General features: G+C 73.3%; 54 protein-coding genes. 30 read left to right on the top strand and 24 right to left on the bottom strand.

What is annotated here, in order from left to right; genetic code table 11:
• Positions 1–765: 765 nt before the first annotated feature.
• The gene (locus ABWI07_RS14200; protein WP_353818796.1) at positions 766–1,665 is read right to left on the bottom strand and encodes a type IV toxin-antitoxin system AbiEi family antitoxin; all 900 of its coding nucleotides are present in this window, start codon (positions 1,663–1,665) and stop codon (positions 766–768) included.
• Between the two features lie 82 nt (positions 1,666–1,747).
• On the bottom strand, positions 1,748–2,539 hold the full coding sequence (locus ABWI07_RS14195) for an alpha/beta hydrolase (protein WP_353818795.1): 792 nt from the start codon (positions 2,537–2,539) through the stop codon (positions 1,748–1,750).
• Between the two features lie 334 nt (positions 2,540–2,873).
• On the opposite strand from ABWI07_RS14195, the gene ABWI07_RS14190 reads away from it, so the two are divergent.
• From ABWI07_RS14190 to ABWI07_RS14175, 4 genes are all read left to right on the top strand, one after another.
• Positions 2,874–3,206: a hypothetical protein gene (locus ABWI07_RS14190; protein ID WP_353818794.1), complete on the top strand. Its 333-nt coding sequence runs from the start codon at positions 2,874–2,876 to the stop codon at positions 3,204–3,206.
• 174 nt (positions 3,207–3,380) lie between these two features.
• On the top strand, positions 3,381–3,974 hold the full coding sequence (locus ABWI07_RS14185; protein ID WP_353818793.1) for an RNA polymerase sigma factor: 594 nt from the start codon (positions 3,381–3,383) through the stop codon (positions 3,972–3,974).
• The gene (locus ABWI07_RS14180) at positions 3,967–4,944 is read left to right on the top strand and encodes a CU044_5270 family protein (RefSeq protein ID WP_353818792.1); all 978 of its coding nucleotides are present in this window, start codon (positions 3,967–3,969) and stop codon (positions 4,942–4,944) included. The genes ABWI07_RS14185 and ABWI07_RS14180 overlap by 8 nt, the downstream gene beginning before the upstream one ends.
• Before the next feature lie 150 nt (positions 4,945–5,094).
• Positions 5,095–6,000 (top strand): LLM class F420-dependent oxidoreductase, encoded by a 906-nt coding sequence (locus ABWI07_RS14175; RefSeq protein WP_149257102.1) that lies wholly within the window; start codon positions 5,095–5,097, stop codon positions 5,998–6,000.
• Here the strand turns inward: ABWI07_RS14175 and ABWI07_RS14170 are convergent.
• Both ABWI07_RS14170 and ABWI07_RS14165 read right to left on the bottom strand, forming a co-directional pair.
• Entirely contained in the window at positions 5,978–6,364 is a 387-nt protein-coding gene (locus ABWI07_RS14170) for a VOC family protein (protein WP_353818791.1), read from the bottom strand. The genes ABWI07_RS14175 and ABWI07_RS14170 overlap by 23 nt on opposite strands.
• Entirely contained in the window at positions 6,361–6,978 is a 618-nt protein-coding gene (locus ABWI07_RS14165; protein WP_235036509.1) for a TetR/AcrR family transcriptional regulator, read from the bottom strand. Before ABWI07_RS14165 ends, ABWI07_RS14170 begins: the two co-directional genes overlap by 4 nt.
• Before the next feature lie 277 nt (positions 6,979–7,255).
• Between ABWI07_RS14165 and ABWI07_RS14160 the strand changes: the two genes are divergently transcribed.
• The 4 genes from ABWI07_RS14160 (at position 7,256) to ABWI07_RS14145 (ending at position 10,728) form a co-directional block, all read left to right on the top strand.
• Entirely contained in the window at positions 7,256–8,173 is a 918-nt protein-coding gene (locus ABWI07_RS14160; protein WP_353818790.1) for an ABC transporter substrate-binding protein, read from the top strand.
• Positions 8,174–8,258: 85 nt separating this feature from the next.
• The gene (locus ABWI07_RS14155; RefSeq protein ID WP_353818906.1) at positions 8,259–9,278 is read left to right on the top strand and encodes a FecCD family ABC transporter permease; all 1,020 of its coding nucleotides are present in this window, start codon (positions 8,259–8,261) and stop codon (positions 9,276–9,278) included.
• The gene (locus ABWI07_RS14150) at positions 9,275–10,045 is read left to right on the top strand and encodes an ABC transporter ATP-binding protein (RefSeq protein ID WP_353818789.1); all 771 of its coding nucleotides are present in this window, start codon (positions 9,275–9,277) and stop codon (positions 10,043–10,045) included. Before ABWI07_RS14155 ends, ABWI07_RS14150 begins: the two co-directional genes overlap by 4 nt.
• Complete coding sequence (locus ABWI07_RS14145) at positions 10,042–10,728, top strand: adenosylcobinamide amidohydrolase (protein WP_353818788.1); 687 nt, start codon at positions 10,042–10,044, stop codon at positions 10,726–10,728. The genes ABWI07_RS14150 and ABWI07_RS14145 overlap by 4 nt, the downstream gene beginning before the upstream one ends.
• Before the next feature lie 281 nt (positions 10,729–11,009).
• On the opposite strand, the gene ABWI07_RS14140 is transcribed toward ABWI07_RS14145, so the two are convergent.
• Positions 11,010–12,371 carry a chromosome segregation ATPase gene (locus ABWI07_RS14140; protein WP_149257105.1) on the bottom strand — a complete coding sequence of 454 codons (1,362 nt, stop codon included), beginning with the start codon at positions 12,369–12,371 and terminating at the stop codon, positions 11,010–11,012.
• A 77-nt stretch (positions 12,372–12,448) separates the two neighbouring features.
• The gene (locus ABWI07_RS14135) at positions 12,449–13,996 is read right to left on the bottom strand and encodes an AMP-binding protein (protein WP_353818787.1); all 1,548 of its coding nucleotides are present in this window, start codon (positions 13,994–13,996) and stop codon (positions 12,449–12,451) included.
• Between the two features lie 223 nt (positions 13,997–14,219).
• Between ABWI07_RS14135 and ABWI07_RS14130 the strand changes: the two genes are divergently transcribed.
• Together ABWI07_RS14130 and ABWI07_RS14125 are read left to right on the top strand one after the other, a co-directional pair.
• The gene (locus ABWI07_RS14130; RefSeq protein ID WP_353818786.1) at positions 14,220–16,295 is read left to right on the top strand and encodes a vWA domain-containing protein; all 2,076 of its coding nucleotides are present in this window, start codon (positions 14,220–14,222) and stop codon (positions 16,293–16,295) included.
• Positions 16,296–16,305: 10 nt separating this feature from the next.
• Positions 16,306–17,697 carry an extracellular solute-binding protein gene (locus ABWI07_RS14125; protein ID WP_353818785.1) on the top strand — a complete coding sequence of 464 codons (1,392 nt, stop codon included), beginning with the start codon at positions 16,306–16,308 and terminating at the stop codon, positions 17,695–17,697.
• A 10-nt stretch (positions 17,698–17,707) separates the two neighbouring features.
• Here the strand turns inward: ABWI07_RS14125 and ABWI07_RS14120 are convergent, their stop codons facing one another.
• The gene (locus tag ABWI07_RS14120) at positions 17,708–18,301 is read right to left on the bottom strand and encodes a TetR/AcrR family transcriptional regulator (RefSeq protein ID WP_353818784.1); all 594 of its coding nucleotides are present in this window, start codon (positions 18,299–18,301) and stop codon (positions 17,708–17,710) included.
• Between the two features lie 77 nt (positions 18,302–18,378).
• Between ABWI07_RS14120 and ABWI07_RS14115 the strand changes: the two genes are divergently transcribed.
• From ABWI07_RS14115 to ABWI07_RS14095, 5 genes are all read left to right on the top strand, one after another.
• Positions 18,379–19,992 carry a carboxyl transferase domain-containing protein gene (locus tag ABWI07_RS14115; RefSeq protein ID WP_353818783.1) on the top strand — a complete coding sequence of 538 codons (1,614 nt, stop codon included), beginning with the start codon at positions 18,379–18,381 and terminating at the stop codon, positions 19,990–19,992.
• Positions 19,993–20,000: 8 nt separating this feature from the next.
• Positions 20,001–21,938: an ATP-binding protein gene (locus tag ABWI07_RS14110; RefSeq protein ID WP_353818782.1), complete on the top strand. Its 1,938-nt coding sequence runs from the start codon at positions 20,001–20,003 to the stop codon at positions 21,936–21,938.
• A complete protein-coding gene (locus ABWI07_RS14105) occupies positions 21,935–22,864 on the top strand; it encodes a hydroxymethylglutaryl-CoA lyase (protein ID WP_353818781.1) in 930 nt (309 codons plus the stop codon). The genes ABWI07_RS14110 and ABWI07_RS14105 overlap by 4 nt, the downstream gene beginning before the upstream one ends.
• Positions 22,865–22,869: 5 nt before the next feature.
• Positions 22,870–24,018: an acyl-CoA dehydrogenase family protein gene (locus tag ABWI07_RS14100; RefSeq protein WP_353818780.1), complete on the top strand. Its 1,149-nt coding sequence runs from the start codon at positions 22,870–22,872 to the stop codon at positions 24,016–24,018.
• Between the two features lie 202 nt (positions 24,019–24,220).
• A complete protein-coding gene (locus ABWI07_RS14095; protein ID WP_353818779.1) occupies positions 24,221–24,970 on the top strand; it encodes an FkbM family methyltransferase in 750 nt (249 codons plus the stop codon).
• Here the strand turns inward: ABWI07_RS14095 and ABWI07_RS14090 are convergent.
• On the bottom strand, positions 24,967–25,899 hold the full coding sequence (locus tag ABWI07_RS14090) for a LysR family transcriptional regulator (protein ID WP_353818778.1): 933 nt from the start codon (positions 25,897–25,899) through the stop codon (positions 24,967–24,969). The two genes, ABWI07_RS14095 and ABWI07_RS14090, sit on opposite strands and share 4 nt — an antisense overlap.
• Before the next feature lie 89 nt (positions 25,900–25,988).
• On the opposite strand from ABWI07_RS14090, the gene ABWI07_RS14085 reads away from it, so the two are divergent.
• Both ABWI07_RS14085 and ABWI07_RS14080 read left to right on the top strand, forming a co-directional pair.
• A complete protein-coding gene (locus ABWI07_RS14085) occupies positions 25,989–26,900 on the top strand; it encodes a zinc-binding dehydrogenase (RefSeq protein WP_353818777.1) in 912 nt (303 codons plus the stop codon).
• Positions 26,897–28,294, top strand: coding sequence for an alpha/beta fold hydrolase (locus tag ABWI07_RS14080; protein ID WP_353818776.1), 1,398 nt, complete (start codon positions 26,897–26,899; stop codon positions 28,292–28,294). Before ABWI07_RS14085 ends, ABWI07_RS14080 begins: the two co-directional genes overlap by 4 nt.
• Before the next feature lie 26 nt (positions 28,295–28,320).
• Here ABWI07_RS14080 and ABWI07_RS14075 read toward each other — a convergent pair whose 3' ends face one another.
• From ABWI07_RS14075 to ABWI07_RS14065, 3 genes are all read right to left on the bottom strand, one after another.
• Entirely contained in the window at positions 28,321–29,262 is a 942-nt protein-coding gene (locus ABWI07_RS14075; protein ID WP_353818775.1) for an LLM class flavin-dependent oxidoreductase, read from the bottom strand.
• 26 nt (positions 29,263–29,288) lie between these two features.
• Positions 29,289–30,380, bottom strand: a complete 1,092-nt coding sequence (locus tag ABWI07_RS14070) for an NAD(P)/FAD-dependent oxidoreductase (RefSeq protein WP_353818774.1) — start codon at positions 30,378–30,380, stop codon at positions 29,289–29,291.
• Positions 30,381–30,474: 94 nt separating this feature from the next.
• Complete coding sequence (locus ABWI07_RS14065) at positions 30,475–30,951, bottom strand: MarR family winged helix-turn-helix transcriptional regulator (protein ID WP_353818773.1); 477 nt, start codon at positions 30,949–30,951, stop codon at positions 30,475–30,477.
• Positions 30,952–31,125: 174 nt separating this feature from the next.
• On the opposite strand from ABWI07_RS14065, the gene ABWI07_RS14060 reads away from it, so the two are divergent.
• The 3 genes from ABWI07_RS14060 (at position 31,126) to ABWI07_RS14050 (ending at position 33,844) form a co-directional block, all read left to right on the top strand.
• A complete protein-coding gene (locus tag ABWI07_RS14060; protein ID WP_353818772.1) occupies positions 31,126–31,542 on the top strand; it encodes a DUF4260 family protein in 417 nt (138 codons plus the stop codon).
• A 71-nt stretch (positions 31,543–31,613) separates the two neighbouring features.
• Complete coding sequence (locus ABWI07_RS14055) at positions 31,614–31,946, top strand: TfoX/Sxy family protein (RefSeq protein ID WP_353818771.1); 333 nt, start codon at positions 31,614–31,616, stop codon at positions 31,944–31,946.
• A gap of 362 nt (positions 31,947–32,308) precedes the next feature.
• On the top strand, positions 32,309–33,844 hold the full coding sequence (locus ABWI07_RS14050; RefSeq protein ID WP_353818770.1) for a DHA2 family efflux MFS transporter permease subunit: 1,536 nt from the start codon (positions 32,309–32,311) through the stop codon (positions 33,842–33,844).
• A gap of 76 nt (positions 33,845–33,920) precedes the next feature.
• Here ABWI07_RS14050 and ABWI07_RS14045 read toward each other — a convergent pair whose 3' ends face one another.
• The gene (locus ABWI07_RS14045; protein ID WP_353818769.1) at positions 33,921–35,456 is read right to left on the bottom strand and encodes an acyl-CoA synthetase; all 1,536 of its coding nucleotides are present in this window, start codon (positions 35,454–35,456) and stop codon (positions 33,921–33,923) included.
• A gap of 57 nt (positions 35,457–35,513) precedes the next feature.
• Positions 35,514–35,747: a DUF397 domain-containing protein gene (locus ABWI07_RS14040; protein WP_149257128.1), complete on the bottom strand. Its 234-nt coding sequence runs from the start codon at positions 35,745–35,747 to the stop codon at positions 35,514–35,516.
• A 195-nt stretch (positions 35,748–35,942) separates the two neighbouring features.
• Here ABWI07_RS14040 and ABWI07_RS14035 point away from each other — a divergent pair, with 195 nt between their 5' ends.
• Positions 35,943–36,572, top strand: coding sequence for an ATP-binding protein (locus ABWI07_RS14035; protein WP_353818768.1), 630 nt, complete (start codon positions 35,943–35,945; stop codon positions 36,570–36,572).
• On the opposite strand, the gene ABWI07_RS14030 is transcribed toward ABWI07_RS14035, so the two are convergent.
• A complete protein-coding gene (locus tag ABWI07_RS14030; protein ID WP_502912822.1) occupies positions 36,550–37,956 on the bottom strand; it encodes an alpha,alpha-trehalose-phosphate synthase (UDP-forming) in 1,407 nt (468 codons plus the stop codon). The two genes, ABWI07_RS14035 and ABWI07_RS14030, sit on opposite strands and share 23 nt — an antisense overlap.
• Positions 37,957–38,259: 303 nt before the next feature.
• A complete protein-coding gene (locus ABWI07_RS14025; protein WP_353818767.1) occupies positions 38,260–38,721 on the bottom strand; it encodes a DoxX family protein in 462 nt (153 codons plus the stop codon).
• Between the two features lie 114 nt (positions 38,722–38,835).
• Between ABWI07_RS14025 and ABWI07_RS14020 the strand changes: the two genes are divergently transcribed.
• Positions 38,836–39,936, top strand: coding sequence for an FAD-binding protein (locus ABWI07_RS14020; protein WP_353818766.1), 1,101 nt, complete (start codon positions 38,836–38,838; stop codon positions 39,934–39,936).
• Here the strand turns inward: ABWI07_RS14020 and ABWI07_RS14015 are convergent.
• Both ABWI07_RS14015 and ABWI07_RS14010 read right to left on the bottom strand, forming a co-directional pair.
• A complete protein-coding gene (locus ABWI07_RS14015; RefSeq protein WP_353818765.1) occupies positions 39,903–40,502 on the bottom strand; it encodes an HDIG domain-containing metalloprotein in 600 nt (199 codons plus the stop codon). The genes ABWI07_RS14020 and ABWI07_RS14015 overlap by 34 nt on opposite strands.
• 34 nt (positions 40,503–40,536) lie before the next feature.
• On the bottom strand, positions 40,537–41,055 hold the full coding sequence (locus ABWI07_RS14010) for a YbaK/EbsC family protein (RefSeq protein WP_353818905.1): 519 nt from the start codon (positions 41,053–41,055) through the stop codon (positions 40,537–40,539).
• Positions 41,056–41,158: 103 nt separating this feature from the next.
• On the opposite strand from ABWI07_RS14010, the gene ABWI07_RS14005 reads away from it, so the two are divergent.
• Genes ABWI07_RS14005 through ABWI07_RS13995 form a run of 3 tightly spaced genes read left to right on the top strand, consistent with a single transcriptional unit; the run spans position 41,159 to position 45,062 of the window.
• Entirely contained in the window at positions 41,159–41,851 is a 693-nt protein-coding gene (locus ABWI07_RS14005) for a FadR/GntR family transcriptional regulator (RefSeq protein ID WP_200841647.1), read from the top strand.
• Positions 41,848–43,260, top strand: a complete 1,413-nt coding sequence (locus ABWI07_RS14000) for a tocopherol cyclase family protein (RefSeq protein WP_353818764.1) — start codon at positions 41,848–41,850, stop codon at positions 43,258–43,260. The genes ABWI07_RS14005 and ABWI07_RS14000 overlap by 4 nt, the downstream gene beginning before the upstream one ends.
• A gap of 5 nt (positions 43,261–43,265) precedes the next feature.
• Positions 43,266–45,062 (top strand): GMC family oxidoreductase, encoded by a 1,797-nt coding sequence (locus tag ABWI07_RS13995; RefSeq protein WP_353818904.1) that lies wholly within the window; start codon positions 43,266–43,268, stop codon positions 45,060–45,062.
• Between the two features lie 31 nt (positions 45,063–45,093).
• Here ABWI07_RS13995 and ABWI07_RS13990 read toward each other — a convergent pair whose 3' ends face one another.
• From ABWI07_RS13990 to fdhA, 4 genes are all read right to left on the bottom strand, one after another.
• Entirely contained in the window at positions 45,094–45,741 is a 648-nt protein-coding gene (locus ABWI07_RS13990) for a response regulator (RefSeq protein ID WP_149257134.1), read from the bottom strand.
• Positions 45,732–46,922, bottom strand: a complete 1,191-nt coding sequence (locus ABWI07_RS13985) for a sensor histidine kinase (protein ID WP_235036513.1) — start codon at positions 46,920–46,922, stop codon at positions 45,732–45,734. The genes ABWI07_RS13990 and ABWI07_RS13985 overlap by 10 nt, the downstream gene beginning before the upstream one ends.
• The gene (locus tag ABWI07_RS13980; RefSeq protein WP_149257135.1) at positions 46,906–47,619 is read right to left on the bottom strand and encodes a DedA family protein; all 714 of its coding nucleotides are present in this window, start codon (positions 47,617–47,619) and stop codon (positions 46,906–46,908) included. Before ABWI07_RS13980 ends, ABWI07_RS13985 begins: the two co-directional genes overlap by 17 nt.
• 190 nt (positions 47,620–47,809) lie before the next feature.
• Positions 47,810–49,024: a formaldehyde dehydrogenase, glutathione-independent gene (fdhA, locus tag ABWI07_RS13975; RefSeq protein ID WP_353818763.1), complete on the bottom strand. Its 1,215-nt coding sequence runs from the start codon at positions 49,022–49,024 to the stop codon at positions 47,810–47,812.
• Positions 49,025–49,335: 311 nt separating this feature from the next.
• On the opposite strand from fdhA, the gene ABWI07_RS13970 reads away from it, so the two are divergent.
• From ABWI07_RS13970 to ABWI07_RS13955, 4 genes are all read left to right on the top strand, one after another.
• Positions 49,336–50,151 (top strand): SAM-dependent methyltransferase, encoded by an 816-nt coding sequence (locus ABWI07_RS13970; RefSeq protein ID WP_149257137.1) that lies wholly within the window; start codon positions 49,336–49,338, stop codon positions 50,149–50,151.
• A 259-nt stretch (positions 50,152–50,410) separates the two neighbouring features.
• Positions 50,411–50,908 (top strand): hypothetical protein, encoded by a 498-nt coding sequence (locus ABWI07_RS13965; protein WP_200841650.1) that lies wholly within the window; start codon positions 50,411–50,413, stop codon positions 50,906–50,908.
• A gap of 138 nt (positions 50,909–51,046) precedes the next feature.
• Entirely contained in the window at positions 51,047–51,256 is a 210-nt protein-coding gene (locus tag ABWI07_RS13960) for a DUF5999 family protein (RefSeq protein ID WP_235036514.1), read from the top strand.
• Between the two features lie 576 nt (positions 51,257–51,832).
• On the top strand, positions 51,833–52,150 hold the full coding sequence (locus tag ABWI07_RS13955; RefSeq protein WP_149257139.1) for a hypothetical protein: 318 nt from the start codon (positions 51,833–51,835) through the stop codon (positions 52,148–52,150).
• A gap of 70 nt (positions 52,151–52,220) precedes the next feature.
• Here ABWI07_RS13955 and ABWI07_RS13950 read toward each other — a convergent pair whose 3' ends face one another.
• Together ABWI07_RS13950 and ABWI07_RS13945 are read right to left on the bottom strand one after the other, a co-directional pair.
• Entirely contained in the window at positions 52,221–52,691 is a 471-nt protein-coding gene (locus ABWI07_RS13950) for an SRPBCC family protein (protein ID WP_149257140.1), read from the bottom strand.
• A gap of 21 nt (positions 52,692–52,712) precedes the next feature.
• A complete protein-coding gene (locus tag ABWI07_RS13945; protein WP_149257141.1) occupies positions 52,713–53,510 on the bottom strand; it encodes an SAM-dependent methyltransferase in 798 nt (265 codons plus the stop codon).
• Between the two features lie 520 nt (positions 53,511–54,030).
• On the opposite strand from ABWI07_RS13945, the gene ABWI07_RS13940 reads away from it, so the two are divergent.
• Positions 54,031–54,864, top strand: a complete 834-nt coding sequence (locus ABWI07_RS13940; protein WP_353818762.1) for an SDR family NAD(P)-dependent oxidoreductase — start codon at positions 54,031–54,033, stop codon at positions 54,862–54,864.
• Between the two features lie 238 nt (positions 54,865–55,102).
• Here the strand turns inward: ABWI07_RS13940 and ABWI07_RS13935 are convergent.
• Positions 55,103–55,425: acyl-CoA dehydrogenase family protein (locus ABWI07_RS13935; RefSeq protein ID WP_353818761.1), on the bottom strand; the 323-nt coding region annotated here is incomplete at its 5' end.

The raw sequence follows: 55,425 nt of genomic DNA, 5'->3' as shown, positions 1-55,425 counted from the left end.
GCCAGACGTCATGCACGTCTCTCCACACAGCCAAAGCACGCGGCAGACTCGATCGCATACGAGCGGCCTACCGGGTGCCGTGCGCGCGTACGCACTCAGGCGCAACGCGCGACATACACGTTTGCGCTCTGCCGATGCGCACGCGGTACGGGTGCCACGCGAGCGTTGCGCTCGGCCCGTCCGTGCGGCGTGCCGGGTGCCGTGCGCACGGGTTGCTCCGTCCGTGCGGACGGCGCTCGATCGCATACGGCGGCGTACGGGGTGGCATGCGCGGGGGGCGCTCGGTCCGTCCGTGCGGCGGGCCGAGCGCCACGCGTGAGAGGCACTCGGCCCGTGCGCGCGGTGGGGGCGATCGCATACGAGCGGCGCGCCAGGTGCCTTGCGCGCGGGACGGTTGGTCCGTGCGCGCGGCGGGCCGGGTGCCGCGTGTGAGTGGCGCTCGGCCCGTGCGCGTGGTGGGGGCGCTCGCATACGAGCGGCGTGCCAGGTGCCTTGCGCGCGGGACGGTCGGTCCGTGCGTGCAGCGGGCCGGGTGCCGCGTGTGAGTGGCGCTCGGTCCGTGCGCGTGGTGGGGGCGATCGCATACGAGCGGCGTACCGCGTGGCATGCGCGGGGGCGCCCGGGCCATCCGTGCGGCGGGCCGGGTCGGCCTGGGCGGCTGGCGGGAGGCCGGGGCATGCGAGCGGGGTGGCGGAGGACGGCGTTTGGCGCCCTAGCGGTGCGGGGGTGCTGGTGTTGGGGGTTCGGTGTTGTCGTCCTCGTGGGTTAGTGGGGGCGGCGGTTTAGGTGGGTTAGGCGGGTGGCTATGCGGTCCATCGTGGTGTTGTCGGGGTTCCAGCCGCGTTGTTGTAGTGCTGTCAGGAGGGCGGCCAGGTAGGGGGTGGGGCGGGTTAGGAAGTTCTTGGTGACGGGGATGATTTCCCAGCCCATTTCCTTGGCTAGCCAGTCTCGGCGGCGTGTGTCGTGGGCTCTGGCCACTCGGCCGGCGTGGTGGCGTTCACCGTCGTATTCGAGGCCCACGCGGAAGTCGCGGTAGCCGAGGTCGACGTAGAGCGGATGGCCCCGTGGGCCCTGGACGGGGATCTGGGTCTCCGGGCGGGGGAAGCCGGCGTCCACGACGGCTACGCGGATCCAGCTCTCGCCGGGGGAGGCCGCGCCGCGGTCGCCGAGCCGGAGGATCTGGCGAAGCCGTTTGTTGCCTCGGTATCCCGGGAGCGTGCGGGCCATTGCGGCGAGTTCCCCGACGTCCACGTCCCGGCGCAGGAACTGGTCGAGAGCTGCGACCGCCTCGCAGCGGGGGAGCCAGCGGGCGCAGTCCAGGGCGGTGCGGGCCAGGCATGTGAGGCGTACATCGGATTCCTCCACCACGTGGTCGGGTGGTATTTCGGCGTTGTCGGCGGTGACCGGAAATGAGTCGGACGTTCCGGGAGTGAGGAACTCGACGTCCCAGTCGATCTCGCTCACTCCCGGGGGTAATACGTCCAGGCCCCACAACCATGCGGCCGTGCGCCGCGCGATGACGACCTCGCGGGGAAGGAGGCCGCTCAGAGCCGCGGCGCGTGCGGCGAGACCGGCGCCCTTGACGGGGAGGAGATAGGCGTCCGGGCCGATGGGAATGATCGAATCGGCGGCCGTTCGCTTCCAGGTGAGGGTGAATCCGTCCATGGCCCGATGATGCCGGGCCTGGGGTTTGCTTGAATGCCGGCCCAAGAATGTGGATAACTTTGAATTTCCCCAGGTCGAAGCTTTAGTCGCGGAGCGCGCCGCTAGGCGGTGGCTCCTCGGGAACCCGCGCTGCGGAGACGGCGCTCGTCGCCCACAGGGCCAGGCGGTTGATCAAGTCGGGGGTGGCCGCCACCTCGGCGTGGCCGAAACCCGGTTCGATCCACAGTTCTTTCGGGTCGGACGCCGCCCGGTAGAGCTGGTGGCCGTGCTCGACGGGGAAGAAGGAGTCCGCGGCCCCGTGGACGACCAGCAGCGGCACCGGCGCGATCCGCCCGGCGACCTCGTGAGGCGCCTCTGGGATCGGATCCCACCCATTGGGGGCGATCCGGGTGCCGCGCGCCAGCCGGACGGCCATCCGGCCCGCGCGCCGTTCGATCACCCAGTGGACGCGCCGCATCGGCGCCGTCCCGCGGTAGTACCAGCGGGCCGGGGCGCTGACGGAGACCACCGCGTCGACCCCGCCGTGCAGCGCCGCGTGCCGGACGACGACGGCGCCGCCCATGGAGAACCCCGTCAGGACGATCCGTCCGTATCCCCGGCGGCGCGCCGCGGCGACCGCCGCGTCGACGTCCAGGACCTCGCGGTCACCGACCGTGGAATGCCCGCCGGACCGCCCGTGGCCGCGGAAGTCGATCCCGATGACGCCGCCGTGCCGTCCGAGGGCGGCGGCGATCCGGCGGAGCGCGGGCTGGCGCCACGAGCAGGTGAAGCCGTGCGCCAGGACGAAGCAGACGTCGCCTTCGTGCCGCGTGTGCCCGGCGTCGATGCGGACGCCGTCGGCGGCGTAGAGGGTCAGCGGTTCGGGTGTCGCCACACCTCAATGATCCCGCATCGGCCGCGGTGAGGGCCGGGACGGCTTCTCCTCGGTCCCATAACGGCCTTCCCGCGACACGGCCAAAACCGCATTCCCAAACCACGGTTCTGGTCACGCCGAGCACAAAGACTCCCAAGCAGAACTGGTGCGTTAATCGACCCCCGGGAATCCCGCACCTCAATGGCCCACAGCCGGCACCACGGTTGTCCATGGGGAAATGATGATTTGGGGGTGTCACCTCCGGGGTGGGCTGAAAGGGCAGGCCGCTGGGTAGATATCCGAACGTGTCTGGTGGGCTGGTTGGTCGGCGGGCTCAGGCGTCGGATTGGCTGCTATGGACAGCGAAGACCGCGCGCTTCGGGTGAGAGCACGCCGTACGCGGCGAGCCGGTGAGCGCGGGGGCATCCCGCTCCCGGACGATCCGGAATCCCCGGGAACAGCTCCGGAGCACCTGCGCGAGGCCGAGGAGTACGCTCGGCAGGCGATGATCTCCTCGGCACGGGCCCACGACCGCGCCGCGGTGCTCCTGGAGGGAATGGCGACCGCCCATCCCGAAGAGGCGGAACTGCATCTCAAGTCGGCCGCGCGCCATCGTCGATGGGCCGACAACGACAGGAGCCTGGCCCAACAGTACGCGCCGCGAAGCAGCGAACCCGACCGCCTCTGAACCCGCCTCCCCGCACGCGGCGGGACGCGGAAGCGTCGGCCGCCGGCGCATGACTCCGTCATGCGGAAGGCCTGCCCTCTGAGCCGGCGGGAAGCGGACGCGGAGGTGCGGTCAAAAGCCGGGTGACCGATACCGACGCTGCGAAAGGTCCGCGATGACGAGGATGAAACCGCGGTGACCGCCGAGGTGCACCAGCACAGCGACAAGGCGATCATCGAGAGGTCCCGGCGGGATCCGGAGGCGTTCGCCGGGCTGTACGACCGGCACGCCCCGGCGATCCACCGGTACCTCGCCCGGCGGCTCGGGCGCGATCTGGCCGACGACCTGATGGCCGAGACGTTCCTGCAGGCGTTCCGGCAGCGCGACCGCTACGACCCGGAGCGCCTGAACGCGCTGCCCTGGCTGTACGGGATCGCCACCAACCTGATCAACCAGCACCGCCGCCGCGAGATGCGGTTCTGGCGGGCTGTGGCCCGCACCGGAGCCGGCCCCGCCGCGGGCTCGGCCGACGAGGGGGTGGCGGACCGGGTGGCCGCCCAGGGCACCCGGCCGCGACTGGCCGACGCGCTGCGCCGCCTGAACCGCGGGCAGCGGGACGTGCTGCTGCTGACCGCGTCCGGAGACCTGTCCCCGGCCGAGATCGGCACGGCCCTCGGCATCGCCACCGGCACCGTCCATTCCCGGCTCAGCCGCGCCCGCACCAGGATGCGCGAGGCGCTCGGCGGGATCGACCCCCTTGACATGGGAGAGGAGCAGTTCCATGGGTGAACTCCACCGCATGTACGACGAGGTGGCCCCGCCGAGCCCGGAGGTCCTGGCCGAGGGCCGGGCCCGGCTGGTCGCCCTCACCGGGGACGACCGGCGCCGCAGCCCGCGGCCCCGGCGGTCCAGGGGCCTGCCGGCGGTCGCTCTGGCCGGCGCGGTGGCGGCCGCCGGGGCCGTGGTGGTCGCGGCGCAGGGCTCGGACGACGGCCCCCGCGAGATCCGGCCGGTCAGCGCCCACGAGGTGCTGACCCGGGCGGCCGCCACCGCCCGCCTGGAGCCCGAGCTGCACCCCCGTCCCGGCCAGTACCTCTACGTCCGGTCCGTCGTCGCCTGGGGGCCGGGGAAGGTCGCTCCGGGCAAGTCCGCGGGCAAGGAGACGCGGGAGCGCTGGGTGTCGGTCGACGGCTCCAAGCCGGGGCTGCTGCGCGAACCCTGCCGCAGGCCGGGAGCCAATGTCTGCGACTCCCCTATCCCCGTCCAGGACGAGAGCGCGCCCGTTCCCCGTCCGGGCAGTCATCTGTGGCTGGTGCGTGAGCTGCCGGGGCTGATCGAGCATTGGAAGCCCCAGGTCAAGGCGCACACGCCCGCCCCCTCCGCCACCCCGGGCCGCGGCAGGCCGTTCGGGGAGTGGGACTGGTACGGGGTCGGCGAGCTCGTCGGCGACTACCTGCCCCCGAGACTGCGCGCCGAGGTCTTCGAGTTCCTCAGCGACGTCCCGCGGGTCAGGGTGGACGAGCACGCGACCGACGCCCTCGGCCGTCCCGCCGTCGCCCTGTCCCAGGACTCCGGCGGCGGCCGGCTGGAGCTGATGTTCGACCGCTCCACCTACCGCTTCCTCGGCAGCCGCTACCTCGATCTGAAGCCCCGCCCCGTCGGCGGCGACCGGACCTCCGAGCCGGAGAGCGGCGCCGGAGAGGTGAAGACCACCGTCCTCCAGGTCAAGGTCGCCGACCGCCTCCCCGCCGGATCCTGACCGCGGACGACGGGCCCGGCATCAGCCCGATGCCGGGCCCGTCGGCGTCGCCCGGTGCGCCCGGCCCGACGAGCCCGGACACGCTCCGGCTTCTCCGCTCGGGCGGTGGGGAACTGTGTAAGGATCTGATCATCTCTAGAGGAGGTCCTTGTGCGGGTTGGGGTTCTGCTTAACGAGCGGGGCGGGGTCGAGGCGCTGGGCAAGCTGGCCGACGACGCGCGCCGCGCGGCGGACGACGGCTTCTCCTCCGCCTGGATGTCGCAGATCTTCGGGGTGGACGCGCTCACCGCGCTGGCCGTGGCGGGCAGCGGGGTGCCGGGGATCGAGCTTGGGACGGCGGTGGTCCCGACGTATCCGCGCCACCCGGCCGTGCTGGCGCAGCAGGCGAGGACGACCGCCCTCGCATTGCAGGGGCGGTTCACGCTCGGCATCGGGCTGTCCCACAAGATCGTCATCGAGGACATGTACGGGTACGACTACGGCCGGCCGCTCCGGCACATGGACGAGTACCTGTCAGTGCTGGCGCCGCTGCTGGCCGGGGAGAACGCCTCCTTCACGGGCGAGACGGTGCGCGGCCACATCGGGTTGAGCGTGCCCAACGAGGGGCGGGTGCCGCTGCTCCTGGCGGCGCTCGGCCCGAAGATGCTGAAGCTGGCGGCCGAGCGCGCGGACGGGACGGTGCTGTGGATGACCGGGCCCGTCACCGTCCGCGAGCACATCGTGCCGACCATCACGGCGGCGGCCGAGGCGGCCGGACGGGACGCGCCGCGCGTCGTGTGCGTCCTGCCCGTGTGCGTCACCGGCGAGGTGGAGCGCGCGCGGGAGCAGGCCGCGGAGACGTTCGAGGTGTACGGGGTCCTGCCGTCCTACCGGGCGATGATGGACCGGGAGGGCGTGGAAGGGCCGAAGGACCTCGCGATCGTCGGGGACGAGGACGCGGTCGCGGCGAAGCTGGAGGAGCTGGCGAAGGCGGGCGTCACGGACTTCGTCGCCGCCGAGTACATGCCGGGCGACCGGCGCACCCGGGACTTCCTCAAGTCGGTCGCGGGGAGATGAGCTCGTAGAGGTTGCCGCTGGCGTCGGAGAAGTAGACGCCGCGGCCGCCGAGCGGGTGGTCCTCGTCCACGCGGCCGTTGTCGGCGTGGGCGGGGCCGTCGCCGTAGGGGATCTCGCGGGCGTCGAGGCGTTCCACGATCGTGTCGAAGGTGACCGCGTCCACGTCGAAGGCCAGGTGGTGGCCCTGCGGGTAGGCGACGGTCAGGAAGTCGAGGGTGAGGCCCTCGTTCACGCGGATCGGGACGAAGTGCCGCGCGTGCGGGTGCGCGCCGGTGTACTCCAGGCCCATGACGGCGGCGAAGAAGCGGGCGGCCTCGTCGTTGTCGGCGGCCGTCACGATCGCGTGGTTCAGGGTGATCGTCACGCGGCGTCCCCTTCCTTGAGAGCGCCGTGCAGGAAGACGTCCAGGTACTCCTCGACGGACGGGCCCGGTGCGCCCGGGCCGGCGCCGCGGCCGCGGCTGAACACGAAGCCCATGAAGAGGCTCGCCACCTGCTCGACGGGCAGGCGCAGCCGGTCGCGTTCGGGCTCGAACAGCTCGGCGAGCGCCTCGCAGGTCTGAACCATGGAGGCGGCGCGGTCGGGGCCCGGCTCGCCTTCCCCGGGCGCGCGGCGCTCGCGCCGCCCGGTGGCGTGCAGGGTGCCGAGCACCAGGCCCATGCGGGCGAGGTAGGCGTCGATCGCGGCGGCGGCCTCGGCGAGCCGCGCGGGCAGCGGCTGGTCGAGCGGGATGGCGCCGATCTCCGCGAGGACGTGGTCGGTCCGCAGCGCTTCGGCGACGCAGGCGTCCAGCAACTCGTCCTTGTCGGCGAACACGCGGAAGATGGTCGCCTCGCCGATGCCGGCGGCGCGGGCGATCTGCGCGGTGGTGACGGCCGTGCCGTGCTCGGCGACGAGCGGCAGGGCGGTCCGGATGATCATTTCGCGGCGCTGCTCCGGGCTCATCCCGGGGGCGCGCCGCCTGGTCTTCTGCTCCATGCCCGCCACGGTACGGAGTGAGTACTCACTCCGTCAATACCGAAGTGAGTACTCACTCCGCACAACCCGACAGATCAGCATTCGGTGGCTGATACCGTTGCGATGCTGCGCGCCTGGAGCGAAGTCCGGTGGAAAATCCGGCGCTGTCCCGCAACTGTGGTGCCCCTCTCGAAGTGGCCGAGCCAGGTCGCCTCCTCGCGCGCCGACGATTGTCGACCTCGTGGAAGGGCGATCCGTCCTGAACGGGCCGCGGCTTCCCTCCAGCCAGGAGGCTCTTGTGAGACCCGTACGCACCTTGGGCGCGGTGATGGCCATCGGCGTCGTCACCTTCGCCGCCGCATGCGGCGGCGGCGACGGCAAGTCCGGCGGCACGCAGGACGGGGCGTCCGTCACCGTCCAGGCCGCCAACGGGGCGGTGTCCGTCCCGGCCAAGCCCAAGCGCATCGTGTCCCTCTCCCCCACGCACACCGAGACGCTCTTCGCCATCGGCGCCGGGTCGCAGGTGGTCGCCGTGGACGACTACTCCAACCACCCGGCCAACGCCCCGCGGACGAAGCTGTCGGGCTTCAAGCCCAACGCCGAGGCGATCATCGCGTACAAGCCGGACCTCGTCGTGCTGTCCGACGACCTGGACGGCATCGTCAAGGCGCTGGGGAAGGTGAAGGTCCCCGTCCTGCTGGAGCCGGCGGCCGCGAACCTGGACGAGGCGTACGACGAGATCAACGACCTCGGGCAGGCGACCGGCCACGCGGCCGAGGCGAAGAAGGTCACCGACGGCATGCGCGCCGACATCCAGAAGACGGTCGCCGCGTCGGCCAAGGCCAAGGGCCTCACCTACTACCACGAGCTGGACAACCAGCTTCACTCGGTGACGTCCAAGACGTTCGTCGGCCAGGTGTACGGGCTGTTCGGCCTGCAGAACATCGCCGACAGGGCGGACAAGGCGTCCGGCGGCTACCCGCAGCTGTCCCGCGAGTACCTGCTCAAGCAGGACCCCGACCTGATCTTCCTGGCCGACACCAAGTGCTGCGGGCAGAGCGCCGCCTCCCTCGCCAAGCGCCCCGGCTGGTCCGACCTGGACGCGGTCGGGCACGGCGGCGTGGTGGAACTCGACGACGACATCGCCTCCCGCTGGGGGCCGCGCCTGGCGGAGTTCGTCAAGGCGATCGGCGACGCGGTCCAGAAGGTTCAGTGACCGCTTCCGCCGAGGACGCCCGGCCGTGAGCAGGCGTCGGCTGCGGCCCGGGGACGACGGCTCACGGGACGGGAGCCAGGCCAAGCTGCGGGCGCTGCCACTGGTGGCGGCGGCCGGGCTGCTGCTGGCGGCCCTGCTGGCGGGGGTGCTGGTCGGGTCGGCCGGGCTGTCGGTCGGCGGGGTCCTGAAGGCGCTGGCCGACAGGATCCCGTTCGTCAGCGTCGACAGCGGGTTCGGCGTCATCGACGAGAACGTGCTGTTCCAGCTCCGGGTGCCGAGGGCCCTGATGGCGGCGCTGGTCGGCGGGATGCTCGCCGTCGCGGGCGCCGGGTACCAGGGGGTGTTCCGCAACCCGCTCGCCGACCCGTACCTGCTCGGCGCGGCGGCGGGCGCCGGGGTCGGGGCCACGCTGGTCATCGCGCTGGTGCCGGGCGACCCCGGGTACGGGGTGCCGCTCGCGGCCTTCGTCGGCGCGATCGGCGGGGTGGCCCTGGCCTACCTGCTGGGCAGCGCCGCCACCGGGCGCGGGAACGGGACGGCGACGCTGGTCCTGGCCGGCGTCGCTGTCTCGTCGTTCCTCGCCGCGGTGCAGACGCTCATCCAGCAGATGAAGTCGGAGGAGCTGCAGCGGATCTACTCCTGGATCCTCGGCGGGGTCGGGTCGGCCGACTGGCACCAGCTCGCGCTCGTCTTCCCGTACGCGCTGGTGTCCACCGTGGTCCTCCTCGCGCACGGCCGGCTGCTGGACGTGCTGAGCGTCGGCGACGAGGAGGCCGCGTCGCTCGGCCTGTCGGCGGCGCGGGTCCGGCTGACGGTGCTCGTGGCGGCGTCGCTGGCGACGGCGTCGGCGGTGGCGGTGAGCGGGTTGATCGCCTTCGTCGGCATCGTCGTGCCGCACATCGTGCGGCGGCTGGCGGGGGGGTCGTACCGGATCGTGCTTCCGCTGTCGCTGCTCGGCGGCGCGGCGTTCCTGGAGGTCGCCGACCTCGTGGCGCGGACGGTGATCAGTCCGGGTGAGGTGCCGCTGGGCGTGGTGACGGCGTTCGTCGGCGGGCCGTTCTTCGTCGCGGTGCTGCGCGCCTCCCGCAGGCAGGTGGACACATGACAGTCTCGGTGCGGGGCCTCGATGTCGCGCTCGGCGGGCGGCAGGTGCTGAAGGGCGTGTCGCTGGACGTCCCGGCCGGGTCGTGGACGGCGGTCATCGGGCCGAACGGCGCGGGGAAGTCGACGCTGCTGCGCGCGGTCCTCGGCCTGGTGCCGTCCCATGGCGAGATCACCCTCGCGGATGCGGACCTGCAGTCGCTCAAGCCGAGGCAGCGCGCCCGGCTCGTCGCCTACGCCCCGCAGAGCCCGAACCTTCCGGTGGGCATGACGGTGTTCGACTACACCCTGCTGGGCCGCTCCCCCTACATCCCGCATCTGGGCCGGGAGAGCGCCCGCGACCGCGCCGTCACCAGAGAGGTCCTCGACCGCCTGGGCCTCACCCCGTTCGCGGCCCGCCCGCTGGACCACCTCTCCGGCGGGGAGCGGCAGCGCGTGGTGCTGGCCCGCGCCCTCGCGCAGCAGACGTCGGTGCTGCTGCTGGACGAGCCGACGACGGCGCTCGACATCGGCCACCAGCAGCAGGTGATGGAGCTGATCGACCGGCTGCGGCTGTCCGACGGGCTGACCGTGGTGACCACCATCCACGACCTGACGCTCGCCGGGCAGTACGCCGACGGGCTCGTCCTCGTCTCGGAGGGCCGGGTGGCGGCGGCCGGCCCGCCCGACCTGGTCCTCACCCGCGACACCGTCGAGAAGCACTTCGACGCCCGCGTGGTCGTCACCCCGGGGCCGGGCGGCCGGCCGGTCCTGTCGCTGGAGCGCCCGTGAACCTCGAGACGGTGTGGCGCGAGGAGGACGGCCGGCGGCTCGCCTCGACCGTGTGGCGGGCCGGCCCCGGCCATCGGATGATCTCCTCGGCGATGCTGGGCGGCGGCATCGGCCCGGCCCGCTGGGTGCTGAACGCGCAGGTGCCGGGCGCGTACGCGCGGACCGACCCGGTCGCGCACCTCTCCGAGCTCGCGGCCGCGCACGGGCTGGAGGGCCCCGGCGTCGGGATGCTCACGGCGGCCTCGGTCGCGCGCACGGTGCGGCGGGACGACGAGGGCGTGAGCGTGTCGGCGACGGTCGGGCTGCGCGTGCCGACGTGGGCGGCGTCCCCCGCCGGGACGCCCGACCCGGAACTGGCCCCGCTGGAGGGGGACGGGACGCACGCCCGGACGCCCGGAACGATCAACATCGTGGTCGCCGTTCCCGTCCCGATGAGCGACGCGGCGCTGGTCAACGCGGTCGTCACCGCCACTGAGGCCAAGACCCAGGCGCTGCTGGAGGCGGGCTTCCCGTGCACGGGCACGGCGTCCGACGCGATCTGCGTCGCGGCCACGACCCGCGGGGAGCAGGAGGTCTTCGCGGGACCCCGCTCCACCTGGGGTTCGCGGATCGCCCGGGCCGTGCACGCCGCCGTCCGCGCCGGCGCCCTCGACTACACCGCCCGTCTGGAGGCGCGCGGCTAGGTCCCGAAGTGGCCTCGGCCACGCGCGTGAACGCGTGACCTGCCCGGTGCGGCGAAGCCGAAGGCGAGCGGAACCGGGCAGATCGCGAAGCGATGCCGCGTTCGCCCAGGCCCGGTCACGTAGCGAGCCACCAGGCGAGCGCAGTGGGCCGGGACTTTCGAACACTGCCTAGCACCGGCCGCCGTACCACCCCGGTGCGGTACGGCGGCCGGTCTCAGGGCCAGTGCAGTGTGGGGGTCAGGCCTCACCTCCTACCTGTGCGTCGCGTGGCCGGCAGGCGATCAGCCGGCGTGGGGAAGGCGATGTCCGTTGATCCCGCTGTGTCCTCCGTGTCCGTAGCCGTTGTAGTCGTTGCGGTGCAGCGGGTCGGTGGCGAGCGGGTCGCCCCCGTCCAGCAGGGACCCGCCCATCGGGGGCAGGGAGTGCAGCCCGGTCGGCGGCTCGCGGTCCACGCCCGGGCGCGGCCCCGTCGCGGCCGGGTCGGCGCGCCCCTCCGACAGCGCGGTGAGCGCGTCGACGCGGCGGCGCGCGCGCTCGGCCTCGGCCCGGGCGGCGTCCCGCTCGGCGGTCAGCGCCTTCACCGCGGCGCGCAGCTCCTCGGCGGCGCGGGTGAGCTGCCAGTTGTGCTGCTCCAGCTCGCGGGCCCGCGCCTGGATCTGGTCGCGATCGGCGACGGCCTGCCCCCGTTTGGCCTCGGCGTCGCGGACGGCGGAGCGCAGGTCCTCGGCGGCGCGGACGGCCGCGGCGGCCTCGACGCGCTGCCCCTCGACGAGGGTCTCGGCCTCCGACAGCCGCCCGTGCAGGGCGACGAGTTCCGAGCGGGCGCTCTCCAGGGAGGCGAGCAGTTCGCCCTCCCGGGCCGCCATGCGGTCGCGCTCGCGCTCGGCGGCGAGCCGGGCGGCCCCCGCGCCGTCGGCCTCGTCCCTCGCCTCCTGGCGTTCGCGCCGCGCGGCGTCCCGCTCGGCGGCGAGCCGCTCGGCCTCGGCGCGGGCGGAGGCCGCCTCCTGCTCGGCGGCCTCGGCGCGGGCGCGGGCGGTCGCGGTCTCCCGCCACGCCACCTCGGCCTGCCGCTGGGACGCGTCGCGCTCGCGCTGCGCGATCGCCACGTGCCCGGCGGCCTCGGCGCGGGCCTCGGCGATCCGCCGCTCGACGCCCGCGACGCTCAGCTCGGACACCAGCGAGCCTGCGAGCCGGTCGGCGAGGCCCTCCAGCCGGTCGACCATCTCCCACGTCCAGGCGACCTGGCCGGTGAGGCCGGGCGACTCCAGTCCGCGCTCCCGGCTCTCGCGCGCGGCCCGCTCGCACGCGCCGTCGCCGTCCTGGCAGTAGCGGACGGTGCGGGCGCCGCGCACCGGCTGCGGCACGGGCCGTCCGCAGCCGGCGCACGGCCAGACCGCGACCGGGTCACCGAGGCGTGCGATCCCGGCGCGGTCGTCTTCGGGGGCGGGCGCCTGCCCCGCCCCGGCCGGGGCGTCCGGCGGCGCGTCGGAGGCCGCCCGCGGGCCCGCCGGGTCCGCGCGGGCCGCCGGCTCCTCCGCCTCGGCGTAGGCGGCGGGGTCGGTGATGACGGGAAGGTCGGTCTGCGTCGGGGCGGCGGGGGTCGGGGCGACGTTGTCGAGGGGGGCGACCTTCAGGTCTTTCATGTGCCGTTGTACGCACGGACGCCCGGAGGCGTTCGACGTTCGCGGCGACGAGTTCTCTCCGTCCCCTCCCGGCGGCGTCAGCCCTTCTGTTCCCGCAGGTAGGCCTCCCGCACGCTGCGGCGGCTGAGCTTGCCGGACGGCGTCCGCGGCAGCGATTCGCGGAACTCCACCTGCCGGGGGTGCTTGATCCGCGCCAGCCGGGGCGCGCAGTGCGCGAGCAGTTCGGCGGCGAGGGCGTCCCCCGGGGCGGCGCCCTCGGCGGGTTCGACGAGCGCGACGACGCGCTGCCCCCAGTCGTCGTCCGGAATGCCGATGACGGCGACGTCACCGACCGCCGGGTGCTGGAGCAGGACCGACTCGACCTCGGCGGGGTAGATGTTCACCCCGCCGGAGATGATGAGGTCGGTGCGGCGGTCGCTCATGTAGAGCCAGCCGTCCTCGTCGAGGCGGCCGAGGTCGCCGGGGGTGTAGTACTCGCCCCGCATCGCGGCGGCGGTCTTGTCCGGGTCGCCGTGGTACTCGAACCCGGGCTGCCCCGACGCGTAGATGAGGCCGATCTCCCCCGGCGGCAGCTCGGCGCCCTCCGGGTCGAGGATCTTGATCTGCACGCCGTCGACCGCGCGTCCGACCGTCCCGGGGCGGGCGAGCCAGTCGTGCGGGGCCGCGACGACGACCGCGCCGCTCTCGGTGGAGCCGTAGTACTCGTAGAGGACGGGCCCCCACCAGTCCATCATCCTCTGCTTGGTCTCCACGGGGACGGGCGCGGCGCTGTGGTACACCTGGCGCAGCGTCGACAGGTCGTACCGGGCGCGGACGTCGTCGGGCAGGGCCAGCATCCGGTGGAACATCGTCGGCACCATGAACGCGTTGGTGACGCCGTGCCGCTGGATCAGCTCCAGGGTGTGCTCGGGGTGGAACCGCGGGGCGACGACGACGGCGTGGCCGAGGTTCAGCGCCATCATCGCGTGCACGCAGGGCGCGGAGTGGTAGAGCGGCGCGACGGCGAGGTGGACCTCGTCGCCGGGGACGAGCCCGAGGTGCCGCCCCAGCGTCCGCCGCATGATGTCGATCAGCACCTCGGGCGCGATGTCGAGCAGGGGCCGCCGGACGCCCTTGGGCCGCCCGGTCGTCCCGGAGGTGTAGAGCATGATCGAGCCCATGCGCCGCTTGGCGGGCGGCTCCGCGCTCCCGGAGGCGCACAGCGCGGCCATCGACCGGAGCCCGCCGCCGGTGTCGACGCTCACCCGGCCCTCGGCCGGAACCCCGGCCTCGTCGGCGGCGTCCGCCACCGCCTCCGCCAGCGCGCTCTCGGTGATGACGGCCTTGGCGCCGCTGTCGCCCAGGATGTAGCCGATCTCGGGCGCGGTCAGGTGGCGGCTCACCGGGACCAGGTACAGGCCCGACTGGACCGCCGCCAGCAGCACGGTCAGGAACTCGGGCCGGTTGCCGAGGACGGTCGCCAGCGTGTCGCCGGGCCCCAGCCCCAGCGCGGTCAACGCGTTGGAGAGCCGGTTCACCTCGGCGTGCAGTTCGCCGTAGGACATCGGTACGCCGGGGGCCAGCACGGCGGGGCGGTCCGGGTCGTTGCGCGCGATCTCGTAGAAGCCGACACCCTCGACGCCCATGCGGCTCTCCTCCGTCCGGGGGGCATACAACCGAATGCTGTTCGACCATCTGATCCGGGCGGCGCCGGGACAGTCAAGGCCGCCGGTGTCCGGCCCGCGCCCGATGGGGAAGATCGTCCGATCCAGGACAGCGGTTTTCCATGACCTTGCTCGTCCGGGCAATTATCATTGGACGTCAGATCGAAGAACGGAAGAGCGTGCTTTCCTCGGCGACGGAGCCGGAATGAGTGAGTCGGGCAACGAGAACTCTGGTTCGCGGCTCGACCGGCTCATGCAGGCGGCGATTCCCGGTCTGCTCTTCGGTGTGCTCTCCGGCCTGATCGTGAAACTGATCAACGCGTTCGCCTGGCTGGAGACCCTCACGCTGGCGCTGCTCGCCCTGGCCATCGCGGCGGGCTCGGTGGCGCTGTCGGTGGCGCTGTTCCGCTCCCAGCGGGCGGGGGCCGTGCTGAAGAGGGTCTTCGAGAAGCTCCCCTGGAACGCGGAGGCCGTGGCGTGGACGCTCGCCGGGGCGGCGGCCATGGCGGTGGTCCTGCTCGCGGGGACGGGCATCGTCGCGCTGGCCGGGCACGCACGCCCATGCGGCCGGCCGCTGGAACTGCGCGTCGTCACCACGCCGGAAGCGCTTTCCGCGCTGCGCGACACCGCGAAGGGCTTCGAGGCCGGCAGCGAGGAGCGGGGCTGCCGCGAGTACACCGTCACCGTCACGCCGGAGCCGGAGTTCGTGCAGCTCTCCGAGGCGTTCGGGCGGCTGTGGCGGCGCAGCGAGCCCCCGAGCGGCGAGGTGGCGCCCGCGCCGGCCGACGAGCGGCTCTACGGCCCGCAGCCCGACGTCTGGATACCGTCGTCGACGGCCGAGTTCGAGTACGTGGAGAAGAGCCCGGCCCAGGTCCGCGAGGTGGCCGCCGCCGGGTCCCCGAGCCCGAGCCCGCCCGCCAAGGTCGACCCGATGTTCACGCCCCGCGGCTCGCTGGGGTCGTCGCCCCTGGTCCTCGCGTTATTCGGGAGGTACGGGGTCAGGTACTCGGCCTTCAAGCCGCCGGAGCGGTCCACCGCCGCCCTGCTGCAGCGCTTCGCCGAGGCGGGCGTGAGACCGCGCAACATCGCCCGTCCCGTCCCCGAGACGTCGGCTCCCGCGCTGGCGGTGACGCCCGTCCTCTACCAGGCGCTGCCGGGCGACGCGCGTCAGGACGAGGAGTTCGCCTCGCCCACCGCCCTGGTCGCGCCGGACGCGGTGACCCTGCTGTGCAAGGCCCGCCAGGGCTCCCGTCCGCCGGACCGCATCGCCTTCGCCGTTCCGGAGCAGGTCGTCAGCGACTACGACACCGGACGGCTCAAGGAGCAGTGCGCCGCCGCAGACGCGCCCGACGCCGGCGGCGAGTGGATGCTGTACCCGTACTACGCGGCCGACCTGCCGACGCTCGACTACCCCTTCATCCAGGTGACCTGGCGCGGCCAGGACACGCGCGAGCGCGACCAGGGCGTCGCCCGGTTCCACCGGTGGCTGGCCGACCATCCCCTCACCCAGCAGGGCTTCCGGGACCCGCAGGGCCTCATGCCGTCCGCGCACGAGGGCGACTCCGCCCGCCCCGACCTGGTGGCCCTGCGGAAGAAGGCCGGCTCCAACATCGTCCCGACGCAGCTGGCCCCGGTGGGCGCGAACGGCGGCGGCCAGGACGTGGCCGCGAACCTCGAACGCGTCGCCGGCGCGCGCCCCCCGATCTCCGTGGCTCTCATGCTCGACGTGTCGGGGTCGATGAGCCGCCCGGCCGTGGGCCGCGACACCCGGCTGGCGCGCGGGGTCTCGTTCCTGCAGAGCCTGGTCGCCCAGCTCCAGAGCCATGACAGCGCGGGCTTGCAGGTGGCGTCGGAGAAGAAGTCGCCGGTCGACCCCTACACCCTGGAGAACGTCCGGCTCACCGGGACCGACCCCCGGCAGAAGAACCGGATCGCGAGCCACCTCCAGGCGATCGCGACCACCGGGAGCGACATCGCGCTCGGCGACATGATCGGGAAGGCCGAGCTGGGCCAGGGGGCGAAGAACCTGATCGTCGTCACCGACGGGCAGTCCAGCGGATCCGGCGATCCCGGATCGATCCGCGAGGCGGCCGCGAGGTTCCGCGACCGGCACCGGGACGTGCGGGTGACGGTCGTGCTGACGGGTCCGACGGGCTGCGACGCCTCCCCCGCCAAGGAGGTCGCGGACGCGTTCGGCCCCGCGGACGGCACGGGGTGCGTGGCGCTGACGCGGACGCCGGAACCGCAGCAGGCCGCGCAACTCCTCTCCGACCTGCGATGAACGGAGGGCGATGACGGGACGGCGGCGACGGTTCCTGCCCCGGGAGCGGACGTCCTGGCTGGGCGCCGCGAGCGGGGCCGCGGCGGTGCTGGTCTGCGGGGCGGCGCTGGTCCTGTGGCCCGGCTCCTCCGGCTACCGGGCCCTGGCGCCCGACTGCGCCCGCTCGGAGCTGGTCGTCGCGGGCGGCACCGACGTGAGCCTGAACAACCAGCGCCGGCAGCTGATCCGGGACTGGAACGCCGGGGGCAACCCGCACGCCACGCTCGTGGAGGTCGCGGAGTCCACCGACTCCCAGCACAGCCAGATCAAGGCGATGGAGGAGTCCGGCGGCTGCGGCTACGACGTGCTGGTCATGGACAACACCTGGACGGCGGAGTTCGCCGCCGGCGGCTACCTGCGGCCGCTCGACGACATCGGGAGGCGGAGCGACTTCTTCCCCGTCGCGCTGGAGACCGGGCAGTGGCACGGCAAGCAGTACGCCGTCCCGTTCAACGTGGATGTCGGGCTCCTCTACCGCCGCGACGGCGTGCAGGCCCCGGAGAACTGGTCGAACCTGCTCGATTCCGGGGCCGCGTTGCAGCTCGGCGACTACGAGGGGCTGACGGTCAACGCCCTCGAAGCGGTGTGGAACGACGGGGGCGGCCGTCTGCTCACCGGCGAGGAGCACCCCGACCAGGAGAAGTTGCGGAAGAAGGTGTTCCCGGCGCTGGAGCGGATGGCCTCGCATGTGCGCGAGCCCCGGTCGGCGCGCTGGCCGCTGGCGGCGTCGCGGTCGTACGACGAGCAGAAGAGCATGGAGGCGTTCCTGTCCGGGGCGCCGCTGATGCGGAACTGGCCCTACGCGTTCTCCACGCTCGCGACCGAGCCGGGGATGCGGGCCGGGAAGCGCCTGCGGTACGCGGTGGCCGCCCTGCCCGGCACGACCGTCCTGGGCGGTCAGAACCTCGCCGTCTCCAAGCACTCCCCCCATCCGGACGCCGCGCTCAAGCTCGTGGAGTACCTGAGCGGAACGGACAGCCAGCGGCTGCTGTTCGCGTGCGGCGGCTTCGCGCCGGGACGCTACAGCGCGCTCGGCCTGAGCCCCGAGCACCACGCGGCGGCCGATGTGAAGGTGATGACGTGCTCCGCCGCCGAGCAGGCGCTCAAGTCGGGCGGCGGCGGATCCGACGGCGCCGAATCGGAGGAGGTCGAACTCGACGAGGCGCAGCTGACCGACCTCGGGAAGGCCGTGGTGCAGGCGCTGGACCGGGCGCAGCCCCGTCCCGTGACGCCGCACTACAGCACGTTCACCGGTACGTTCCGCGGCTGCGTGCAGAAGATCTTCGACCGGTCGGGGACGGACGCGAGGACGTTCGCCGGGGCCGTGGGCCGCTCGCTCGACGGGCGCACGGCGTCCTGCTGACCGCGGCCGGTCAGCGGGCGCGTTCGAGGGCCGCGCGGGCCATGCCGTGCAGGAGGTCGCCCATCGCGTCGCGGTCGAGGCCCTGCGCGGCGCTGCGCGGGGTGGAGTTGAGCAGGCCGAAGCAGGCGTGGACGGCGGCGCGGGTGCGGTCGTCCGGGAGCCGGGGGCCGAGGCGGCGCAGGACGGCGACCCACTCCTCGACGTAGGCGCGCTGGAGCCGGCGGATGCGGTGGCGCTGCGGCTCGGGGACGTTGTCCAGCTCCCGCTCGTGCACGGTGATCAGCGCGGGGTTGTCGAGGGCGAACGCGATGTGCCAGCGCAGCAGCGCGTCCAGGGCGCGGCCGGGGTCGGGGTCGGCGGCGCGGCGGACGCCCTCGGCGAGCAGCCGCTCGCTGATGTCGAGGAGCATCTCGGCGAGCACGGCCTCCTTGCCGCTGAAGTGCCGGTAGAGGGCGGGCCCGGTGAGCCCGACGGCCCGGCCGAGGTCGCCGATGGACGCCCCGTGGTAGCCGCGGCGCGCGAACAGCTCGGCGGCGGCGCCGAGGATCTCGGCCCGGCGCGGATTGGGCGGGCCCGGCGGCGCCTCGGCCGGATGCGACGTCATGCGGCCAGTCTAGACTAGAGTTGTTAACGACCGTTAACATCGGCATTGTTAATGAACGTTAACCGGGAAGGGGGGTCATGAGCGGACCCGAGATCGGCTCGCGCGCCGACGTCGCGGGCGAGGCGTTCAAGGCGAACGCCGCGCACAACGAGGCGCTCGTCGCGGAGCTGCGCGACCGCGTCGACCGGGCGGGCCGCGGCGGACCGGAGCGCGCCCGCGAGCGGCACGTGGCGCGCGGCAAGCTGCTCCCCCGCGACCGGGTCGACACGCTCCTGGACCCCGGCTCGCCCTTCCTGGAGCTGTCGCCGCTGGCCGCGAACGGCATGTACGGGGACGAGGCGCCGGGCGCCGGGATCATCACCGGGGTCGGGCGGGTCTCCGGCCGCGAGTGCGTCGTGGTCGCCAACGACGCCACGGTCAAGGGCGGCACCTACTACCCGGTCACGGTGAAGAAGCACCTGCGGGCGCAGGAGGTGGCGCTCCACAACCGCCTGCCCTGCGTCTACCTGGTCGACTCCGGCGGCGCGTTCCTGCCCCGGCAGGACGAGGTGTTCCCCGACCGCGAGCACTTCGGCCGCATCTTCTACAACCAGGCCACGATGTCGGGCCGCGGCATCCCGCAGATCGCGGCGGTGCTGGGCTCGTGCACGGCGGGCGGCGCCTACGTCCCGGCCATGAGCGACGAGGCCGTCATCGTCCGCGGCCAGGGGACGATCTTCCTGGGCGGGCCGCCGCTGGTGAAGGCCGCGACCGGCGAGGTCGTGACGGCGGAGGAGCTGGGCGGCGGCGAGCTGCACTCCCGCACCTCCGGCGTGACCGACCACCTCGCCGAGGACGACGCGCACGCGCTGCGGATCGTCCGCGACATCGTCGGCACGCTGGGGCCGCGCGAGCCGCGCCCGTGGGAGGTCGCGCCGCCGGAGGAGCCGGCCGCCGACCCGTCCGAGCTGTACGGGATCGTCCCGCCGGACTCCCGCACCCCCTACGACGTGCGCGAGGTCATCGCCCGCATCGTGGACGGCAGCCGCTTCCAGGAGTTCAAGAAGGAGTACGGCGCCACGCTGGTCACCGGGTTCGCGCGCATCCACGGGCACCCGGTCGGGATCGTCGCCAACAACGGCATCCTGTTCGGCGAGTCCGCGCAGAAGGGCGCGCACTTCATCGAGCTGTGCGACCGGCGCAGCGTCCCGCTGGTGTTCCTGCAGAACATCACCGGGTTCATGGTCGGCCGCGAGTACGAGGCGAGCGGCATCGCCAAGCACGGCGCGAAGATGGTGACCGCCGTCGCCTGCGCCCGCGTCCCGAAGTTCACCGTCGTGATCGGCGGCTCGTTCGGCGCCGGGAACTACGCGATGTGCGGCCGGGCGTACTCGCCGCGCTTCCTGTGGATGTGGCCGAACGCTCGCATCTCCGTGATGGGCGGCGAGCAGGCGGCGAGCGTCCTCGCCACCGTGCGCCGCGACCAGATGGAGGCGCGCGGCGAGGAGTGGCCCGCCGATGACGAGGAAGGGTTCAAGGCGCCGATCCGCGAGCAGTACGAGGCGCAGGGCAACCCGTACTACTCGACGGCCCGGCTGTGGGACGACGGAGTGATCGACCCGCTCGACACCCGGCGCGTCCTGGGGCTCGGGCTGTCGGTCGCGGCCAACGCACCGCTGGAGCCGGTCGGCTACGGCGTCTTCCGGATGTGAGGGTGTTGATGTTCGACAGCGTCCTGGTCGCCAACCGCGGGGAGATCGCCGTCCGCGTGTTCCGCACGCTGCGGCGGCTCGGCATCCGGTCCGTGGCCGTCCACACCGGGGCCGACGCGCGGGCGCGCCACGTGCGGGAGGCCGACGAGGCCCTGCTGATCCCGTCGTACCTGGACATCGAGGCCGTCATCGCGGCCGCCCGCGACTCCGGCGCCTCGGCCGTGCACCCGGGGTACGGGTTCCTCGCCGAGAACACGGCGTTCGCGCGGGCGTGCGGCGAGGCGGGGCTGGTGTTCATCGGCCCGCCGGCCGAGGCGATCGACGCGATGGGCGACAAGATCCGCGCGAAGCGGACCGTCGCGGCCGCCGGCGTCCCCGTCGTCCCCGGGCGGGACGAGCCCGGCCTGTCCGACGCCGAACTGGAGGCCGCCGCGCTGGAGGTCGGGCTGCCGGTGCTGCTCAAGCCGTCCGCGGGCGGCGGCGGGAAGGGCATGCGGCTCGTCCGGGACGCCGCGGACCTGCCGGAGGCGATCGCGTCCGCGCGGCGGGAGGCCCGCGGCTCGTTCGGCGACGACACGCTGCTCGCCGAGCGGTTCGTGGAGAACCCGCGGCACATCGAGATCCAGGTCTTCGCGGACGCGCACGGCGCCGCCGTGCACCTCGGCGAGCGCGAGTGCAGCCTGCAGCGCCGCCACCAGAAGATCATCGAGGAGGCGCCGTCCCCGCTGCTGGACGCCGCGGCCCGCGAGCGGATGGGCGCCGCCGCCGTCGCCGCCGCGCAGGCCGTCGGGTACGTGGGCGCCGGGACGGTCGAGTACATCGTCTCGGCCGACCGCCCGGACGAGTTCTTCTTCATGGAGATGAACACCCGGCTCCAGGTCGAGCACCCCGTCACCGAGTTCGTCACGGGCCTCGACCTGGTCGAGCTCCAGCTCCGGGCGGCGGCGGGAGAGCCGCTGCCGTTCACGCAGGACGACGTGCGTCTCGACGGGCACTCCATCGAGGCCCGCGTCTACGCCGAGGACCCGGCCCGCGGCTTCCTCCCCACGGGCGGGAAGGTGCTCGCGCTGAGCGAGCCCGAGACCGCGCGGGTCGACTCCGGGCTGGACGTCGGGACGGAGGTCGGCGGCTCCTACGACCCCATGCTCGCCAAGGTCATCGTCCACGGCGCCGACCGCGCCGAGGCGCTCCACAAGCTCGACCGCGCGCTCGCGTCCTACACGCTGCTGGGCGTCCCGACGAACGTCGCGTTCCTGCGCGCGCTCATGCGGCACCCGTCCGTCGTGTCGGGCGACCTCGACACCGGCCTGGTCGAGCGCGCCCTGGACGAGCTGGTCGCGGGCGCGTCCGTCCCGCCCGAGGTGCTCGCCGCCGCCGCGCTGGAGCGGATGCTCGACCTGGAGTCCGGCGACGACCCGTGGGACGTGCCGGACGGCTGGCGGCCCGGCGCCCACGCCTGGGCGCCATGGATCATCACCCCGTCCGGCGGCGACCCGGTGGAGGTCCGCGTCCAGGGCAGGGCCGCGTCCGCGCGCGTCGCCGTCGGCGGCGAGGAGCCGGTCACCGCGTCGCTCACCAGGCCGTTCACGCTGACCTACGGTGGAAGGACGACCTCGTTCGCGAGCGCCCGGGACGGGCGCACCCTGTGGCTCGGGCGCGACGGGCACGCGTGGGCGCTGAGCGAGCACGTCCGCGCCGAGGGCGGCGCCGATGCCGCGGCCGCGGGCGACGGGGTGCTGCGCAGCCCGATGCCCGGGACGGTCCTGGCGGTCAAGGCGGCCGAGGGCGACCGCGTCGAGGCCGGGCAGGCCCTCGTGGTCGTCGAGGCGATGAAGATGGAGCACACCGTCACCGCGCCGCTCGCCGGCGTCGTGGCGAAGCTGCCGGTCCGCGCGGGCGCACAGGTCGCCCTCGACGCGGTGCTGGCCGTGATCGAGGAGGCATGACGGTGCCGGTACCCCTCTCCGGACTTCCCGAGCGGGTCACGATCTACGAGGTCGGGCCGCGCGACGGGCTGCAGAACGAGAAGGCGGTCGTCCCCGCCGAGGTGAAGGCGGAGTTCGTGACCCGCCTCGCGGGCGCGGGGCTGCGCACGATCGAGACGACCAGCTTCGTCCACCCCAAGTGGGTGCCGCAGCTGGCCGACGCCGAGGAGCTGCTGGACATCCTGCCCCGCTCTCCCGAGCTGCGGTATCCCGTCCTCGTGCCGAACGAGCGCGGCCTCGACCGGGCGCTCGCCAACGGCGTCACCGAGATCGCCATCTTCGGCAGCGCGACCGAGACGTTCGCCCGCCGCAACCTCAACCGCACCGTGGACGAGTCCCTCGCGATGTTCGCCCCGGTCGTGGAACGCGCGCGCGCCGAGGGCCTCTGGGTGCGCGCCTACGTGTCGATGGTGTGCGGCGACCCCTGGGAGGGCGACGTGCCCGTCGAGCAGGTGGTGTCCGTCGCGTCCCGGATGATGGACATGGGCTGCTCCCAGCTCAGCCTCGGCGACACCATCGGCGTCGGCACGCCCGGCCAGGTCACCGCGCTCATCGAGGCGCTCACCGGGGCGGGCATCGGCACCGACCGGCTCGCGGTCCACTTCCACGACACCTACGGGCAGGCCCTCGCCAACACCCTGGCCGCGCTCCGCGCGGGCGTCACCGTCGTGGACTCCTCCGCGGGCGGCCTCGGCGGCTGCCCGTACGCGGAGAGCGCCACCGGCAACCTGCCCACCGAGGACCTCGTCTGGATGCTCAACGGCCTCGGCGTCGAGACCGGCGTCGACCTCGCCGGGCTCGTCGCCACGAGCCGGTGGATGGCGGGCCACCTGGGCCGCCCCAGCCCGTCCCGCGTAGTCCAAGCCCTGTCACCTGAATCGGAGTAGCGCAAATGATCGACTTCACGCTCAGCGAGGAGCAGGAGGAGCTGCGGCGCACGGTCGAGCGGTTCGCCCGCGAGAGCGTCGCCCCGGTGATCGGGGACCTGTACGAGCGCGGCGAGTTCCCCTACGAGATCGTCGCCGCGATGGGGAAGATGGGGCTGTTCGGGCTGCCGTTCCCCGAGGAGCACGGCGGCATGGGCGGCGACTACTTCACGCTCTGCCTGGCCCTGGAGGAGCTGGCGCGCGTCGACTCGTCCGTCGCGATCACGCTGGAGGCCGGGGTGTCGCTGGGCGCGATGCCGATCTACCGGTTCGGGTCGGCCGAGCAGAAGGAGCGGTGGCTGCCGCAGCTCACCTCGGGCGAGCGGCTCGCGGGCTTCGGGCTGACCGAGCCGGGCGGCGGCTCGGACGTCCCCGGCGGCATGCGCACCACCGCCCGGCTGGACGGCGACTCCTGGGTGATCAACGGGTCGAAGGCGTTCATCACCAACTCCGGCACCGACATCACCGCGTTCGTGACCGTGACCGCCTTCACCGGCGAGAACGAGATCTCCACGATCATCGTCCCGAACGGGACCCCGGGCTTCACGGTCGGCCGCAAGTACTCCAAGGTCGGCTGGTCGGCGTCCGACACGCGGGAGCTGTCCTTCGACGACGTCCGCGTTCCGGCGGAGAACCTCGTCGGCGAGCGCGGCCGGGGGTACGCCCAGTTCCTGCGGATCCTGGACGAAGGCCGTATCGCGATCGCCGCGCTGTCGGTCGGCCTCGCCCAGGGCTGCGTGGACGAGTGCCTGCGCTACGTCCGCGAGCGGGAGGCGTTCGGCAAGGAGATCGGCCGCTACCAGGCCATCCAGTTCAAGGTCGCCGACATGGAGACCCGCGCGCACACCGCCCGCCTCGCCTACTACGCGGCGGCCGCCAAGATGCTGGCGGGCGAGCCCTTCAAGAAGGAGGCCGCCATCGCCAAGCTGGTCGCCTCCAACGCCGCCATGGACAACGCCCGCGACGCCACGCAGGTCTTCGGCGGCTACGGCTTCATGAACGAGTACGCCGTCGGCCGCTTCTACCGCGACGCGAAGATCCTCGAAGTCGGCGAGGGCACCTCCGAGGTCCAGCGCATGCTGATCGCCCGCGCCCTCGGCCTCCCGTCTTCCTGACCTGACCGCTCCGGCGGCCGGCCCGCCGCAAGCGGCCGGCCGCCGGATCGCATCCTCGTCCGGTCAAGGGTGATCAGCAGAGCAGCGGCGCGCTCTCCGGCGGCGGACTCCGCTCCTGCCCTGGCGAAGGCGCTTTTCGGCCGGTCGGACGCGCCGCGCTCGGCTCGCGGCCGCGGGGCGTCCGGCGCGATACAGTCGGCGGATGCTGCTGCGCGCGTACGGCATCGCCCGCTCCCTGCTCATGTACTACGGGGTGCCGGGCAAGCACCGGCGCGCGATGCGCCTCTACGGCGAGTTCCTCGGTCCCGGTGACCTCGCGTTCGACATCGGCGCCCACGTGGGCGGCCGGGTGCGCACCTGGCGGCGCCTCGGAGCGAGAGTGGTCGCCGTGGAGCCGCAGCCCGACTGCCTGCGCGTCCTGAACCTGTTCTTCGGCCGCGACCGCGACGTCGCCATCGTTCCGGGCGCCGTCGGGGCCGAGGCCGGGCGGGCCGCCCTGGCCCTGTCCACCGCGACGCCGACCGTGTCCACTATGTCGCCCGGCTGGATCGACGCCGTGACGACGGACCAGAGCTTCGCCCGCGTCCGGTGGGACCGCTCGATCGGCGTCGACGTGACGACGCTGGACGAGCTCATCGCCGCCCACGGCGTGCCCGCCTTCTGCAAGATCGACGTCGAGGGCTTCGAGTCGGACGTGCTGGCGGGGCTGTCCCGGCCTCTGCCCGCCCTGTCCTTCGAGTACGTGCCGTCGGCGCACGACGCCTCCCTCAAGGCGCTGGGCCTCGTGGACGGGCTGGGCGACTACGTCTACAACTACTCCCCCATCGAGACGATGCTGCTGGCCAGTCCGCGCTGGCTCGACGCCTCCGAGCTGCGCCGGCGGCTGGAGAAGATCCGTCCGCGCGGCCGTTCCGGGGACGTCTACGCCCGCCTCCGCCGGCCCGGCGACTAGGGGGTCGGAGGGGGCGCCTCGCCGGGCAGCCAGTCGCGGGCGGGGTCGTACTCCAGCCAGCGGTGCCGCCGCCCGTACTCGGCGAACCCCCTGATCAGCGCGGGGAGCATCGGGTGCGGCGCCTGCCGCGGCCAGATCAGCGACCAGGCGTAGAGCGGGGTCGGGTCGACGACGGGGACGGCCCGGACTCCGGGTGCGCCGGGCAGCGGGGCGTCCGCGGGGAACAGCGTGATCCGTCCCGGCTCGGCCGGCAGGCCGGCCAGCAGGTGCTCCACCCCGAGGTTGGCGCCGCCGGACACGGCGCGGACGCCGAACTCCTCGCAGAACCGGCTGATGAAGTCGAGCCGGTCGGCGGCCGCGGGGAACCACAGGTCGCGCCCGGCGAGGTCGGACGGGCGGACGCCGGACGCGCCGGCGAGCGGATCCCCGGCGGCGACGAGGACGTCCACGGGTTCGAGCCGGACGAGGCGGTGCGCCAGCCCGTCCGGCAGCGGCGGGTGCACGCGCCCGAACGCGGCGTCGACGTCGCCGCGCAGCAGTGCCGCCGCCGCGGCGGGGAGGTCGCGGCTCATGCCGAGTTCGACGTCGAGCTCCGGCCGTTCCTCGATCACCGGGGCGACCGTCCGGGCCGGGCCGTACAGGTGCCCCCAGACGTCGAGCCGCAGCGGCCGGCCGGCGGCGTGGACCGCGCCGACCGCGGCCTCGGCGGCCCGCAGCGCCTCCCGCGCCGGCTCCAGGAAGCGGCGCCCCGCTCCGGTGAGCTCCACGCTCCCGCGGGTGAAGAGCGCGACTCCGAGCGCCGCCTCCAGCCTCGCCACCCGCTTGGACACCGCCTGCTGGCTGATCGACAGCTCCTCGGCGGCCCGGCCGAAGTGCAGGTGGCCCGCGACGGCGACGAACGCGCGCACCTGGCCGAGGTCGAGGTCCATGCCCCTCATCGTGGGCGACAACCGGTGGTTGTCAACCCGGCCCGGCGGCTGTTGGACCGGCCCGGCGCCCGCCCGGTTTCCTGCGGGGCATGAGAGCACTCCTTCCCGAAGCGGGCTCGGTGGCGTTCGGCGAGGTCGACGAGCCGGTCCCCCGCCCGGACGAGGCGCTGGTGAAGGTCGCGGCGTTCTCGGTGAACCGGGGCGAGACGTTCCAGCTGGAGTCCGACCGGCCCGGCTGGCGGCCCGGCAAGGACGTCGCCGGCCTCGTCGTCCAGGCCGCCGCCGACGGATCGGGGCCCGCGGCCGGCAGCCGGGTCGTGGGCCATCCGCCGTCGGCGGGCTGGGCGGAGTACGTCGCCGTCCCCACCGCGTCGCTCGCCGAGATCCCCGCGTCCGTGTGCGTCCAGTCGGCCGCGGCGCTGCCGCTGGCCGGGCTCACCGCGCTGCGCCTGCTGCGCACGTCCGGCGCCACGGCCGGGACGCGCGTCCTGCTGACGGGCGCGTCCGGCGGCGTCGGGCACTGCTTCGTCGAGCTCGCGGCCGGCGCGGGGGCCGAGGTCACCGCCGTCACGGCGTCCCCGGACCGCGGGCGGCGGCTCGCCGAACTGGGCGCCGCGGTCGTCCACGATGTGCGGGACGCCGCCGGGCCCTTCGACGTCGTCCTGGAGTCCACGGGCGGGGACGCCCTGCCGCTCGCGCTGGCGCGCACGGCGGCCGGAGGCACGCTCATCTGGTTCGGGCAGGCGAGCCGCCGGCCCGTGACGCTGGACTTCTTCGACTTCTTCGACGGCCCCGAGTCCGCGTCCATCAGGCACTTCCACTACGCGGGCGCCCCGTACGGGGAGGATCTCGCCACGCTCGTCCGGCTGACCGCGGCCGGGCGCCTCCACCCGGAGCTCGGCCGCGTCGCCGACTGGGGCGAGACCGCCGCCGTCCTCACCGACCTCCGCGAGCGCCGCATCCGCGGCAACGCCGTCCTCACCCTGGAGCAGAACCGATGACCGCCTTCTTCGACGAGCCCGTCGCCCCGTTCGCCGCCGTCAACCGGTCGCGCGCCATCGCCGCCGGGATCGACCCCCACCAGTACGACGCGGTCACCGCCGCCCTGACCTCCCTGCACCAGTGGCCGGACGCGTTCGCGCGGACCGGGCGGGAGCATCTCGCCCTCGCGGAGAAGGCGCGCCTGCCGCGCTCGGCGGGCGAGGCGCTCCGCGACGCCGCGCTGTGGTTCCACTTCGCCACGGTGCTGCCGAACCCCGACCTCGCCGAGCACGGCCGGGCCGCCGCCGCGTCCGCCGCCGCCCTGCGCCGTTCGCTCGCCGTCCTCGCGCCGGACGCCGAGCACCTCACCGGCCCCGACTTCACCGGCGTCCTCCGGCGCCCGTCCGCGGACGCGCCTCTGGTCGTCCTGGTGCCGGGCATGAACTCCGGCAGGGTCGAGTTCATGCCGATCGCCGACGCGCTCGTGCACCGCGGTCTAGCCGTGCTCGCCATCGACGGGCCCGGCCAGGGAGAACTCGCCGTCCGCGGTGTCTGGGAACCCGACTACCAGCGGGTCGTGGCACAGGCCCTCGACGCCGTGGACGGCCTGCCCGCCGCCGTCGGCCTGATCGGGCTCAGCATGGGCGGCTTCCTCGCCGCCGCCGCCGCGCGGCACGAGCCCCGGATCGGCGCCGTCGTCACCGTGAGCGGGCCCACCGCCATCACGTGGGACGAGCTGCCGCCGTACGTGACGGAGTCTTTCGTCCTGCGCACGGGCGGGGAGGCGGCCGCCCGCGAGTTCGCCCGCCGGGTGACCGCTCCCCCGGTGCCGCAGCCGCTCCGCGTCCTGGACGGCGGACTGGACGTCATCCCGGGCGTCGCCAACGGCGAGGAGCTGGCCCGCCGGGCGGCGAAGGGCGAGTACGTGCTGGTGCCCGAGGGCGACCACCTCTTGGAGAACTGCCGCTGGCTCTGGCTTCCCGAGACGCTCGACTGGCTCGCCGCCCGGCTGAGCGACGACCCCGCGTCCGTTGTCAGGCGCTATGTCGAGGCGGTCGCGAGCGGCGACCTGGACACGATCAAGGCGAGCTTCGCCGACGACGCCAGCTGGACCTACCCCGGCGACCTTCCGCTGAGCGGCACCTGGAAGGGCCGGGACGCGATCGTCGACGGCTTCCTCGGAGGCGCCGGACAGCTCTTCCGGCCCGGGGGCGAGCCCGAGGTCGCCCTGACCGGTGTGGTCGCGGACGGCGACCGGGTCGTGGCGGAATGGACGTCGCGGGGAACGGCCCGCGGCGGAGCGGCCTACGACAACCCGTGCCTCGGCGTGTTCACCGTTCGGAACGGCAAGATCACGTCGGTCCGGGAGTACACCGACACGCAGCACGTCGAACGCACCCTGTTCGGCTCCTAGTCCGCGCCGGCCGCGCCGGCCGCTCCTCAGCGCCGTGCCTCGTGTGCGGGGCGGCCGCCGGCCTCCTTCGCGACCGCTTCGCGGACGGCGGGGGCGATCTCCTGCCCCCAGCGGCCGACTGAGGCGAGGTCCTGCGTCCCGCCCTCGGGCGAGAACAGGGTGAAACCGGACGCGCCGTGCTCCAGGACCGCCCGGGTCAGCTCCTCGGCCCACTGCTCCGGAGAGCCGCCGATCCAGCGCCCGTCGCGGTCGCGGGTGGCCCGCAGCGGGCGGTCGGTGATGCGCCCCGGGAGGTTGAAGATCGTGCCGATCTCGCGCGGGTCGCGGCCGGCGGCCGCCGCGGCCTCGTCGATGACCGGCCGCGACGTCCGGTAGCGCTCGCTGAGCCAGTCCGCCGCGTGGCCGGGGATCCAGCCGTCGGCGACCCGGCCGGTCGCGGCGAGGGACTTCGGGCCGACCGACCCCGTCCACACCGGCGGCGCGGCCACCGGGGCCGGCTCGATCTCCTCCACCCGGTAGTGGCGGCCCCGGTGGGTGACCGGCGGGCCGCCGCCCGCCAGCTTCCGGACCAGGACGATCGCCTCCTCGAAGGCGTCCACGGCGTCGCCCGCGGGCAGCCGCGGCACGCCCATGTCGGAGATCCGGTCCCACAGCCCGCCCGCGCCCATGCCGAGGACGACGCGGCCGCCGGAGAGCGCCGACAGCGACGTCACCGTCCGCGCGAGCATGGGAGCCGGCCGGGTCGGCAGGTTCGTGACGTTGGCCAGGCCCGCGATGTGCTCGGTGCGGCCCAGGACGAAGCCGATGGCGGCGTAGGCGTCCACGCGGTCGCCGAGGTAGGGGTGGTCGGACAGGGAGAAGTGGTCGAGGCCGTCCCGGTCGGCCTGCTGGGCCATGCGCAGCAGGCCGGCGGCGTCCTCGATGACGGTGTGCGCGCCGAACCCGAAGAGGGGCCGCTGTACTGACATCGTGCTTCCTTCCGTCGTGCGGGTCGTCAGGCCCTGCCGAACAGGTCGGCGAAGCGGCCGGTGAACAGGTCTGCGCCCTTGTACTCGGCGACCGTCTCGGCCGGGACGACCTGCGGGCCGTCGGGTCCGGGCAGCTGGCCGACGCCGCGGCGCGGCCCGAGGGGAAGCAGGATCATGGGATCGGGCGCGGGCCGGTAGCGGGCGGTGGGCCGCTCGCCCCGGAGCCGGGCGGCGATGTTCTCCGCCACGACCTCGGCGTGCTGCATCGCGTACCCGGCCCTCTTGGACTCGGGGATGTCGGTGATGTCGCCGATCGCGTAGACGTGCTCCTGTCCGTGGACGTTGAGGGTCTCGGTGACGGGGACCCGGCCCTGCGGGGTGAGCGCGGTGAGGCGCCCGTCGGCCAGGTAGCCGCTGTTGATCGTCATGCCGTGGGCGCGGAACCAGATGTCGGCGGTGATCTCCTCACCGCCGGCGGTGGCGGCCGTGAAGGTCCCGGCCCGTCCGGGGTCGCCGGGGGGCGGGGCCGTCAACGCGGTGCCGAGCCGCAGCCGGATGTCCAGCTCGCCGAGCTGGCGGAGCAGGTCCTCGCGCAGCTCGGCGCGGTAGCCGGGAAGCAGCTCCCCGGCGGGGTCGACGATGGCCACCGGCTTGTGCGGCCACACCTCCTTGATCTCGCCAGCCAGCTCCAGGCCGACCGGTCCGGCGCCGAGGATGAGCACCCGGTCCGCGCCCGCCAGCTCCTTGTGGGTGCGGCGCAGGTCCTCCAGCGCCTCGTCGGCCGACTCGGCGCGAGGATTCGCCGGAAAGGTGTAGCCGGAGCCGGACGCGAGGACGAGGAAGTCCGCGTCGACGCGCCGCCCCGAGGCCAGGGTGACGCCCGCGGCGTCCACCGAGACCGCCCGGTCACGCAGCACAGTGCCCCGGGTGAGCAGCGTGTCGAAGGGGAAGAAGATGTTGCCCGCCCAGTCGGGCCGGGTCAGCGCCCGCAGCGCTCCCGACGCGTTGACGAACGCGTCGCGCGGATCGATCAGGACGACGTCGGCCTCGGAGTCCAGGGCCTTGGCGACCGCCGCCCCTCCGTACCCTCCGCCGACGACCGCGACCGTACTGCTCATGATTGCACGCTCCCGCAGACAGGAATTACAGTTCGCGCTACGAACAATATTAGTTCGTACTACGAACTGCAACCCCGCCCCGAGGCGGGCGCTCTCAGTGCCTGCGGGCGGCCCCCTCGTCGGGTTCCGCGAACACCACCGGAACGTCGTTCTCCAGCACGACGCGTCCGAGCAGGTCGGCGAGCGTGTCGCGCTCGGCCTCACTGAGGCCCTCCGGCAGCCTGTCGACCCGCCGGCAGGTCTCGGCGTAGAACTCCTCGACGAGCCCGCTCCCCCGTTCGGTCAGCGCGACCCTCACCGCGCGCTGATCCGTCGGGTCGGCCTCGCGGCGCACCAGGCCGTTGCGCTCGGTGCGGTCCACCAGGCCGGTGAGGCTCGACTTGGCCAGCCCGAGCATCGCCCCCAGTTCCCCCATCCCCAGGGGCCGCCTCATCAGCACGCACAGCAACTGCCCCTGCTGCGAGGTGAGGCCGTACTCCCGCGCCGACTCGGCATAAACGGCGTTCACGAGGAACGCGCCCCGCACGAGTGCCCCCACGACGCCGATCCGTCCCTCGTCATCCTTGCCCACGCGCCCAGCGTATCCCGGCAGTTCGTGCGGCGAACTACCGCACGGCCGCCGCCGAGGCGGCGCGACGCGAGCAGGCGGCCGCCAGGCCTGTTCGACTGCTCTATAGCTTGACAGCTAACAACCTTAGCTTTACATTGGCTAATGACGTTAGCCACTACTTCGGAGGTCGTCGTCATGAGCACAGTCACCGCGCCGGGCAAGGCCTCCGGCGTCCGCAACGTCCGCCGCGCCGCGTGGTTCGCCGGGGCGCTCTTCTGGGCCGCCTTCGCCGTCCTCGAAGGCGTCAACCACGGGTGGCCTGCGGCGATCCTGGCCCTGACCTTCTTCGTGGTCCCCGACCTGGCCTTCCTCGCCGGCTGGCGCGAGGCCCGCACAGTGGAGCCCGGACAGCTCCCTCCGCGCGCCGTCCCGTACTACAACTCCCTGCACCGGGCGCTGGTGCCGTTCGCGCTGATGGTGGTCTACACGGTCACCCCGCTGAACTGGGCACCGATCTTCGCCGCCCTCTGCGGATGGATGGCGCACATCTCCTTCGACCGCGCCCTCGGCTACGGCCTCCGCACCAAGGACGGCTTCCAGCGCCACCCCTGACGTCGCTCCACCGCCGCCGACGGAGGGAGATCCGGGCACATGCGGTCCGGGGAGAGGGGGAGGATGCCGTGGTGAGCTACGACAAGGAACTGGCCGATCGGGTGGAAGACCTGCTCGGAGCGAGGCGGGACGCGGCGTCCAAGCGGATGTTCGGCGGGATCGCGTGGATGGTGAACGGCAACATGGCCGTCGTCGTGAGGGGTCGGGGCGGGCTGATGGTCCGGGTCTCCCCTGACGACCACGACGCGATGCTCGCCGAGCCGGGCACCTCCACGACCGTCATGCGCGGCCACCCGATGCGGGGATGGATCACGGTGGAGCCCGAGGCCTGCGCCACGCCGTCCGATGTGGCCGCATGGGTGGACCGAGGACTCGACCACGCCCTCAGCCTGCCCGCGAAGTAGGGGCCGGGCGCACACCCGGCCCCTGCGGGGCGCCGGAAGGGCCCGCGCGGAGCGATGAGTTTCGGGGGCGGCGCCGGTCCGTCTGGGGTGCGTGCAGGCGGAGGGAGGTTGGGATGTCGCGTCCGTCACACTTCGTTGACCTCGAGTGCGGTGGAGGTCGGAGGGTGGGGGGCGCGGAGCAGGCAGGATTTGTCGGACCCCGCTGGAATACTCCCGGAGCGCCCAGGGTTTAATCGTTCGCGAAAGTGTCAGTCGCTGCAGTATTTTGCGGCGGTACCTAGGCAAGCCCTGAGCAAACCCCCTGAGCTACGTGCCCACGGCCCTCGCGTGCCCACATGCGGGCCCTGACGATTGGAAGAGAGTTGACCGCTCCCGCATCTCCCAAGATGGCGGACGGCCCGCTGGAGAAATCCGACGCCGGAGGAGGACTGGACCGCGGTGTGCTCGCGGCGGCCATGGTGGTCGTCCTCGGGGCGATCATGTCCATCCTGGACGTGACGGTCGTCAACGTCGCCATCAACGACCTCGCGAAGGAGTTCGAGACCTCGCTGGCGACGATCCAGTGGGTCGCGACCGGCTACACCCTGGCGCTGGCCACCGTGATCCCGATCACCGGGTGGGCCTCGGCCCGGTTCGGCACCAAGCGCCTCTACATGATCTCGATCGGGCTGTTCGTGGCGGGCTCGATGCTGGCCGGCATGGCCTGGTCCGCCGAGTCGCTGATCGCCTTCCGGGTGCTGCAGGGCCTCGGCGGCGGCATGATCATGCCCGCCGGCATGACGATCCTGACCCAGGCGGCGGGCCCGCAGCGGGTCGGCCAGGTGATGAGCATCGTCGGCGTGCCGATGCTGCTCGGCCCGATCCTCGGCCCGATCATCGGCGGCTACCTCGTCGACGACGTGTCGTGGCGGTGGATCTTCTTCATCAACCTGCCGATCGGCATCGTCGCGCTGGTGATGGCGGCGCGGATCCTCAAGCGCGACCAGCCGAAGAAGACCGAGCGGCTCGACTTCATCGGGCTGCTCCTGCTGTCCCCCGGCCTCGCCTCGCTGATCTACGGCGTGGCCAAGGGCGCCGAGCTGAAGGACTTCCTGAAGACCGAGGCCCTGGTGTTCTGGGCGGTCGGCGCCGTGCTGGTGCTCGGGTTCGTGTTCCGCGCGCTGAAGGCCGAGAACCCGCTGATCGACCTGCGGCTGCTCAAGCGGCGCTCGGTGGCGGCCGCGTCCGGCACGATGGTGCTGTTCATGATCGCGTTCATGGGCGCGATGCTGCTGCTGCCGCTGTACTACCAGACCGTGCGCGGCGAGGGGGCCCTCCAGTCCGGCCTGCTGCTGGCCCCGCAGGGCCTGGGCGCGATGATCACGATGCCGATCGGCGGCAAGCTGACCGACCGGATCGGCCCCGGCCGGGTCGTGCTGGTCGGCATGCTCATCGTGGTGGCGTCGGTGTCGGGCTTCGCCTCGATCCTGGAGGCCGACACCTCCTACTGGGCCCTCGGCGGGGCGCTGTTCGTGATGGGCCTCGGCATGGGCATGACGATGATGCCGACCATGGCGGCGGCCATCCAGACCCTCGTCCACGACGAGGTGCCGCGGGCGAGCACGATGCTGAACATCATCCAGCAGGTGTCCGCCTCCGTCGGCACCGCGATGATCTCCGTGCTGCTGGCCAACCGGCTGGTGTCCGAGCTCGGCGGCGGGGCCGGCGGCGAGATCGGCAGCACCGAGAAGGTGCCGCCGGCGGTCATGCAGAAGATCGCCGGGCCGATGGCGGACGCGTTCCAGCACACCTACTGGTACTCGGCCGGGCTGCTGCTCCTGGCGTTCCTGCCGGCGCTGCTGCTGCCGCGCAAGAAGCCGGCCGCCCCCGCGGTCGACGCGCCGATGCCGATGCACTAGAACGCCCCTGGCGCGTTCCAAACCCCGGCCGACCCCCAAGGGGGCCCCGGCCGGGGTTTGGCCGTTCAGGGCGCTCTCAGGCCGTGGCAGGGCGCGCGTGCGCCCAGTACTCGTCCTTCAGGAGCCGCTTGTAGAGCTTGCCCGTGGGGTGCCGGGGCAGCTCGGCGCGGAAGTCGACCGAGCGCGGGCACTTGTAGTGGGCGAGCCGGTCGCGGCAGTACGCGATCAGCTCGGCCTCCAGCCCGGGGCCGGCGTCGTCCATGGACAGCGGCTGGACGACGGCCTTGACCGCCTCCCCCATCTCGGCGTCCGGGACGCCGAACACCGCGACGTCGGCGACCTTCGGGTGCACCGCGAGGACGTTCTCGGCCTCCTGCGGGTAGATGTTCACCCCGCCGCTGATGATCATGTAGGCGCGGCGGTCGGTCAGGTAGAGGAAGCCGTCCTCGTCCACGTGGCCGACGTCGCCGAGGGTCGTCCAGCCGTGCCCCCAGGGGTCGCGGGACGCGGCGGTCTTCGCCTCGTCGGCGTGGTACTCGAACACGGGGCCGTTGCCGAAGTAGAGCGTGCCCGGCTCCCCGGGCGGCAGTTCCCTGCCGTCCTCGTCGCAGACGTGGACCTCGCCCAGGATGGGCCGGCCGACCGTGCCCTTGTGCGCCAGCCAGTCCTCGGAGTTCGTGTACACGAAGCAGTTGCCCTCGGTGCCGGCGTAGTACTCGTGCAGGATCGGCCCCCACCAGGCGATCATCTGCTCCTTGACGGGCACGGGGCAGGGCGCGGCGGCGTGCACCGCGCAGCGCAGCGACGACACGTCGTAGCGGGCGCGGGTCTCCTCCGGCAGCTTCAGCATCCGGATGAACATGGTCGGCACCCACTGGCTGTGCGTGACGCGGTACTTCTCGATGGCGGCGAGCGCCTGCTCGGCGTCGAACTTCTCCATCACCACGACGGTGGCGCCGAACCGGTGGAAGTTGAGCGAGTACCTCAGCGGCGCGGCATGGTACAGCGGCGCCGGGGAGAGGTAGACGGAGTCGGCGTCGGGCTGGAAGAGGAACGCCAGGAGCTGGTACAGCGGCCCGGCCTCGCCCATCGGCGCCTTCGACAGGGGCGGCTTCACGCCCTTGGGGCGGCCGGTCGTGCCGGACGAGTAGAGCATGTCCATGCCCTCGCACTCGTCCTCGATCGGCGTGGGCGGGTGCTGGGCGACGCGCTCCTCGTAGGAGTCGTAGCCGGGCGCCGTGCCGTCGAGCATCAGGCGCAGCGGCACGTCCGGCGGCGACTGCGCCGCCACCTCAGTGGCGGCGCTGGTGATGAAGGCCTTCGCCTCGCAGTTGCCCGCGATGTAGGCGAGCTCGTCGGCCTGGAGCCGCGAGCTGATGGCGGTGTAGTAGAGCCCGGACCGCTGGGCGGCCCAGGCGACGGCCAGGTAGAGCGGATGGTTCTCCATCATGAACGCGATGTGGTCCCCCGGCCGCAGCCCCTCCGCACGGAGCAGCTGCGCGAGCCGGTTGGACTCCTCGTTCAGTTCGCGGAAGGTGACGACCCGCCCGGAGCCCGCCATGACCACGGCGGGCTTGTCGGGCGTCCGAGCGGCGATCTGCCCCAGATGCATGGCCGCAACCTACCTGGCCGGACCGGTAAATGGAATCCCGTTCGGTTTGCCGTCGGGTCAGATGAGGATGTGGTCGAAGTCACCGTCCTTGGCTCCCCCGACGAACGCCTCCACCTCCTCGCGCGTGTAGACGAGGATCGCTCCCTCGGGGTCCCTGGAGTTGCGCACGGCGATCTCCCCGGTGGGGAGTTCCGCCATCTCGACGCAGTTCCCGGACGGGTTGCTCCGCCGGCTCTTCTGCCAGACGAGCCCGTTGCGCCGGACGTCCGACATCTGGTGGTGGCCGTCCATCAATGCCCCCTCTAGGCGTCTCGGCCTCCCTGTCCCGGGAGACCGCGATCTCGCCCCACCCCACACCATGGTACGAGATGCACGTGCATTCGTTCTTGCATTCGTTCATGCAGACGGCCTTGCATCTGCACGACTTGGGGAGCAAGATAGCGAACGCTCGCCGGTGACCAACCCGCACGCCTCTGAGGTTTGACCATGACCGTTGACCAGGCAGACGACGTCGCAGCCCACGCCGCCATGGGGGGCGCGCGGCCGCGGCACGTCTCGGCCGTCCGCACGCCCTGGCCCGACGCCCCGCCGATGCCGCTCGGCCCGAACGTCCCCGAGCAGGCCGCGCGCGTCCCGGCCGCCGTCCCCGGCCTCGCCGGGCTCTGGCCGGCCCCGCACGCGGGCACCCCCCGCACGGCCCGGCGGGTGCTCCCCGCCGAGATCACCGCGCCCCGGTCGGCGCGCGAGTTCACCCAGGTCACGCTGGACGCGTGGGACCTGGCCGACGACGCCGGGGACGTGGTCGTCGCCGTGTCGGAGCTGGTGACCAACGCGCTGCGGCACGGCCTGGAGGGCATCCCCCAGCCGCTGCCGCTGTGCCCGATCCAGCTCGTCCTGATCGGCCACCCGAGGCGGCTGGTCGTGTCGGTGACCGACCCGGGCTCGGGCGCGCCCGAGCCGGTACCGGGCGAGCCCGACCGGTGCGCGGAGGGCGGCCGCGGCCTCGTCGTCGTCGGCGCGGTCAGCGACTCCTGGGGCTGGGCGCGCCTCGCGACCGGGGGGAAGGCCGTCTGGGCCGCCTTCGACCTGCGCCTCAGCCCTCCAGCACAGCGGTAGTCTGCTCGGCCGGAGCCGGCCGGGCGGGGTTCTCCAGCTCGCTGAGGAACGCCTGGGCCCACCGGTCCACGTCGTGCTCGATGACGCGGCGGCGCATGGCGCGCATCCGCCGCGCCTGCTCGGCGGGCTCGGCGTTCAGCGCGGCCATCAGGGTGCTCTTCAGGCCGTCGATGTCGTAGGGGTTGACCTGGAAGGCACCGCGCTTCAGCTCGGCGGCGGCCCCGGTGAACTCGCTGAGCACGAGCGCGCCCCGCAGGTCCTTGCGGCAGGCCACGTACTCCTTGGCGACCAGGTTCATGCCGTCGCGCAGCGGGGTCACCACCATCACGTCCGCCGCGAGGTACAGCGCGGTCAGCTCGGCGCGGTCGTACGAGCTGTGCAGGTAATGGATGACCGGAAACCCGATCTCGCCGTGCTCCCCGTTGATCCGGCCGACGAGCTGCTCGATCTCCTCGCGGAGCAGCTGGTACTGCTCGACGCGCTCCCGGCTCGGCGTCGCGATCTGCACGAAGACGGCCTGGCCGGGCTTGATGTGGCCCTCCTCGACCAGCTCCCCGAACGCCTGGAGCCGCTGCGTGATGCCCTTGGTGTAGTCGAGCCGGTCGACGCCCAGCAGCACGGTCGCGTCGCCGAGGTCGGTGCGGATCTCCTGCGCGCGCTCCTGGACGTCCTCGCGGCCGACCAGGTCGTGCAGCTCGCCCACGTCCACCGAGATGGGGAACGCGCGGGCCCGCACGACGCGGTCGTCCCAGAAGACGTCCTGCTTGAGGAAGCGGGCGTCCAGGAGCCGCCGGCAGAGCCGCACGAAGTTGGCCGCCGCCCCGGGGAGCTGGAATCCGACCAGGTCGGCGCCGAGCAGCCCCTCCAGGATCCGCCGCCGCCACGGCAGCTGCCAGAACAGCTCCACCGGCGGGAAGGGGATGTGGAGGAAGAAGCCGATGCGCAGGTCGGGGCGCAGCTCGCGGAGCATCTGCGGGACGAGCTGGAGCTGGTAGTCCTGCACCCAGACGATGGCGTTCTTCGCGGCGACCTTCGCCGCCGCCTCGGCGAAGCGCCGGTTGACGCGGACGTAGGCGTCCCACATGGCCCGGTCGTAGACGGGCGGGGCGACGACGTCGTGGTAGAGGGGCCACAGCGTGGCGTTCGAGAACCCCTCGTAGTAGAGCTCGACCTCCTGCGCGGACTGCGCGATGGGATGCAGCGACATGCCGTCCTCCTCGAACGGCTCCAGCTCCTCGTCCGGCGCGCCCGTCCAGCCGATCCACGTGCCCTGCCTGCGCCTCATCACCGGGGCGATCGCGCTGACCAGCCCGCCAGGGCTGCGCCGCCAGCGCGGCACGCCGTCGGCTCCGACGTTCCGGTCCACCGGCAACCGATTGGCCACCACAACGAACTCACTACCGCGCGACACTCTGCGACCCGCCTCTCCAGGGAACTCTCAGCGCTCACTCATGCCCAGAAACGGTCATCGGGAACATCTTGTCACTTCGACGTAAAGGACCCGATGCCCGCAAAGGGGGATGTCAGACGGCCGGGGCGGCGCGGACGGCGGATTGGAGCGGGCCATATTCCTTTCCCGGCAGGTGACCGCTGTTGACGCCGCGGTCACGCCGTCCGGCGCCGCGCGCGGCGAAAGTTACCCAGATCACAGTCGTGGGCCCCCGCGCGGCCGCGGGGGCCCGGTGGATCAGGCGTTCACGGAGCGCCGGGCAGGGACTTCCTCGCGACCGCGGCGCCCCCACAGGACGGCGTCCAGGGAGAACCGTCCGGCGCCGGTGAAGGCCAGGAGGAGGCAGGCGGCGCCGAGGACCATCACGTACTCGTAGCCGCCCTCCTGGTTGAACAGGCCCTTGCCCATGTGGACGTACCAGAAGGCCCCGGCCATGTCGAGGGCGATGAGGACGCCCGCGAGCGGCACCAGGACGCCGGCGATGAGCGCGAGGCCGCCGAGCAGCTCGACCCAGGTTCCGTAGACGGCGGCGAGGCCCGGCAGCGGGATGCCGAGGTGGTCGAACGAGCGGGTGACGGCGGCGTGGCCCTCGTCGGTGAGCTTCTGCCAGCCGTGCGCGACGAAGACCACCCCGACCGCGATCCGGCCGATCAGCAGGCCGGCGTCGGGCAGTGCGGGGTGGCGGCGGGGTGGGAGCATTCCCCATCTCCTTCGGTCGGAGGTTCGAGCGTCCCGGGGGACGCGGGCAGAGTGATTCAAATTCAGACCATCTAGAAACCTCAAGACTGTTTTCATGCCAACTAAAATCACTGCATGCGCGACTTCGGGGGGATCGTCGAACGCACGCCCGCGCGGACCGTCCGGCCGGCCACGGCCCGGGAGGCGGCGTCGGCGGTCCGCGAGGCCGCCGCGCACGGCCTCGAAGCGGTGCCGCGGGGCCTCGGACACTCCACCTACGGGCAGTCGCTCACCTCGGGCGTCTCGGTCGACCTGAGCGGGCTCGCGGGCGTGCACGAGGTCGGCCCCGACCGCGCGGTGGTCGGCGCCGGGACGAGCTGGCGCGCCGTCCTCGCCGCGACCCTGCCGCTCGGGTTCACCCCGCCCGTTCTGACCGACCACCTCGACGTCACGGTCGGCGGGACGATCTCGGCGGGCGGCGTCGGCGGGACCTCCCACCGGTACGGGACGCAGGCCGACAACGTCCTCGCCCTGGACGTCGTCGTGGACGGGGAGCCCGTCGCCTGCTCGCCGGACGTCCGCCCGGACGTCTTCGACGCGGTCCGCGGCGGGCTCGGCCGGCACGGCGTGATCACCGGGGCGACGCTGCGGCTCGTCCCGGCGCCGGAGCGGGTGCTGTCCTGCACGGTCCGGTGCCGGGACGCCGCGGCCCTCCTGCGCGTCCAGCGCGAGACCCCGGCCGAGCACATCTCGGGCCAGGTCAAGCCCTCGGAGGCCGGCTGGGCGTACGAGGCCAAGGCCGTCCTGTACGGACCGGGCGAACCGCCTCCCGGCACCACGGAGACCGAGGAGCTCTCCTACGCCGACTTCGCCGACCGGCTGCGTCCCGACGTGGCGGAGCTCGTCGCGCTCGGCGAGTGGGCGCGCCCGCACCCGTGGGGCATGGTCTTCCTGCCCGGCCCCGCCGCCGCGGCGGTGATCGAGGAGACGGTCGCCGGAATGACCACCGCGGATCTCGGCCTCAGCGGCGTGATCCTCGTCAAGGCGCTGCGGGTCGGCCGCGTCCCGATGCTGGCGGCGCCCGCCGATCCCGTCCTGTTCAGCGTGCTGCGCACCGCCTCACCGGGCTGCGCGTCGGTCGCCGCGATGCTCGCCGCCAACCGGGCCCTGCTCGACCGGGCCGAGGCCGTCGGCGGCGTCCGCTACGCCGTCGACTCGGTCCCGCCCACGGGGTAGGCCGACTGGAAGGCCAGGCGCCGGTCGGCCCCCGCGGCGAGCCGGTCGCAGACGTCGTCGAGGTCCATGAAGACCTGCCATTCCTCCGCGCCGGACGCGGCGGCGAGCGCCTCCACGACGCGCTGTTCGAGGTCGGGGACGCGCTTGGCCTTCCAGACCTTGTCCGCGAGGCTGACGAGCAGGTCGTCGATGCCGACGCCGAGGCCGTCCCAGGAGGCGTGCGTGCGGGCGAAGCGGGCCAGCCGCTCCTCGACGCCCCGCTCCCGGAGGAGGGCGTGCCCGGCGCGCTCGTGCTCGGCGCCCGGGCCGGACAGCTCGGCGGGGTGCAGCACCTTGCCGATGTCGTGGGTGGCCGCGCCGAACAGCACGGCCTCCGCGTCCACGGCGAGTCCCGGGTGGCGCTCGCGGGCCCACTCGACCAGTTCGGCGGCCACGTCGTGGACGGCCCGCAGGTGGGCGGCCAGGCGCGGCGGCGCGTCGAGGTCCTCCAGAAGGCGGGCGGCCCGCTCCGGCAGCGGGCGGAGACCGGGATCGGCGAGGGCGCTGCGCAGGATCGCGGAGGGCATTACGGCAAGGTAGCGGCTCCCGTGCGGGGACCGCTCACTGCGCCAGGGCCATGACCTCCGCGCCCGGGAGCCCGGCGAGGGCCCCGCCCGGCAGGAGGATCTTGGATTTGCGCAGGCCGCTGCCGATGACGACGTGCGGGGAGGCGGCCACGGCCTCGTCCACGAGGATCGGCCACCCCGCGGGGAGGCCGACCGGGGTGATGCCGCCGTACTCCATGCCGGTCAGGGACGTGGCGTCGGCCATCGGCGCGAAGGAGGCCTTCCGGGCGCCCAGGTGCTTGCGGACCACGCCGTTCACGTCCGCGCGGCCGGTCGCCAGCACCATGCAGGCGGCGTACGAGACCTCGCCGCCGCGCTTGGCCGCGACGACCACGCAGTTGGCGCTGGCGTCGAGGGGGACGCCGTAGCGCTCGCAGAACGCCGCCGTGTCGGCGAGGTCGGGATCGATCTCGGCGGCCTCCGCGCCGGGCAGGCCGCCGATCGCCGCGGCCACCGGGTCCGCCAGCAGGTCGAGCCGTTCGTCCGCCGGGCCCCAGTCGAGCGTGCCGACCATGTGCCGTCCCCCTCCCGTGATGCCTCCCACCCTGCCACGGTCTTGACGGCAGGGCCGCCCGCGTGGTCCAGTGGCTCATCCACTCATCCTCTGGAGGTTCTCGGTGCCGTCCTCCCCGATCCCCCGCGACACGGTCGTGGACGCGCTCGTCGACCGCCTGCGCGACGACGTGCTGAGCGGCCGCTACCCGCCCGGCTCCTACCTGCCGCCCGAGCGGGACCTCGCGGCCGGCTACGCGGTAACCCGGACGTCGCTGAAGCACGCCATCGTCCGGCTCGCGCAGGCCGGGCTGCTGGAGACGCGGCACGGCGTGGGGACGCGGGTCCGCGACTACGAGCGGCTGGGCGGCCCCGAACTGCTGCCGATGCTGGTCAGCACGGTCGGGACGGCCTGGATGGCGGAGATCTTCGAGGTGCGGCGCGAGGTCGGCGCGCAGGTCGCGGCCAAGGCGGCGGTGCACGCGACCGGCGAGCAGCGGGCCCGGCTGCGGGAGCTCGCCGGGCAGGTGCGGGACGCCGCCGGGGCCGAGGAGGCGCAGCTCGCCGAGTGCGAGGTCCACCGGGTCATCGCGGCGGCCACCGGCAACCGGGTCTACGGGTTCATGGTCAACGCCCTGCTGAACGCCTACCTCGCCGTCCGGGAGGGCTTCACGCACGCGTTCGCCGACCCGCCGGCCGCCGCCGGCCGGCTCGCGCCCCTGGTCGACGCCCTGTGCGACGGCGACGCCGCGCGGGCGCGCGCGGCGGCCGGCGCGTACTTCACCGAGACCGAGTCGATCATGCGGGGTGCGCGGTGAGCGCGCGGCGCACGGTCTTCAGCGAGGTGATGGAGGGGTCCCTGCGGCTCGCCGGAGAGGACCGCGACCGCCCGATGCGGCTGGAGCTGACCGCCGACCTGCCGGGCGTCCTGCGGCCCTGGGGGGACGCGGAGGGGACGCTGGCCGGCCGCGTCCACGTGCCGGACTGGGCGGACGACCCCGCGGCGGCGGGGCGGCTGCGGGTGGCGCCGATCGCGGCGCGACGGATCCGCTACACGCTCGGCTTCACCGCCGGCGACGGGCGGCGGCTGCGCCTGGACGGCTGGAAGACCGTCACCCCGCGGCGCCCCGTCCGGTCGATGACGTTCCTGCCGCTCACGGTGACCGACGAGGACGGGGCCGTGGTCGGTGAGGCGCGGCTGCGCTTCCGCCTGCGCCGCGACCTCGCCCGCTTCCTCGGCGGCTTCCGGTTCCCCGGGCCCGATCCGATGCGGTCGCGCTGGCGCGGCCAGGCCGGGCGGCTGGAGGTCTGGTACACGACGCTGACCGATCCGGCCACCGGAACCGGCGTCTGGATCCACCACGAGCTGGGCGCCCCGGCCAAGCACGCGCCGACCGGGGACGGGCCGACCGGGGACCGGGCGGCGGGCGCGGCGCGGGCGCACGGCTGGGCCGCCGTCTTCCCGCCCGGGGAGGCGCCGGTCCTCGCGCGGTTCGGCCCGCGGGAGTGGAGCCCTCCGGAGGACGCGGCGTTCTCCGCCGGGCCCGTCGTGCAGGCGGACGGCCGGCTCACCGGGACCGCCGGAGACCTCACCTGGGATCTGCGCGAGTCGGGCGGCGGGCCGCCCCTCTACACGTTCCCGCGCTGGGCATGGGAGTCGGAGCTGCTCCCGGCGGCGCAGATCGTCCCGAGGCCGGCCGCGGCGTACGACGGCGTGGTCCGGTTCGGCGGCCGCACCCTCGAACTCGCCGCGGCGCCGGGCGCGTCCGCCCGCATCTACGGGCACGGGAACGCGCGCCGGTGGGCGTGGCTGCACGCCGACCTCGGCGGCGGCGACGTGTGCGAGATCGTGGCCGCCGTCTCGACGCGGCCGGGGATGAACCGGCTCCCCCCGCTGCCGTTCCTCCGGCTCCGGGTGGACGGCGCCGACCTGGCCTCCGGCGACCCGCTGCTCGCGGCGCTGCGGCTGCGCGCCGACATCGGCCTGCCGGTCTGGACCGTGCGGGGCCGCATCGGGGACCGGGCCGTCCACGTCAGGGTGGCGCTGCCGCCCGGGGAGACCGTCTCGGTCGACTACGCCGATCCGGACGGCGCCCCGGCCGTCTGCCACAACTCCGAGCGCGCCGACGTCCGGATCGTCCTGGCCCGGCGGTCGGGACGCGGCTGGGAGACCGAGCGCGAGTGGCGGCTGGACGGCACCGGGCACGCGGAGGTGGGGCTGCGGTGAGCGCGATGACCGGAACGGTCGCGGCGCTGCTCGGCATCGAGGACGCCGGCGACCTCGCCCGGGTCTCGGCCCGAGCGGAGGCCATCGGCCGGGCGCTCCCGGCGCCCGCGCGGCTCGGGCTGCGCGCCGGCGCGGGCACGCTGGACGCGCTCTCCCGGCTCGCCACCGGGCACCCGCTGGACGGCCTGGACGCCGACCGCCGGGACGCGTTCTGCGCCCTGCTGACCTCCCGCGAGCCGGCGGCGCGGCTCGTCGAGGCGCTGAAGATCCCGCTGCTGCTCGCCGCCGGCACCGAGCTGCTGCCGCTCCCCCCGGCGGCCGGCGACCCGCGGCCCGACGCGCCGCTGGACTGCACGCCGTCCGGCGGCTGGCCCGCGTGCTCGACCGCCGACGCCGTCGTGATCGGGTCGGGCGCGGGCGGCGCGATGGCGGCGCGGGCCCTTGCCCGGCGGGGCCTGTCGGTGGTCGTCCTGGAGGAGGGGCGGCGGTTCACGGTCGCCGAGTTCCGCGACCGCCCGCCGCTCGACCGCTTCCTCGACCTGTACCGGGACGGCGGCTCCACCGTCGCGCTCGGCCGCCCGCCCGTGCTGCTGCCCCAGGGCAGGGCGGTCGGCGGGACGACCGTCGTCAACAGCGGCACCTGCTACCGGACGCCGGACCGCGTCCTGCGGCGGTGGGCGGGGCTCGGCGTCCCGGTCGAGGACTTCGGCGGCCGGCTCGACGAGGTCGAGGCCACGCTGCGGGTCGCGCGGCAGCCGCTCGGCCCCCTCGGCCGCAACGGGCTGCTCGCCCTGGAGGGCGCGCAGCGGCTCGGCTGGCGCGCGGGGCCGCTGCGCCGCAACGCGCCCGACTGCGTGGGCAGCGGGCAGTGCGCCGCCGGCTGCCCGCACAACGCCAAGTACGGCGTCCACCTGAACGCGCTCCCCCAGGCGTGCGAGGCGGGGACGCGGATCGTCTCCCACGCCCGGGTCGAACGAATCCTCGTCGAGCGCGGCACGGCCACCGGCGTGCGCGCGCGCCGCCCGGACGGCACGGCCTTCGAGATCCTCTCGCCCCGCGTCGTCGTCGCGGCCGGCGCCACGGAGACGCCCCTGCTCCTGCGGCGGTCGGGACTCGGCGGGCATCCCGGGGTGGGACGCGGGATGGCCGTCCACCCCGCGACCAACATCGCCGGGCGTTTCGCCGAGCCGGTCGTGTCGTGGTCGGGGGTGATGCAGAGCGTCGGCGTCGAGGAGCTGCACGGCGACGGCATCCTCATCGAGGCGACGGCGAGCCCGCCCGGCATGAGCTCGTTCCCGCTGCCGGGCGCGGGACGGGCGCTGCGCCGCGCGCTGGAGGACGCCGACCGCCTCGCCGTGCTCGGCGCGATGATCGCCGACGCCCCGTCCGGGCGCGTGCACGGCGCCCGGCACCGCGCGCTCGTCCGCTACGACCTGGCCCGCGAAGACGCGGCCCGGCTGCGGCGGGCGCTCGTCGCGATGGGCCGGATCCTGTTCGCGGCCGGAGCCGAGGAGGTCCTCACCGGCCTGCCGCGCGGCCCGGTCGCCCGGGACGAGGCCGAACTCGTCCGCGCCGTGGCGATGGCGCCCGCCGCCGACCTGCACCTGGCCGGGTTCCACCCGACCGGGACGGTGAAGCTGGGCGGCGACGCGGCGCGGGCGCCGGTGGACCCGTCCGGACGGCTGCGGGGCGTGCGGGGCGTGCACGTGGCCGACGCGTCGGTCCTGCCGACCTGCCCCGAGGTGAACCCTCAGCTCACCATCATGGCGATGGCGGTGCGGATCGCCGAGGGGATCGAGTAGGGCGCCGCGGCCCTCCTCCGACCGGCCGCCGTCAGGACCCCAGGTACCGCAGGACGGCGAGGACGCGGCGGCTGTAGCCGGTCGTGTGCGACAGGTCGAGCTTGTCGAAGATCGCGTTGACGTGCTTCTCGACGGCGCTCTGCGAGATGTGGAGGTGGGCGGCGATCGAGGCGTTGGCGTGCCCCTGCGCCATCGTGTCGAGGACCTCCCGCTCGCGCGGGGTGAGCCGCGCCAGCGGGTCGCTCCGCGCGCCGTGCGCGGCGAGCAGCCGGCGCACCACCTCCGGGTCGAACGCGGCGCCGCCCGCGCCGACGCGCTCCAGGGCGTCGAGGAACTCGTCGACCTGCGCCACCCGGTCCTTCAGCAGGTACCCGACGCCGGCGGTGTCGGCGGTGATCAGCTCGGCCGCGTAGCGCTTCTCCACGTACTGCGACAGGACGAGCACCCCGACGTCCGGCCAGCGCCGCCGGATCTCCAGGGCGGCGCGCAGGCCCTCGTCGGTGTGGGTCGGCGGCATCCGGACGTCCACGACCACCACGTCGGGCGGGCCGCCGGCCACCGCCTCGACCAGCGCGTCGCCGTCGCCGACCGCCGCGTCCACCCGGTGGCCCTCCTCGGCGAGCAGCCGCACCAGGCCCTCGCGCAGCAGCGTGGAGTCCTCGGCCAGCATCACCCGCACGGCAGCTCCGCAGTGATCACGGTCGGGCCGCCGCGCGGGCTGTCCACGGCGAACGTCCCGTCCAGGGCGGCGACCCGGCGGGCCAGCCCGGCGAGCCCGCCGCCCGCGGGGTCGGCTCCCCCGCCTCCGTCGTCCTCGATGCGCACGCCGATCATTGTCGCGGAACCCGCCTGCCGGTGCTGGACGGCCACCCGCACCGCCGAGGCGCCCGAGTGCTTCGCGGCGTTCGTGACGGCCTCGCAGACGACGAAGTAGGCGGCGGTCTCCACCGCGTGCGGGGCCCGGACCGGGACGTCGTAGTCGATCGCCACCGGCAGCGCGGACCGCTCGGCCACCGTCTCCAGCGCCGCCCGCAGCCCCTCGCCGTCCAGCGCGGCGGGGTAGACCCGCCAGGTGACCTCCCGCAGGTCCGCCAGCGCCCGCTGCGACTCCTCGTGCGCCTGCCTCAGCAGCTCCGACGCCCGGTCCCCGTCCCCGGCGCGGCGTGCCCGGCCGATCAGCATGCCGAGCGCCACGAGCCGCTGCTGGACGCCGTCGTGCAGGTCCCGCTCGATGCGGCGGCGCTCGTCGTCCACCGCGTCCACCACCTGCGCCCGCGTCACCGACAGCTGCGCGATCCGGCGCTCGTACTCCTCCAGCGGGCTCGGCCCGAGGCAGCGCCTGGCCACGCTCCGCTCCATCGCCGCGACCCCGACCAGGCCTTGGACGGCGAGGAAGAGCAGCACCAGGCCCGCGGCGGCGACGTAGAGGACGATCCACCAGCTCGGCGGGATGCCGTCCATGTGGTCGCCTGTGATCCACCAGCCGACCGCGAGCCGGACCGCGGCCGCCGCCCCGTAGCCGACCAGCAGCAGGATGACGCCGCCGAGCAGCCCCACCGGCACCCGCAGCACGAGGTACGCGAGCGCCTTCAGCGGCCCGTACCGGACGGCCCGGTCCTCGCCGAGGAACACCCGGAGCCGCCACAGCTCCAGTTCGGCCAGGAGTTCGGCGCCGTCCGCGACGGCCGAGGGGACCTTCCGCCGCCCGCGCGAGAACGCCATCGAGTACGCCATCAGGAGCGCGGCCACCGCCAGCAGCACCAGTTCCGCTCCGGCGGTGGCCGCGCCGAGCAGCAGGCCGGCCGCGGCCCGGCCCACCGGGCGCGTCCCGCCGCGCCGCGCCTCAGAAGTTGCGATCACGTTCGAGTTCTCTCGCCTCCGCTCGGTGGGCCCCGGCCCCCGGCCGCCGCGAGGACCCGCGCGCCTTCACGATACGTACGGCGGCGAACGCCAGCGCGGCCAGTCCGGCCAGCGCGAGCACGGCCTTGGAGTAGGCCCCGACGAACTCCTCGACCGTCCGCCAGTTGTCCCCGAGCCCGTATCCGGCCAGTACGAACGCCGTGTTCCACAGCAGGCTGCCGAGGGCGGTGCAAAGCAGGAACACCCGCATGCGCATCCGCTCGACCCCGGCCGGGACGGAGATCAGGCTGCGGAAGATCGGGACCAACCGGCCGAAGAACACCGCCTTGGTCCCGTGCCGGGCGAACCACGCCTCCGTCCGGTCGAGGTCGTCGAGCTTCAGCAGCGGCAGCCGGGCCACCAGCGAGCGGATCCGGTCCCGTCCGATGAGCGCCCCGATCCCGTACAGGGCCAGCGCCCCGGCCACGCTGCCGGCCGTCGTCCACGCGAGCGCCGCCACCAGGCTCATGCGGCCCTGCGCGGCCGCGAACCCCGCCAGCGGGAGGATCACCTCGCTCGGCAGCGGCGGGAACAGGTTCTCCAGCGCGATCGCCAGCCCCGCCCCCGGCGCGCCCAGCTTGTCCATGAGGTCGGTCGCCCACCCCGCGACACCCCCCGCGGGCTCGCTCCCGGAGGCCGCGTACATCGTCTCGATCATGTACACGACGCTAGGAACCGCGGCGTCCCGCCACCATGGAGCGCACCGCCGACCCGTCCGGCCGCACGCCGCACCGCTCCCCTGCGGAAAACCGCACCCCTGCCGCGCCGGGAAGGCGAAGGCGGTGATCCGCCCTGACGACGGATCACCGCCTTCGCCCGTTCAGGCGTGCGCTAGACCGAGGGCGGGCTCAGGCCGCGGCCCCCAGCGTGCCGTGCGGGTCGAGGACGTACTTGCGCGCCGCGCCCCGGTCGAACTCGGCGTAGCCCTGCGGAGCCTCGTCGAGCGGGATGACCGACGCGTTGACGTTCCGGGCGACCTGGACCCGGTCGTGCAGGATCGCCATCATCAGCTGCCGGTTGTACTTCATCACCGGGCACTGGCCCGTGACGAAGTACTGCGACTTGGCCCAGCCGAGGCCGATCCGCAGCCCGAGCCGGCCCTCCTTCGCGTTCTCGTCCGACGCGCCCGGGTCACCGGTGACGTACAGGCCGGGGATGCCGAGCCCGGCGGCGGTGCGGGTGACGTCCATGAGCGTGTTGAGGACGGTCGCCGGCTGCTCCGTGCCCGCCCCCTCGTGCCCCTGGCCGCGCGCCTCGAACCCGACGCAGTCGACGGCGGCGTCCACCTCGGGAACGCCGAGGATCTGCTCGATCTGCGCGCCCACGTCGCCGTGCTCCGACAGGTCGATGGTCTCGCAGCCGAAGCCGCGGGCCTGCGCCAGCCGCTGCTCGTTCATGTCGCCGACGATCACGACGGCGGCGCCGAGCAGCAGGCAGGCGGTCGCGGACGCGAGGCCGACCGGTCCCGCGCCCGCCACGTACACGGTCGAACCGGTCGTGACGCCGGCGGTGTAGGCGCCGTGGTACCCGGTCGGGAAGATGTCCGACAGCATCGCCAGGTCGGGCAGCTTCTCCATCACGGTGTCGCGGTCGCCCGGGAACTTGAGCAGGTTGAAGTCGGCGTACGGGACGACGGCGTACTCGGCCTGGCCGCCGTGCCAGCCGCCCATGTCGACGTACCCGTAGGCGGCGCCCGGCCGTTCCCGGTTGACGTTCTCGCACACGCCGGTGTTGCGCTCCTTGCAGTTGCGGCAGCGGCCGCACGCGATGTTGAACGGGACGCTGACGAGGTCGCCCTCCTTGATGAACTCGACGTCCCTGCCTGTCTCGATCACCTCACCGGTGATCTCGTGGCCGAGCGTGAGCCCGGCCGGCGCGGTCGTCCGGCCGCGCACCATGTGCTGGTCGGAACCGCAGATGTTGGTGGCCAGCACCTTCAGGATGACGCCGTGCTCCAGCTTGCGCCCGCCCTGTTCGGCCAGTTCGAGCTTGGGGAAGTCCAGGTCCTCGACCGTGACCTCGCCCGGCCCCTGGTACACGACGCCTCGGTTGGTGTCCGCCATGTCCTCTCCTTCCGGGTAGAGAGTCGGCTCGCAGGCGCCCGGAGCGGCGGCCCGTGCTCGTCGCCCCCGTCCTCGGACGTCACGGGTGTCCACGATGGGTACGACCGGGATGTACCCGATTTGTAGCCGTTAGTCCGATTTTCCAGGGAGGGTCCGCGAGAATCCGCGGACCGCGGGACGGCGGGGACGCCGCGGCGGAACGGCCGGCGGGCAGCGCGGATCGGCTGACGGGCAGGGCGGATCGGCCTAAGCTAGTCGATCACGTCACCGCCCCGCGGGCACCCGGGTGCACAACAGAAGGAGCCGCACACGTGGCCGACGACCTCCCCGAGAACGCGCCTGCGGGCATCGACCCCACCACGCCCACGTTCGCGCGCGTGTACGACTACTTCCTCGGCGGCAAGGACAACTTCGCCGCCGACCGCGAGGTGGCCGACATGGTGATGCAGCTCGTGCCGGAGGCCCCCGTCGTGGCGCAGGGCAACCGGGTCGCCATCGAGCGGGCGGTCACCTACATGGCCCGCGATCTCGGGATCGACCAGTTCGTCGACATCGGCTCGGGGCTCCCCACGGCCTCGAACGTCCACCAGTTCGCCCGGGCGGCCAACCCGGACGCGCGGGTGGTGTACGTCGACAACGACCCGATCGTGCTGGCGCACGGGCGGGCGCTGCTGACCGAGACCGGCGTCGCCACGTTCATCCAGGGCGACCTGTACGAGCCGCGGAAAATCTTCACCGACCCCGCGCTGACGGCGCTGCTCGACCTGTCGCGTCCGGTGGGGGTCGTGCTGGCGGCGATCATCCATCATGTGCCGGACGAGCGCGACCCGGCGGGCGTCGTCCGGGCGCTCCACGAGTTCCTGGCGCCGGGCAGCCACGTCGTGCTCACCCACCTGCACGACGCGGGGGACGACCCGCGCGTCGAGGAGGCCAAGCGCGTCCTGCAGTCGGGGCTCGGCGGGTCCTACTTCCGGCACTCCTCCGAGATCGAGCGGTTCATGGAGGGCCTCACGATCCTGGAGCCGGGAGTGGCCCACGTGACCGAGTGGCGGCCCGCCGGGCCCACCGGACCTCTGGAGCACCCGCTGCACACCCAGATGGTCGCCGTGCTGGGGCGGAAGGACTGATCGACCGATTCAGCGGAGAGTGAAACCGGGTCCGCCGCCGGCCGCGCGCGGAGGAGGCTCGGAGGCCCGGTTCCCGCAGGCCGTGCGGTTACGGACGGCCCCGCCGCCGGTTTCGGACTCCGGTCCGGTCATGATCACAGTAAAGGATCTTTTAGATCGACTTTTCCGTTGTTGAGCCTTTCTTGTAGCGTTCGCAGCGTTTTGTGAAGTGCATTCATGATCGGACTTCCCCGCCACAAGATCATTTGAGGACGCCGCGATGCCCCTGGCGACAGGCCTGGCCGCGGCCGCGCTCCTGGGCCTGCTGACGCTGCTGGCCACCGCGCGGCGCGGCCGCAGCCGAGACCGTTCGGACGACCAGCACCCCGAGTCGCTGACGGCCGTCCTCGACCCGGGGGACGAGGAGTACCTCGCGTGGCTGGCCGACCACCACTGGCCGGCCGACGAGTACCTCGACCTGGAGCACGAGTGGCGGGTCGAGCTGGAGTTCGGCGAGCCGGCGGGGCACTACGAGTCGCCGCTGTGCCCCCGGTGCGACCTGCGGCGCGAGGACGTCTGGCCATGCCCCGCCTGCGGCAGGCTCCTGCACTCGTCCTGCGGCCACGGGATGCGGCGCCGCGCCGTCGAGCGCCCCTACCGGACGCACGGCACCAACTCCGAGGCCGTCATCGCCGAGTGGATCTGCACGGGCTGCACGGCCGTCGTCGGCCTGGACGTGGACCACGGCGACGAACCGGATGGTGGCATCTTGCGGTGAATCGCCCCTGATTGCCCGAGCTTGGGGGCGTTCACACGTGTTCGAGGGTAAAAAATCCGTCATCCACTTGCATATTTCGGACGCCGCGCGGCAGGCTGCTTTATGTCCCTTAATCACGTGGGACACCTGGAGGAGCCAGTGACCGCCGAACACCACACCGTCTGCACGCACGAGCCGCCCTGTCCGCAGCCGGACGACCTCGACCGCGAGGCCGCGCGCATCATCGCCGCCCACCCCGAGCAGGGCTGGAACCTGCTCTGCAACGGCGTCGTCGTCTTCGACGACACCGGCGAGCTGCTTCCCGACGGCCGCGTCATCGACCCACACCGCCCCATCACGGCCGCCTAGCCGCGCGGCCCGACCCGGCACGGCCGTCCGACGGCAGTGCCGGTCCTCTCCGACGCCGGGTGAGCTCCTCCTCCGCCGCCCAGGCCGCCCCGGGCCCGCACATCGGGCCACTGGCCGTCCGGCCCCGCACAGGACCGCCGCCCGCCGCAGGCCCGCCCCACCGGCCCGATGAACCGGCGCTCGTCCCCCACCGCGCCGCTACGGCGCCCACCGGGACGCCGGTGCCGTTATCTCCGTCGCAGCCCATGCCGAGGCCACTTTTCCGCGCCCGCGTGAGCCGACCACCACCGGATTCCATCCCTCACACCAAAGCCTGGCAGCGTGCGCCGCAAGCCCGCGTGTCGCGGCTCCGCTGCGCGCGGATCGCGTCAGCCTTGGAGAGGTGATCGACCGGGCGGGGTGAACCCAGGTGATCCTCGCCGGCTCGCGCGCGCCCGCGGGAGACTCCACGGCCTCTTCGTCTCCGGCGGGTTCGCATGTCGGGCTCCCATCCGGCGGGCGATCCCGGTAGCGTTCAACTGTTTTGCTACTTACGCAACAATCGTGCGGAACTCGACCGCGAAAGGACGGTGTGGTGTGGTCACAGTCCTGGTCCTCGCGTCCCTGGTCGCCCTGTTCGGCCTTTTCCTGCCGAACCTCCTCCACCCCATGCCGCCGCGATGCGCCGCGGAGCCGCGGCGGTTCGCTCCCGAGACGCCGTCTCCCGTCGCGGTCCCTCCCCCGGCCGCCGAGCCCCCGGGGCACCCGGAGTCCATGACCGCCGAGCTGGACCCGGACGACGAGGAGTACCTCGCCTTCGTGGCCGACGAGCTCTGGCCCGACGACGAGTACCTGGAGCTGGAGCACACCACCGACGGCGAAGAGGAGTCCGGCGGCAGCAGCATGCTCATGTGACGGGCCGGGCATCGGTGGACCGTTCCGCTGCGGACGGCGGCGCACAGGCCGAGGCGGCCCACGAGACCGGTCACGTGGCGGGGAGCGGAGCTCCGGTCTCCAGGAGGGTCTTGAGGCCGGACAGGACGAGCGGCCAGCCCTGCCGCGACATGCCGAGCAGGACCTCCCCGCCCTCGTGGACCACGGTCAGCTTCACCGTCTCCCCGGCGGGTTCGAGTTCGAAGGCCACCGTGGAGCGGGGTTCCCGGAGCAGCATGGCCCGGGTCTCCTCGTCCACGCCGGCGGACCGCGCCCACTCCGGCGTGAAGGTGTGCCAGGTGTAGGAGAGGCGCCGGCCCGGCTCGGCTTCGAGGACGACCTGCTCGGGGCCGGACATCGTCGCGCCCTCGTCGTGCCAGGTGATGGCGGACCCGGGCTTCCAGTCGGTCTCGAAGGCGACGCCCCAGTAGCGGCGGGTGAACGCGGGGTCGGTGAGCGCCTCCCAGAGCCGCTCTGGAGTGGTCTTGACGTAGGTGGTGTAGACGAACTCGTTTCCGCTCATCGGGGCCTGCTCCGGGGATTCCTAGGGCTTGCGGCCCACGGCGCCGTAGGCGTCCACGGCCTCCGGCTCGGTCGTCGTGTCGGGGCGCCAGTGCGTCACCGGGACGACGCCCGGCTCCACCAGTTCCAGCCCGTCGAAGAAGTGCGCGATCTCCTCGGGGGTCCGAAGCCGGAGGTGCGCGTTGCCCGAGGCGTTCCAGACGTCCACGATGCGGTCGGACGCCTCGCCGTGCACGACGTTCGTCCCGTCGTACATGGCGAAGTAGCTGCCGGAGGGCACCGCCTCCATGAGCCTGCGGACGATCCCGTACGCCTGGTCGTTGTCCGGGACGAACTCCAGGATGCCCATCAGCGTGAACGCGACCGGCTTCGCGAGGTCGAGCGTCTCAGCGGCGCCCTCCAGAATCGCGTCGGGCTCGCGCACGTCCGCGTGGATGTAGGCGGTCCTCCCCTCGGGCGTGCTGGTGAGCAGGCCCTTCGCGTGCTCCAGGACCAGGGGGTCGTTGTCGACGTAGACGATCCTCGCCTCGGGCGCGGCGCGCTGCGCGACCTCATGGGTGTTGTCCACCGTCGGCAGCCCCGTGCCGATGTCGACGAACTGGCGGATCCCGGCCTCGGCGGCCAGGTGCCACACCACCCGGTTCAGGAACAGCCGGGAGGCGCGCGCCAGCCGGGCGACGTCCGGCAGCATCCCGAGGATCTGGTCCCCGACCTCGCGGTCCACCCGGTAGTTGTCCTTGCCGCCCAGCCAGTAGTTCCAGATGCGCGCCACGTGCGGGACGCTCGTGTCGATGCCGGGCACGGGCCTCTGTTCGGTCATGAGCCACCCCCTCGGCCGACCTCTTCCCGCTACGGGCGAAGGTCAGTCATCGCCACCGGCGCCGCCGGCCACCACTTGAGGAGCTGGCGGGCCATGACCATGCGCTGGATCTGGTTGGTGCCCTCGTAGATCTGGGTGATCTTGGCAGCACCCCCCGCTACCCCGACGGAGCACGCATCTCATCCATGCACACGTCACGCCGGAGGGCGGTCGTCTTCGCGATCCCGTCCACCCTCGCCCTGCTGGTCACGAGCTTTCCCAGCCCCGTCGAGCGCACCCGGGCGATCGCGATCTACAGCGCGGTCATCGGTGCGGGCGCCAGCGTGGGCGTCATCGTCGGCGGCCTGTTCATCGAGTACCTCTCCTGGCGTTGGGGGGCTGCTGGTCAACACCCGTCCCTGCTGTGGCCTGTCGGACGAGGTACCTCTCGAATCCGGTGCAGTCATTCGACTGATGCTCGGCGCCTTGCGAGGCCCGAACACTTGATCCACCACCCGCCCACGAGCTGAGGAGCCTCACCATGACCAAGCTGACCGTCGGCCAGGAGAACGGCCGCACAGTTTTCATCACCGGAAGCTCAACCGGGATGGGCCGTGAACTTGTTCATCAGCTCGCAGCTCGAGGCTGGAATGTCGCGGCGACGATGCGAGACCCAGGCAAGGCCGACCGTGCGTTCGCCGCGCTGGACGCGGTACAAGTTATTCGTGCGGACGTGACCGACGACGAGTCGGTTCGAACTGCGGTCGAAGAAGCAAACGACAGGTTCGGGCCGATCGACGCGTTGATCAACAACGCCGGATATGCAGAGACCGGGACGCTGGAAGAGGTCAGCCTTGAACGCTGGCGGGCCCAGTACGAAACCAACGTGTTCGGGGTCGTCCGGGTCATCGACGCAGTCCTCCCGCAGATGCGCGAGCGACGAGAAGGGCACATCCTCAACACCTCGTCGATGGGAGGCCACGTGAGCCTCCCCACGATGACGGCCTACACCAGCTCGAAGTTCGCACTGGAAGGGCTCTCAGAGGGACTTGGCAAGGAACTTGAGCCCATTGGGATCGACGTCACCATTATTGAGCCTGTCGGATTCACCACGCCGTTCTTCGACAATCTGTCGACCAATCCTCAACTTGCCGACTATGACGGGGCCCGCCGGGCAATGGCGGACTTCTCAGCGGGCGCGCGCCGTGGCGACCTGGTCAAGTCGATGTCCGCTGTGGCCGATGTCGTCGGCACAGACAACCCTCCGCTGCGCCTCGCAGTAGGCAGCTACGGACTCGAGCTCGTTCGCAACAAGCTCGATGAACTAATCCAGAACTACAACGAGTGGGAACATGTCACGCTGGCAACTGGGTGAAGTTCTCTCGACATGGCGACGGCCACGCGCATCACGGTTGAGCCGACGTCGTCGAGGGTGACCAGGCGGCCCCCTTCGCCCACTTCCGGCCGCTCGCACCGGCGAGCCGAAGCCGAGGGGGCGGGCCGCACGGCCCGCCCCGACGGCAGTCCCGCGCACCGCTTCAAGGCCGCGCCGCTTCGAGGACGCGTTGCTTCGGGACCGCGTTGCTTCGGGACCGCGCTGCTTCGGGAGCGCGCTACTTGAGGAGCTGGCGGGCCATGACCATGCGCTGGATCTGGTTGGTGCCCTCGTAGATCTGGGTGATCTTGGCGTCGCGCATCATCCGCTCGACCGGGAACTCGCGCGTGTACCCGTACCCGCCCAGCAACTGCACCGCGTCGGTGGTCACGTCCATCGCCACGTCCGAGGCCAGCGCCTTGCACGCCGACGACACGAACGTCAGGTCCGGAACGCTCTGCCCGCCCATCGCCCGCTCGGACTTGATCGCCGCGTGGTAGGTCAGCTGCCGCGCCCCCTCCAGCCGCATCGCCATGTCGGCCAGCATGAACTGCACACCCT

The organism is Actinomadura sp. NPDC000600 (assembly GCF_040492135.1).
Taxonomy (GTDB): Bacteria; Actinomycetota; Actinomycetes; order Streptosporangiales; family Streptosporangiaceae; genus Spirillospora.
The sequence above is the reverse complement of the archived record's forward strand: the minus strand, read 5'-3'. Positions and strand labels throughout refer to the sequence as shown.

Coding starts and splice junctions, on each gene's coding strand:
- ABWI07_RS14200 (WP_353818796.1), bottom strand. CDS start 1,665: ATGGACGGATTCACCCTCACCTGGAAGCGAACGGCCGCCGATTCGATC.
- ABWI07_RS14190 (WP_353818794.1), top strand. CDS start 2,874: ATGGACAGCGAAGACCGCGCGCTTCGGGTGAGAGCACGCCGTACGCGG.
- ABWI07_RS14180 (WP_353818792.1), top strand. CDS start 3,967: ATGGGTGAACTCCACCGCATGTACGACGAGGTGGCCCCGCCGAGCCCG.
- ABWI07_RS14165 (WP_235036509.1), bottom strand. CDS start 6,978: ATGGAGCAGAAGACCAGGCGGCGCGCCCCCGGGATGAGCCCGGAGCAG.
- ABWI07_RS14150 (WP_353818789.1), top strand. CDS start 9,275: ATGACAGTCTCGGTGCGGGGCCTCGATGTCGCGCTCGGCGGGCGGCAG.
- ABWI07_RS14140 (WP_149257105.1), bottom strand. CDS start 12,371: ATGAAAGACCTGAAGGTCGCCCCCCTCGACAACGTCGCCCCGACCCCC.
- ABWI07_RS14135 (WP_353818787.1), bottom strand. CDS start 13,996: ATGGGCGTCGAGGGTGTCGGCTTCTACGAGATCGCGCGCAACGACCCG.
- ABWI07_RS14130 (WP_353818786.1), top strand. CDS start 14,220: ATGAGTGAGTCGGGCAACGAGAACTCTGGTTCGCGGCTCGACCGGCTC.
- ABWI07_RS14125 (WP_353818785.1), top strand. CDS start 16,306: ATGACGGGACGGCGGCGACGGTTCCTGCCCCGGGAGCGGACGTCCTGG.
- ABWI07_RS14120 (WP_353818784.1), bottom strand. CDS start 18,301: ATGACGTCGCATCCGGCCGAGGCGCCGCCGGGCCCGCCCAATCCGCGC.
- ABWI07_RS14115 (WP_353818783.1), top strand. CDS start 18,379: ATGAGCGGACCCGAGATCGGCTCGCGCGCCGACGTCGCGGGCGAGGCG.
- ABWI07_RS14110 (WP_353818782.1), top strand. CDS start 20,001: ATGTTCGACAGCGTCCTGGTCGCCAACCGCGGGGAGATCGCCGTCCGC.
- ABWI07_RS14105 (WP_353818781.1), top strand. CDS start 21,935: ATGACGGTGCCGGTACCCCTCTCCGGACTTCCCGAGCGGGTCACGATC.
- ABWI07_RS14100 (WP_353818780.1), top strand. CDS start 22,870: ATGATCGACTTCACGCTCAGCGAGGAGCAGGAGGAGCTGCGGCGCACG.
- ABWI07_RS14095 (WP_353818779.1), top strand. CDS start 24,221: ATGCTGCTGCGCGCGTACGGCATCGCCCGCTCCCTGCTCATGTACTAC.
- ABWI07_RS14090 (WP_353818778.1), bottom strand. CDS start 25,899: ATGGACCTCGACCTCGGCCAGGTGCGCGCGTTCGTCGCCGTCGCGGGC.
- ABWI07_RS14085 (WP_353818777.1), top strand. CDS start 25,989: ATGAGAGCACTCCTTCCCGAAGCGGGCTCGGTGGCGTTCGGCGAGGTC.
- ABWI07_RS14080 (WP_353818776.1), top strand. CDS start 26,897: ATGACCGCCTTCTTCGACGAGCCCGTCGCCCCGTTCGCCGCCGTCAAC.
- ABWI07_RS14075 (WP_353818775.1), bottom strand. CDS start 29,262: ATGTCAGTACAGCGGCCCCTCTTCGGGTTCGGCGCGCACACCGTCATC.
- ABWI07_RS14070 (WP_353818774.1), bottom strand. CDS start 30,380: ATGAGCAGTACGGTCGCGGTCGTCGGCGGAGGGTACGGAGGGGCGGCG.
- ABWI07_RS14060 (WP_353818772.1), top strand. CDS start 31,126: ATGAGCACAGTCACCGCGCCGGGCAAGGCCTCCGGCGTCCGCAACGTC.
- ABWI07_RS14045 (WP_353818769.1), bottom strand. CDS start 35,456: ATGCATCTGGGGCAGATCGCCGCTCGGACGCCCGACAAGCCCGCCGTG.
- ABWI07_RS14040 (WP_149257128.1), bottom strand. CDS start 35,747: ATGGACGGCCACCACCAGATGTCGGACGTCCGGCGCAACGGGCTCGTC.
- ABWI07_RS14035 (WP_353818768.1), top strand. CDS start 35,943: ATGACCGTTGACCAGGCAGACGACGTCGCAGCCCACGCCGCCATGGGG.
- ABWI07_RS14025 (WP_353818767.1), bottom strand. CDS start 38,721: ATGCTCCCACCCCGCCGCCACCCCGCACTGCCCGACGCCGGCCTGCTG.
- ABWI07_RS14020 (WP_353818766.1), top strand. CDS start 38,836: ATGCGCGACTTCGGGGGGATCGTCGAACGCACGCCCGCGCGGACCGTC.
- ABWI07_RS14015 (WP_353818765.1), bottom strand. CDS start 40,502: ATGCCCTCCGCGATCCTGCGCAGCGCCCTCGCCGATCCCGGTCTCCGC.
- ABWI07_RS14010 (WP_353818905.1), bottom strand. CDS start 41,055: ATGGTCGGCACGCTCGACTGGGGCCCGGCGGACGAACGGCTCGACCTG.
- ABWI07_RS13995 (WP_353818904.1), top strand. CDS start 43,266: ATGACCGGAACGGTCGCGGCGCTGCTCGGCATCGAGGACGCCGGCGAC.
- ABWI07_RS13980 (WP_149257135.1), bottom strand. CDS start 47,619: ATGATCGAGACGATGTACGCGGCCTCCGGGAGCGAGCCCGCGGGGGGT.
- fdhA (WP_353818763.1), bottom strand. CDS start 49,024: ATGGCGGACACCAACCGAGGCGTCGTGTACCAGGGGCCGGGCGAGGTC.
- ABWI07_RS13965 (WP_200841650.1), top strand. CDS start 50,411: ATGCCCCTGGCGACAGGCCTGGCCGCGGCCGCGCTCCTGGGCCTGCTG.
- ABWI07_RS13950 (WP_149257140.1), bottom strand. CDS start 52,691: ATGAGCGGAAACGAGTTCGTCTACACCACCTACGTCAAGACCACTCCA.
- ABWI07_RS13945 (WP_149257141.1), bottom strand. CDS start 53,510: ATGACCGAACAGAGGCCCGTGCCCGGCATCGACACGAGCGTCCCGCAC.
- ABWI07_RS13940 (WP_353818762.1), top strand. CDS start 54,031: ATGACCAAGCTGACCGTCGGCCAGGAGAACGGCCGCACAGTTTTCATC.